Origin of the sequence: Roseateles sp. DB2 (assembly GCF_051857535.1) — a bacterium.
Lineage (GTDB): Bacteria > Pseudomonadota > Gammaproteobacteria > Burkholderiales > Burkholderiaceae_C > Roseateles_B.
In genome coordinates, this window is the sequence record NZ_JBPZGY010000004.1 from 284851 (window position 1) to 340214 (window position 55364).

Below are 55364 nucleotides of genomic sequence, written 5' to 3' on the forward strand. Positions count from 1 at the left end.
CCCCTTGCAGGGGCCGTAGGGCATGAGGGTGAGCTTGTGGTCATGCAGCGCCACCACTTCGGCCTGGATGCGCTCGCGGTCAGGGCTGAGCAGCTCGCAGACTTCGCCCAGGGCTGCTGCGGGCCCATGCGATTCGATGGCCAGATCGGTCACTCGGGTGACACGACCCGTCCGTCGGAACGGACGGAGCTGTTGCAGGGCGCGCGGAACCTCGTTCATGGACGCTTGCCCTCGTCAACGGCTGCTTCGCGGCGGGCCTCATCCAGTGCCTGGCGCAACTGTTCAAGCTGCACTTCCAGTCGGGCGTCTATGGTCTGCTGCGGGCCGAGCAGCTTGCAGCCACCCAGAGCCAGGCTCGGATCAGCTCGCCAGGCAAGGCCGTCTCCAGCCTGTGACGCAAGGGTCGGGAGCAGCAATGCGTGGTCGGAGGGATGCAGGAGCACCGTGACTGCATCAGTCATTCCGGTTTCCTTCAGGAGCTGCTGCACAGTCGGCTGGATGCGTGAAGGCGCCAGCTCGCCCAGCAGGCGGCAACTGGCGACGAAGGTCCAGTCGGCGAGCTGCTTCTCCAGGTCTTCTCGCATGGCCTGCAGCTGCTGCGCCAGGGCCAGAGCCAAGGTCTTCATTTGTTCAGCGCGTTCGCGCGTCAGCTGGGCCCTGGCCTTCTCGAGCTGCTCTGCGAGCTCGCGCCGGGCTGCCTGGCCTGCCTCTTCGCGTGCCTGGTCGGCCGCCGCGCTGCGGCCTTCCGCGAATCCGCGCGCATGCCACTCGCGCCCCAGCTGCTCGAGTTCTTGTTCGGTGATGTAACGGCCCGGAGGTGGCGGCTCGGACACGTCAACAGTCGTCACCGCGGGAGGCGACAGATCCAGCGTGCGGCTGCCACTTGCGGCCGCCATGCTGGCGGCCTTGAGTACGGTACTGCGGTTCATGCCCCGAGCTCCTGTTCCGGCGTATGGATCCAGGCCTGGAGCAGTGCCTCCTGCAACGCGGGACTCCATGACGAGGGCATGGCAAGGGGCGTGGGGCGCAAGACCTCCGCAGGCCAACAGGCCAGGACGGCCGAACGCTGCTCGGCGGCCAGCAGGCTCAGCAACTGACCTTGCAGCACAGGGTCCTCGTGTGACAGGGCCTGATACAGGGCCTGGGCCTGCGCGAGGTCCGGCTCCGCCATGGTCCGCCTGCTGCGAAGCGCAGCCTGGACCAGCGACTGGTCCTGCGGAATGCCCAGCACCTTGAGCTCTTCCAGCAGGGGCTCAAGTGCTTGCCCATGAGCGGGTGGCAGCTGACGGAGCAGCCAGTCCCGGTCCTCGGCCGCCAAGGCATGCAGTGTCAGCGCGGCCCGTCGCAGACCTTCCGTGAACTGCTGGTCGGCGCCGTTCATCGCTGCGGCTCCAGCCACTGTTGCAGCGTCTTCAGCAGTGCCTCGCGCTCTTCAGTTGCCAGGCGTTGGCCGGGTTCCGGCTTGGTGCCTTGCCTGGCGCCGCGCGCATGCCAGCGCCCTGCGGCCAAGGCCAGCAGCAGGACGCCCAGCAAGGCAGCAAGCGCCCAGGCGACTGCTGCGGAGGCGCGCGGCACTGCGTCGGCCGGTTGGGCCTTCAAGACCGGGCGCTCCGCCGGCTGGGCATTCTGAGTCGACACTGAGGCGGTGGCCGCCGACGTGGCTGGCGTCCATTGGGCAGCGAGTGACTGCACGGACACATGGTCCCCCCGGTCAGGCTGCAGGCCCACGGCGGTCGCGACGAGCTGTCTCGCACGTTCCATATCGGCATCCGACAACGCCCGTTTGACCACGACCGCGACGTTGAGCCGCGCAATGCGCCCCGCAGGACTGTTGACCTGAGAGACCCGGCGTCCGGTCTGGTACTCCATTTCCTGGCTGAGCAGCTGTGATCCGCTGCCATTGCCTGCGCCCGTTCCGGACTCACCGACTGCTTCGCGGCTGCTGCTGCGTTCACGCGTCAGCACGCCGGCAGGATGGCTGCTTCGATCCGGGTGCGGGCTACCCAGCACTTCCTCCGTGGTGATCTTTGCCTGCTCGTGGTCGAGCACCACGTCCACTGCCACCATCGACTCGCCGGGTGCCAGCCACTGGTCCAGCAGCTTGCTGACCTTTCGCGTGAAATGTGCCTCCATGCCTTGGCGGGCGTCCAACTGCATGGCCGTTGCCTCGGCATCCTCTCCATGCGGACGTGACAGGGCCACGCCGTGCTGGTCTAGCACGGTGACGTCCTCGGGACGCACCTCGGCGACCGATGCGGCCACCAGTCTTTGTATGCCCAGCACCTGATCCGCCTGCAGCGGTTGCCTACCCTTGAGTGTGAGCGTCACCGATGCCTTGGCGCGCGGCCCATCCTTGCGGAATAGCGCCGAGTCCGGCAGTGCCAGGTGCACCCGTGCGTCCTGGATCTGGTCAATCGACAAGATGGTGCGGGTCAGCTCGCCTTGCAGGGCACGCTGGTAGTTGACCTTCTGCACGAAATCGCTGACGCCGAAGTCGGTGTTGTTGAAGAGCTCGAATCCCACCGCGCCATGCAGGGGCAAAGGCTTCCCCATCAGCGCCATGCGGGTCTTGTGCACGTTGTCTGCAGACACCAGGATGGTTCGACCGTCCTCGCTGAGGCTGTAGGGCTGCTTGAGCTTGTCGAGTTCCGCGCTCAGAACGGCTGCATCACGCTCAGCCAGGTCGGAGAACAGCACCGCTTGCGGCGCCCGCTGAGTCCACCAGGCCAGGCTGCCCAGCAGCAGCAGGACGAGCAGCAAGCACAGGGCGAAGCTGGCAGTCTTCAGCCCGGACCATCCCTCGAAGAATCCGCGCCAGGCGTTTTTTGAATCAATCATCATCTGTCCTTAGACCTGCATGCGCATCACTTCCTGATACGCCTCCATCACCCGCGAGCGGACCTGGCTGGCCACCTGCATGGCCAGGCGCGCCTGCTCAAGCTGCAGCATCACATCGTGGAGATTGCCTGCCGTGCCCGCAGCCAGCTGTTGCACACCCTGCTCTGCGGTGAGCAGGGTCTTGTTGAGGTCGGTGATCCCGTGTTCCATCCACTGGACGAAGCCGGTCGCGGGCTGCGGGGTGGCTGCTTGCGCCTGGCCAGCACCGCTGGCAGCGCCGACGGCACCCAGGGCCTGAACGGCCTCAATGGCATTGGGGTTCATGACTGTCCTCCCAGCTCCAGGGCCTTGGCGGCCATGGCTCGCGCCGTGCTGGCAACGGCGATATTGGCCTCGTAGGCGCGCAGGGCCGTGCTAGCGGTGACCATCTCGGTGGCCTGGTCCACGGCTGGATAGGCCACCATGCCCTGTGCGTTCGCGTGCGGATGCCCCGGGTCATGCATCAGGCGCGGGCTGACCTCTGTGGCGATCACCTTGACGTCGCGCAGCTGTTGCGAATCCTCCTGGTGCCGCAGGGCTCCCAGGAACGAGAGTTGCAGCGGGCTTGCCACGACCTTCTGAACGGCGGCCGGCGATTGCCCCGGCATTGCGCTGGCGTGCAGATTGGCCAGGTTGAGGGCGGCCACGTCGAGGCGGCGCTTCTCCAGGCTCATGCCCGCTGCGGCTATTTGGAAGACGGCACGGTAGTCCATCAACGACGACCTTCCTGTGCAGCAATTGAAAGGATGCTCAGCTCCCGGCTGAGCGCCTTGAGCAAGGCCTGGTACTGCAGACTGTTGCTCGACAGGGCGGCTATCTGCTCGTCCAGCTCGATGGTGGCCGCCGGGTCCGTTTGCAGGGAGGGACTGGGAATGTCGGCCATCTGCAGAGGGCGCCCGTCAGCCAGGTCGGCGCGAACCGGGCCGAGCAGGGACTCGAACCTGACGTGCAGAGGCTTCGCGCCGGGCACGCTGGCATTCGCAATGTTCTGGGCAATGGCCTGGTGCCGCAGTGCGCCGGCATCCAGGGCGCGCTGCACCAACTGCAGCGTGGCGGGGTCTATGAAGTTCATGGTGCTCACTGGACGATCAACTCGGCGTGCAGGGCGCCTGCCGCCTTGATGGCTTGAAGAATGGAAATCATGTCGCGTGGAGGGGTCTTGGCCTTGGCCAGCAGTTGGACCAGGTCGGTCACACGGGTGGGGCCTGCCGGGACAAACCTGGGTTCGTTCGGCTCCTGCATGCGCAGCTGGCTGTTGGTCACGACCTCGGTACGAACGCCTGCGCCGGAGCTGCGAACCAGCCAAGGTTGGGAGACGCTGGTCTCTGCGCTCACCGTCACTTTGGTTTCGCCGATCACGACAGAGACCGGTGAGATGCGTACATCGCCGCCAGCGACCAGGGTGCCCGTCCGCTCGTTGATCACCACCCGTGCGTGCAGGTCAGGCTCCACGGACAGACCCTCCATTTGGCGGATGAAGGCCGCCAGGCGGCTGCGGTAGGGGGGAGGGACGTGGACCGTCAGGGCCCCGGCATCGCGCACTTCGGCCACGTCCCCACCGAAGCTGGCGTTCAACTGGTCAGCCATGCGGCCGGCCGTGCCATAGTCCGCCTGACGCAGGACCAGGGACAGCTCAGTGCTCTCGCCGTGGTCTTCCTCCAGCGCGACCTCGACGGTACCGCCCCCGCTGACCAGGCCTGCCGTAGGGTGGTTCTTCTGAACCCGGTTGCCGTGCGCATCGTGTCGATAGCCACCAACGGTCAGGGGGCCTTGGGCCAGCACGTAGACCCGTCCATCGGCCCCTTTGAGCGGCGCCATGAGCAAGGTGCCGCCCTCCAGACTGCGAGCGTCCCCGAGTGAGCTGACTGTCACGTCCAACTGGTCGCCGGGGCGAGCATAGGAGGGAAGGCTGGCTGTCACCGTGACCACCGCCACGTTGCGGCTGGTGATGTCTTCTGATCCTATGGCCAGGTCGAAGCGACTCAGCAGGTTGGCCAGCGTGGTGCGCGTGGCTTTGCTGCGTGCGCTGTCGCCGGTGCCGGACAGACCGGTCACTACGCCGTAGCCCACCAAGGCGTTTTCCCTCTGGGCCGCGACGCGAGCAAGGTCCTTGATTCGGACTGATTGCGCGATGACCGTGTAGGGGGCCAGCAGCAGGCAAGCCACCAGCGCATTTGCAATGAGGATGCGCATGATCAGATTCCGAATAGGCCCAGCAGGCGTTGCCACCAACGTGGCTTCTGCAGTTCGCCCAGCACGCCATCGCCCGCGAAGCTCAGCCGGGCTTCGGCCAGACGATGGGACTGCACCGTGTTCTGCTCGTTGACGTCACGCGGCCGGACTCGCCCCTCCGCATGGATGGTTTGCCGTTCGCCGTTAATCTCCAGCAGTTGGTCGCCGGCCACGCGCAGGTCTCCGTTCGGGAGGACCTCCCGAACGAGCACCGTGATCTGCGCCAGCAGGCGGCCGGCGCGCTGAGTGCGTCCGGTGCCGTTGAACTCATTGCTGGTATTGCCGGACAGATGACGGTCCCGGCTGGGTGTGCTCAGCGCGACGCCCAGTTGTGCGTCCCGCTGAGTGCCGGTGTTGGCAGAGCTGGACGCAGTGGCGTTCTCGATCACCAGGATGGTCAGCGCATCGCCAACCTCGAAGCGGCGGCGATCCGCGGTCAGCGACTGGAACTGTGCATCCGAGTACAGGCTGCCTTTGGCTCGTGGGCGAGGCACTGGCGATGCCTCTACGGCGACGGCACTGGCCGGGGCCTGCACGGGAGAGGCCGCGTCGGGCGCGGCTCGCAGGAAGGCGGGGGCGGCCAGCAAGGCCGCCAGGAGAACTGTCTTCATGGGGTACCTACCCAAACAACGTGGTTGGCATCCAGCCGTCCTTGCAGCACGGCGCTCAAGCCCAGCACCTGGACGCGCACCGCTGCGCCGGGGCGCGCGGGCTCCATCAGGCGCGCGGGGCGTTGCAGGCTTACAGACCCCTCGCTGACCGTGGCCGTGACCGATGCCCCGCGCTGCAGTTGGTCGGCCGGAAGCAACTGTTTCAAGTTCAGCGGCGTGCCAGCCGCCAAGGCGCGGGGTAGGCGCCCTTCAGGGGGCGACTCTGGCCTGGCCGGCGTCAACGATACGCCGGGAGGCCAGGGCAGGGTGCGGATCTCGGTATCCTCGGTCTGGAGCAGCGTGCCTGCCGGAAGCGCTCGGGTGAGCGTCCAAACCGGTGTTGTCCAGTACAGCAGCAGGGGGACCTGGAGCGTGTGCGTCCCGCCGTCTGCCCTGCGCACCCGGACGGGCCAGTTCATCGGACCACTCAGCATCGTGAGATCACGGGGCGCCTGGGCCACCGCACCAGGGAGCGGCTGCTGGTAGATGCCTTGCCCCCGGCAGCGGACCTCGACCTGTGCATCCGCCTCAAGCGCCCAGCGATGCACGGCGGCCGAGGCCAGCTCGCACGCTGACGCCTCCGCATGGGCAGACCCATGCCCGGTGCCCAGCAGGACGAGCAGCATGATGAGGATGAATGGCATGCGCATGGCTGCCTACTTCCGCAGATTGTTGGTCATGCTGGCGATCTCGTCGGCAGCCTGGATGACCTTGACGTTCATCTCATAGGCGCGCTGCGCTGCCATCAGTAGCACCATTTCCTCGACAAGCTGGACGTTGGATGCCTCTTGATAGCCCTGCTGAAGCCGCCCGGTGCCGGCCTCTCCCGCCGGCGCTGTGATCGCTTCGCCGGACGATGCTGTGGCTCGCCACAGGCCATTGCCCATGGGAGCGAGTCCAGCCGGGCGGGCGAAGCTGACAAGATCGAGGCGTCCCAGCGAGGTGCTGCGACCCTGCTCATCCATCCCCAGTACCTCGCCGTCCGCGCGAATCTGGAGCTGTTGCATATCGCTGGGGACATGGATGCGTGGCTTGAGCGCCAGCCCGTCTGCAGCGGTCAGCAACCGTTCGGCGTTCAGCTCCAGGTGGCCGCCTCGGGCATAGACGGCACTGCCGTCAGGCAGCGTGAGCTCCAGGAAGCCCTCACCCTGGATGGCCACAGCCATGGTGTCGTCCACGCGGCGCAGCTCACCCGAGGCAAAGGACCGCAGCTCGCCCGCAAGCGCCACGCCAGCCGGGGTGGCCGCAGCGTTGCCGGACTCGGCTGTTCCAACCGGGGACACGACCATCAAATCCCCGAATCGCAGCTGGCTGCGCTTGTAGCCTGGCGTGCTTGCATTGGCGACGTTGTTGGCGATGGCATCGATTTGGGCCGTCTGAGATTTCATGCCGGTGGCGGCGATGTAAAGCGCGTCGTTCACGAGTTCTCCCCGAAGCGTCGGATGGCGGTGGCTTGCATGTCGTCCGCGGTCTGCATCAGCCGCACCATGGCCTCGGCATGGCGGGTGGTGCTCATCAGCTGGACCATCTCCTGGCTTGGCACGACATTGGACAGTTCCAGATGGCCTGTGCGGAGGGGGGCATGCATGGCTGCCGGCTCGGCCTGGTCTGGCACGTAGCTGTAAAGGCCATCGCCCAGCGCCTGCGGCGATGCACCGGCCTTCAGCTGAACCAGTTGCAGTTGATCGACCGCCTCCGTGCCCTGGAGCAACTGGCCCTGTGCATTGACGGACAGCGCGGCAAGGTCGTCGGCCTTGAGGTTGGGATGCCCGCGCGCGCTAAGCACACGATGCCCCAGCGCCGTGCGCAGCACGCCGTCGGCGTCCACATGCAGTGCGCTTTGACGTGTCAACGCCTGCAGGCCGTCATCTCGCTCCACCAACAAAAAGCAGGCGTCAGGAAGTGCCAGATCAAGACTGTTGCCAGTCGCCTGCAGCTTTGCGCTGCGCAGGTCAGTGTGCGTCTGGATTTGCGCATCCGGCGGCATCAGGGCGCTGAAGGCGCTCTGGACGGCGATCTGGCGCTTGTAGCCTGGGGTGCTGAGATTGGCGACGTTCTGGCCGCTCACTTTCAGGCGTTCAAGGTCCAGCTTGAGGCCAATGGCGGCGATTTCATGGGTGTTCATGCAGGGGTCTCCTGAGTGGATTCCGTGGTGGGCAGGGACAGGCTGCCAAATGCCTTCATGGGGATCAGGCTCGGGACCTCAGCCACCGACAGGATGCGCATATGCGGCAGGGCGCGTTCGGTCAACTGACGGATGTGGCGACGCAAGTCGGGGGCACACAGCAGCACGGGCAGCACATTGCTGCGCACCATCTGCTCGGACAGCTGTACAGCGCGTGCCAGCAACTGCTCGATGAAGCGCGGGTCGGTGGGTTTGCCCTCGTGCGTGGCTGCACGCAGGCGCTGCTCGACCACCGGGTCCAGCGTCAGGACGGTCAGTGACGCGGCGTCGCCCATCAGCTGTTGGCAGATGGCTCCGCCCAGGCGTTGGCGCACGGCCTCCGTCAGCAACCCGGCATCCTTGCTGCTGCGGCCTGCGTCTGCCAGGGTCTCGACGATGGCCTCCACATGCAGAAGGCTGACCTTCTCCTTGAGCAGAGCCTGGAACACCTTCTGGACATCGACAACGCCCAGCACCGTGGGAACCAGGTCTTCCACGATGCCGGGTTGGGCCTCGCGCACTCGGTTCAGCAGGCGGTCCGTTTCGGCGCGCGTCACGAGGTGGGCGCAATGTTGGCGCAGGGTCTCGTTGAGGTGCGTGATGAAGACGGTGGGAGCATCCACCAGCGTGTAGCGTGCGGCGCGCGCACGCTCCCGCTCGTCCGGTTCGATCCAGACGGCCGGCAGGCCGTAGGTGGGTTCACGGGTCTCCAGGCCCTTGAGATGCTTCGTGTCTCCACTGGGGTGGATGGCCAGCAGCCGCTCTTCGTACAGTTCACCCTTGCCGTATGCCACGCCATAGATTGCCAGCTCGTAGGCACAGGCACCGAGCCGTCCTTCGGTGACGAAGCGCACGGGAGGAAGAACGATCCCGAACTCGGGCCCGAACTGCTTTCGCAGGGCGCCGACTCTTTGCATCAGCGGTGACTCGTCGCCCTTGGCCATTGACGCCAGGTCCGTGCCGATGCGGACTTCGATCGGATGCACTTTGGGCAGGGGGGTGTCGGCTTCCTCTGCCTTTTCTTCGGCCGGCGTGGAGGTACTCGCCCCGCTGCTGCCGCGACGGCCCGCCCAGAATGCGATCAAGGCCAGCAGTGAAGCCACCGCCAACAGGGGCAGGGCGGGCAGCCCGGGCAGGGTCAACAGTGCCAGCATGGCGGCGACCACCAGCCAGAGCGCCTTGGGGAAGCTGCTGAGCTGCTTGAGGACCTCGGCACTCAGGCTGCTGTCGGAAGCTGAGCGGGTCACGATGATGCCGGTGCCCACGGAGATCACCAGGGCAGGGATCTGGGTGACGATGCCGTCTCCCACCGTCAGCAGGGTGAAGGTCTGCAGCGCTTCGCTCCAGCCCATCCCGCGCTGCATCATGCCGATGACAAGGCCGCCGACGATGTTGATGAGCAGGATGATGATGCCCGCGATGGCGTCACCCTTCACGAACTTGCTGGCGCCATCCATGGCGCCGTAGAACGCCGCCTGTCGTTCCAGCGTCTTGCGCCGCTTCTGGGCCTCTTCCTGGTCGATGAAGCCCATGTTGAGGTCGGCATCGATGCTCATCTGCTGACCAGGCATGCTGTCGAGCGTGAAACGGGCCGCGACCTCGGACACGCGCTGCGCGCCATTGGTCACCACCACGTACTGAACCACCACCAGGATCAGGAAGACGATCAGGCCGATGACGTAGTTGCCGGACACGACATAGGAACCCACGGCGCCGATCACCTTGCCTGCGCTGGCGTCGGTCAGGATCAGTCGGGTGGCCGCCACGTTCAATGACAGGCGGAACAACGTGGCGATCAGCAGCAGGGAAGGGAAGGTCGAGAACTCAACCGGCCGCTGCATGTAAAAGGTCAAGATCAGCAAGGTCAGGGCGAAGCCGATGTTGCACAGGATGAGAAAGTCCAGCAGCGCCGCCGGAATAGGGGCGAACAGCACCGTCAGCACGCCCAGCACCAGGACGACCATCAGCACGTCGGCCTGGCGACCAAGGGCTTGTTTCATCGCACTCATGCGGTCCTCCCGGCCAGGCCGGCCTGGGCCTGGGCCTGGGCTTCACGAAGGCTGCGCAGCCAGACGAGGATGCGCGCCACAGGCGGATACCAGTGCTCGGGCACGTAGCTGTCCTGCTGGACTTCTTTGAACAATGCTCGCGCCAAGCGCGGGCTGTGGACAATCGGAACGCCCGAGCGCTGCGCCTGGCGGCGAATCTCCTTGGCCAGCATCCCAGTCCCTTTGGCAAGCAGCACGGGCGCCGGCGTGACGCCATGCTCGTAGCGCAGGGCGACGGCGACGTGGGTGGGATTCGTGATGACGACCTGTGCCTCCGGCACCTTGCGAACCGCGCGTGCCGATTTCAGGAACTGCAACCGCAGTTCGCGCTGGCGCCGCTTGATGCGCGGATCCCCTTCGCGGTGCTTGTGCTCGTCCTCGATCTCCTTCTTGCTCATGCGCAGATTGCGCAGGAACTCCCAGCGTACGAACAGCAGGTCGATCAGCGCGAAGAACAGCAGCACCATGCACAGCTTGGCCAGCAGGCCGCCGGCATGGTCCAGCAGCAAGGGAAGCAGTGCCTGTGCCGGACGGCTCAGCAGCTTCATTGCATCGGGCACCAGTGCCTTCAGTGCCAGCCAGGCCACCCCGGCAAGGCACAGCAGCTTGATCGTGCTCTTGACGGCCTCGTAGAGCAGGCGCACCGACAGCAGCTTCTTGAAGCCCTGCACGGGGTTGAGCCGCGTAAAGTCGGGCCTGATGGGGTGGGTGGAGAAGGTGAGGCCGCGCGCCTGGATCAGTGCCACCACGACCACGCCCACTACCAGGCACAGCAGGCTCGGGCCCAGGACGCGGAGTCCGTCGAGCAGGACACTGGCCAATGCCTGGTGGGCGCTTGTGGTGGTGTCCAGCCGGTTCGGTGCCAGGGACAGATAGCGTGCCATGGCATGGGCCATGGCTTGCAGGTCGCCAGGCAACAGCGCCTGGAGCACCAGCAGCGCAATGACCAGCACAGCAAGGCTGGTCACGTCGCTGCTGCGGGCCAGCTGTCCGCGCTTGCGGGCCTGCTCCAGCTTGTATGGCGTAGCCTGCTCGTTGCGATCCATTTCCTGCTCACGGCTCATGCGCCCACTCCCTGCCAGAAGGCAAATGCGGAGCGTTGCAGGCGGTGCATCAACGGGGCCAGGCCTGGGGCGATCAAGGCCGCCATCGCAAGACCGGTCAGCGTCTTGGCGGGCATGCCGACGAACATGACGTTCATCTGGGGCAGGATTCGAGAGAGCACGGCGAAGACGAGTTCAAGCAGCAGCAGGATGAAGATGACGGGAGCGATCACGACGATCGCTGCGGTGAACATCGCGGCTACGGGCGCCAGCAGCTGGCCGGGGCTGGGGAGGCGAAGCGCTGCGCCGGGCGGCACTTCCTGAACCGAATAGGCAATGCCACGCAGCATCAACTCCGCACCATCACTGCTCCAGAAGACAGCCATGCCCAGCAGGGTCAGGGCAGTGGCCATGGCCGGTGAGAAGCTCTGGGACACTGGGTCCAGCACGGCGCCCATGCCGAGGCCCATATGAAGATCAAGCAGTCGTCCTGCCATGCTCAATGCAGCAAATGCCGCATGCAGGGAAAAACCCAGCAAGGCGCCCAACGTTGCCTCACAAAGGGCCAGCCACACCCAGCTCGCCAGGTGGGCAGGAACGGGTGTACGCAACTGCCAGCCGGCGCACAGCAGGCCGGCCAGGGCCAGCGTCCACACCACCCAGAAGGTGGGAGGCGCACGCAGAGCCGATGCAAGAGGACTCAAGCCCAAGAGCACGCCCAGGCGGATCCACAGCAGCAGCGTGGCCATGGCCCAGGCTGGATCGATGTTCAGCATGTTCAGACCAAACGCGGAATGGACTGGATCAAGGCGCTGCTGTAGGCCACCAGCCGGGCAAGCATCCAGGGGCCGACGATCACGAGCACTGCCACGCTGGCCAGGAGTTTGGGTATGAAAGTGAGGGACATTTCCTGGATCTGAGTGACCACCTGGAACACGCTCACCAGCAGACCGACCACCAGCACGGTCAGTAGCAAGGGGGCTGCCACCGTCAAGGCGGTCCACAGAAGCTGTGCAAACAAGTGCACCGATAAGTCCGGTGTCATTTTTCTCTCCCTTATCTCGATCTCCGGTCCGACGATTCGTTGATCGGCGTGTCGCGGGCCGGCCACCCCCTCATGGGGACGGTGCGGCTAAACAGCATGGCAATGTGGTGGCTTGCTGACGGCATGCCAGGTATCAGGCCAGGTGCATCCCTTTGACTCAGTGGGCGTGCCAACGCTTCAGCAGGGCTGCGAGCATCGGGTTGCTGGTTTCGACATGCCCCTCGAATGCCTGCTGGAGCTTTTGCAGCACGTCAGGTGTCAGCACTGTCTGGTGATTGGCCAGCATCCACTGAGCCACCATTGCATTGAAGCCTTGGGGATTGAGCTTCAGCGCTGTCCGCAGACGCCGTCGGGCTTCGTCCGGCTGCTCCTTCAGGACCAGAATCAGTGCGAGTCCGCCGTGCGACTCGCCGAAGGTTTCGTCCTGGTTCAGTGCGGCCCTGACGCTGGACTCGGCCCCATCCAGGTCCTGGGCAAGGAGCTGCACCCAGGCCAGCGCGTGCCATGAACCCAGGTGGGCGGGGCTGAGGGCGACGGCCGCCTTGAGCGATTGCAGAGCCAGGTCAGAATGGCCCTGCATGGCTTCAGCCAAGCCCGCACCCAGCTTGGCCCGTGCGCTGCCCGCGCTCAGGCTCAGGCTGTGTTGGAACCAGCCCAGCGCTTGACTGCCTCGCCCTTCGCTGAGGGCCAGGTAGCCGGCCACTGTGGACAGTTCGGGCTGAGTCTGGATTTCGGCGGGCGTGCATCGCGCCAATAGTGCGGCAGCAGCTTCGGCTTGCTCGTTGTCCAGCAGCAGGGTGGCCAAGGCGCAACGACCCTGCAGCGGCAGGCCCCGCTCTCCGCAGAGCACTTGCCATTGCTGCATCAGTGATACGGCCTGGGCAATGGAGCCCTGGTGGTGAAATGCCCTCGCCTGAAGCAACGCCCAGTCGTCGAGCAAGTTGGCAGGCAGTTGATCCAATGGGGGTGTTTCCAAGGCGCTGCAGACGCCAGGCCAGTCAGCGGCCTCGGCCAGGCAGCGGGCCAGGCGCCAACGGATCACTGGATGCTCATGCCCTTCCGCCAACAAGGCCAGAAGGCTGCGGGCCGCCACGTCTCGGAGGCCCTGCGAGTGGTCTGCAACCGCCAGTCTGTAACGCGCCAGCGGGTCCTCGGGGGTCAGGGACAGGATGCGGCCTAATGTGGACCGTGCCGCATCCCAGAGTGCCAGTTGAAGCTGCGCGTCCGCGACATCCGCAAGCAGGCGCACGTTGTCAGGATCCTGGTGGAGGTAGCCCTGGAGGCGTGCAAGCTGTGCAGCGAGCTGCACGGGGTCAGAATCAGTGCGGCTTGCCACGATGCTTGTATGCTGAAATGAACAGGTGGCTTGCCTCCAACTCGGCAGTTGCCGGCGCTGGATCGGCAGGGGTGTTGGCCTCTGGCATGGTCGCCTGGCTGGTGGTAGCGGACGCCATGGCGGCCATCCGGTCAAGTACACCCTGCATGTCCTTGTTCAGCGCAGCGTTCTCTGTATTGAGGGCAATGCCTTCCTGAAGTGCGGCGCGGGCGCTGTCCCACGATTCGGTGCTGACGTCCAGCAGGCCTTGCGCGAAACACTGGAGGTAGCTGGCCGGACTGGTGGCAGACAGGTCTAGCAGCGGCTGCCAGACTGAGCGAGCCTGGTCCAGTTCGCCCGTGCTCAGGTGCAGCAGTCCCAGCTGAAACCGTGCTAGCGGAAGCGCCGGAAGCGCGAGAGCGGCCTTGTTCAAGATCGCCTTGGCTTCAGGGATCATGCCGATCTGTGCGTACTCGCTGCCCAGCATGAACAGAATCTGCGAACTGGCGTCTTCCCGCGCGCCTGCTTCCTTGAGGTAAGCCAGGGCGCGCCCGTTGTCCTCACGCTTGAACGCATCCAGCGCCAAGCCCAGCAACTCCTGCTGCGACAAATGCTGCAAGTCTGACATTACGAGTATCCCCCCTTGTGGACGCGACGCTGGCTTGCCGTGACGTCAGCGCGTTTCCCTCTTCCAAACATCTGGAGTTGTGGCAGCCTGCCACGGCTCCATGTCATGGCACCGTTGTGTGCGGTGCTCGCTCATTCATTCCTCTTGCCAGCAGTTGTGAGACTGAGCATGTGGTAATGCAGGATTTTAACATCTGTTGCAGTAGGTACTGCCTGGGTGCCGCGGTGGAGCCTGGCGGGTTTGTGCCTGATCAAGCTTGCATTGGCACGAATCACGAGCAATCGATAAGCCTGACCATGGAGGTTGAAGCTCCTCCCAGCTTGGCAGTGATTAAGCCGAGCAGGTCACGGCTGCCCACACAGCCGGACAGCCGCATTGCCGAGTTGTTGCCACATCGGTGGCACATCAGTGCTGCGACACTGGATGCATGAGCACCAAGTTCCAGCGCGCCAAGCCCCAGTTCGTCTACCAGCTGCGCATCGAGCTGCAGCACATCGAGCCGCTGATCTGGCGGCGCATCCTCGTGCCCGACACCGTCAAGCTTGCCAAGCTGGACCGCATCGTGCAGGCAGCCATGGGCTGGACCAACAGCCATCTGCATGAGTGGCTGATCGAGCAGCGGCGATACGGTCTGCCGAATGACGATTGGGACAGCAAGGACTTGCTGGACGAGCGCCGGTTCACCGTCGGCGCCGTGTTGGGCGAGCAGGTTCAAAGCTTCGCCTACCGCTACGACTTTGGGGATGGCTGGGAGCATCACATTGCAGTCGAGCAGCGCCTGCCGGTGCAAGACGGCCACAACGACTGGGCCATGTGCCTGGCCGGCGAGAACGCCTGCCCACCGGAGGATGTTGGCGGGCCTCCGGGCTACCTGCACTTCCTGGAGGCCATGCGAAGCCCGACGCATGAGCAACACGCCGGCTACTGGCGCTGGTGGGGTGGGCCCTTCGATCCGCAGGGCTTCAGCCTCAACGCCGTCAATATGGCGATACGTAAGCTGCGCTGAGCTCGGCCGGAGCGTCAAGGTGGGGTTGGCGGACGCTCACGACGCGTCGGCCTGCAGGGCATGCGGGCAGCCCTCCGCCGGCCTGATCTGGATGCGCCGGGTCTGCCGTGCATGCGCCTGCCGGGGCCTGTTCAGGCTCAGGATGCCCTCCTTGCACGAGGCCCTGTTCGCAACCCTGCTCGGGCGCACATGGAATCCAGGCCCCGACCGTGAGCATGTCGATGGGCGCATGGCCGTTCCTCGCGTCGACGGCTGTCCCGGCGATGACGCATGCACAGGCTCCAACATCCTGCGGGTGCCCGCCAGAAAAGGCGCTCGAATGCGCGCGCGCCGCGTGCGGGCGCTGATCCTGGGTTGTAGGGGGTCGCTGATCTGTCACCCCGTCTTCACGCACGCTGCCTACAGTGGCGCCGCGCACGACGTCTGATCCGCACTTCACTCTGACCCATAGGAGACATCCATGTCCCGTTCCACGCCCGTCGCCGGTTTGCGCGCGACCCAGGCGCGCAGCTGCCTGAGCGCATCCCAGGGAGGTGCGCGATGAGCCGCCGCTCCTTTCTGCGCGCCAGCGCGGTGCTCGCCAGCTTCCCGCCCGCCATCGCGCGAGCCCTGGCGATCCAGGCCAACCAGCGCACTCGCAGCTTGCAAGATGTCGAGCACATCGTCGTGCTGACGCAGGAGAACCGCAGCTTCGACCATTATTTCGGCACCCTGGCCGGTGTGCGTGGTTTCGGCGATCCCTTCCCCGCTCCGGTCAAGGACCGGCCAGGCCTGTTCACGCGTAAGAGCGTTTTCGTGCAGCCGACCCAAGGGGGCAATCCCGTGCCTGGACGGCCCGACTGGGGCCAGCGGCGCGCGATCGCGCCGTTCCCGCTGAACACGACCCAGGACTTCGCGCTGATGCGCGTGGCCGGCACGCCCCATTCCTGGCTCGATGCTCAGCTCGCCTGGGACCATGGGCGCATGAACGACTGGTGCAACGCCAAGCAGAACCACTCGATGGGCTACTACAGCGAGTCGGACCTGCCATTCCAGTTCGCGCTGGCGCGCGCATTCACGCTGTGTGACCACTACCACTGCGCGACCCAGACCGGCACCAACACGAACCGCCTGTTCCTCTGGACCGGCCACAACGACCCGCTGGGCGTTGCCGGCGGCCCGAGCACGGACAACAGCCACGAGTGGTTCAACGCCGATCGCGGCACCGACTACCTCTGGACGACCTATCCCGAGCGCCTGCAGGCCGCCGGCATTTCCTGGCAGGTCTACCAGAACATGGCGGACAACTTCACTGACAACCCGCTGGCTGGCTTCAGGCCCTTCCGCGACGCGTGGTTTGGCCGTCCCGGCTTCTCGCAGGCGCTGCGCGACCGCGGCATCAGCACGCGCGATCTCGACCTGCTCAAGGCGGACGTGCTTGCCAACCGCCTGCCGCAGGTCAGCTGGATCGTCGCGACGGCCGAAGGCTCGGAGCACCCCGGCCCCTCAAGCCCGGCCTCCGGCGCCGACTACACGGCGCGCGTGCTCGACGCGCTGACGGCCAATCCGGAGGTTTGGAGCAAGACCGTCCTTTTCATCAACTTCGACGAGAACGACGGCTTCTTCGACCACGTGCCGCCCCCGGCTGTGCCGTCCTACCTTGCCTATGACCCCGACCCCGCCCGGGCCCAACTGGCCGGCGCGTCGACGGTCGACACGACGGGCGAATACCACCACGTGCTCAACGGTGCCGACGCGCGCACCCACCATCGCCCCTACGGCCTGGGCCCTCGCGTACCGATGTACGTGGTCTCGCCCTGGACCAAGGGCGGCTGGGTCAACTCGCAGGTGGCCGACCACAGCTCGGTGCTGCGGTTCATTGCAGCGCGCTTTGGCGTCCAGGAGCCGCTGATCAGTCCCTGGCGGCGAGCCGTCTGCGGCGACCTGCAGTCCTGCTTCGACTTCGCCAATCCCGACGACGAAGGCTTCTTGCAGTTGCTGCCGGCCACGACCGAACGCCGCGCCCGCGCGCTGGCGCTGCCGGGCACCAAGGCACCTGCAACACCCACCGCCTTGGCCGCACCGGTGCAGCAGGCAGGCGTGCGGCCGGCGCGCGCGCTGCCTTACGACCTGCAGGTGCAGGCACAGGTTCCAGAAGCCGGGGGTCAGGTCTTGCTGAGCCTTGAGAACACGGGCGAACAGGCGGCGGTGTTCCATGTCTACGACCGGCTCGCGCTCGATCAGCTGCCGAGACGCTACACGGTCGAGGCGGGCAAGCAGCTGCAGGGCCGCTGGACCACGGCCGCGGCCTATGACCTCTGGGTGCTTGGCCCCAACGGCTTCCATCGCCACATTGCCGGCGACGTGCGACGCCCGGCGGGCAGTGCCTTGCCCAGCCTCGTGCTGCGCACCGCCCGCGCCAGCGGCGAGCTGCTGATCGAGCTCGTCAATGACGGCGGCGCGCCTTGCACCTTCGTGCTGCAGGCCAACAAGTACCTGTCCGCCACGCCGAACGAGGTCACCGTCCTGGCGCGCAGCCGCACCAGCTTGCGCATCCCGCTGGCCACCAGCCGGAACTGGTACGACTTCAGCCTGCGCGTGAAGGGGCTCAAGGGCTGGCTGCGTCGCTTCGCCGGCCATCTTGAAGACGGCAAACCGTCCATCAGCGACCCGGCACTGCAAGGCGCGGCCAGGCTCGATCAACCCACCGCAGCATGAGGAGGACCTCCATGACCAAGAACAACCGTTTCGTGTGGCCCTGGCTCGGCGCTGCCGTGCTCGCGCTGGCCGCAACCGGCGTCCATGCTGGCCCCGTGTACGGCAGCAATCTGATCGTCAACGGCGACGCCGAGACCGACGTGGCCAGCAGCTGGCTCGCCTTCGATGGCTACGCCCGTCCGCAAGCCGTGAACTACGGCCCCAACTGGGTCCAGCCGACGCAGCCCGGTCCGGCGGACCGCGGCAAGCGGCTGTTCGCGGGCGATGGTGCTCGCTCTGCCGGCTACCAATTGGTGAATCTGGCCGGCACGCTGACACAGCCGCTGTCCTTCAAGCTCAGCGGCTGGCTGGGCGGCTGGGCCTCGCAGGGCGATAACGCGCTGCTCTACGTGTCCTTTCTTGATGGCAGTGACAGCGAGATCGGCCATGCCGCGATCGGTCCGGTGACGCCGGGCGACCGCCGCGAGGTCACGGGCCTGCTGTACCGCGAGGTCAGCGACTGGTTGCCGGTGGGCACCAGCCGGCTGATGTTCTCGCTGTCGATGGAGCGCCTGGGCGGCGGGGACAACGACGGCTATGCCGACAACCTGGCCTTCGTGCTCAATGCGCCTGCGCTTGCGACGGTGTCGGAACCCGCGGGCTTGGCGTGGCTTGCGCTCGGCGCGCTGGCCCTGGCGGGATACGCACGTCGGCGCCAGGCGAGCGCCTGAGGGCGGGCGTCCTGTTGATCGACGGCGGAAGAGTCGCCGTGCTGCAGCCGCGACGCCAGCACCTCCCGCGGCAGCTCAGTCCGGCGCCGCGACGGTGGGGCTCGGCGTCCAGGCCAGCACGAGGAGGCCCAGGCTCGCCGAGCACAACGAAGCCATGAAGATGCCGATCTTGGCGCTGTCCAGGGCCGATCCGCTCAGCGCCAGGTCGGCGATCAGCAAGGCCATCGTGAAGCCGATGCCCGCAAGAAAGCTGCCCCCCACCAGCACCCGCCAGCCCAGGTCGGGGGCGCGGCGGGCCCATCCTGCATGCAGGGCCAGCCAACTGAACAGCACAATGCCGGCCGGCTTGCCCAGCACGAAGGCAAGCAGCACGGCCAGGGATACCGCCTGTGTGGCGCCCTCCCACGACAGCTGCAGTCCCGCATTGGCAAGGGCGAAGAGGGGCATCACGCCAAAGCTCACCCAGGGATGCAGGGCCATCTCAAGCCGCTCCAGGGGCGACAGCGATTCACGGGCGGCCAACTCCGCGAGGAGCAGGGTCTTGCGGTCGGGCGTGTGTCTGGCGCTGTCGCGTCCTGCCGGGTGTGCGATGACCTGTCGCAGGATGCCGTACAGCCGCGTGTCACTGACCCAGCGCCGCGCAGGCGTCATCAGGCCCAGGATCACGCCGGTGATCGTGGCATGCAGCCCGGACGCATCGACGGCCAGCCAAGTGGCGCCTCCGATCAGGACATAGGGCGCAAAGGGCCTGACGCCGATGCGTGCCATGAAGCGCAGCAGCAGCACGCACAAGGCCGCGAGCGTCAGCAACTGCCCGTCGATCCGGCTGCTGTAGCCGACGGCAACGACCAGAATGGCGCCCACGTCATCCACGATGGCCAGCATCAGCATGAAGACTCGCAGGCTCTGGGGCACGCGGCGCCCCAGCAGCGCAAGGCAGGCGATGACAAAGGCTGTGTCCGTGGCCATGGCGATGCCCCAGCCGCGCTGAGACGGCGATCCCCATTGCAAGGCCAGAAAGATGGCGGCAGGCCCGACCATGCCGCCAAGGGCGGCGGCCATGGGCAATGCCGCCCTGCGCGGCTGGCGCATCTCGCCCAGCACCAGTTCGCGCTTGAGCTCCAGGGCCACCAGGAAGAAGAACAGGGTCATCAATCCGTCATTGACCCAGGCCTTCAGCGGGCGTCCGAACTCGAGATCCCCGAGGCGCAGTTCCAGCCGTGTGCCCCAGAAGCCGGACAGCGCAGGGCCAAGGGGGGAGTTCGACAGAATGAGGGCCACCGCCGTGCACAGCAGCAGCGCAACACCGCCGGCCGCCTCAATGCGGAAAAAGCGGGCGAAGGTCGGCCGCACCTGGTCGATCAGCTCCTGGGGCAGTTGGATGGGGGGGCTGCGCTGCCCTTGACGATCCGACATGGCCATCAGGCCTGGGCGGTGGCTTTGCGGCCGGCGTGGGAGGCTGCGGGCCCGCTGCGCCGAGCAGGGGGTGCCGAGGCGCGAGCCCGATGCAGGCAGGGGTCGTCGCCGCGCTGTGGTGACGCCCCCTGGACAGCCCAGGGCATGCCGGACCTCACACGGCCTTCATCTCGAGATTGATCTGCTGAAGGATGTTGGTGCCCACCGTGGTCAGTCGCAGATGTCCGCCATCCCAGCGGAGCCAGTTCAGCGCGACGTAGTCGTCGATGTAGCCATTGGGGATGTCTGCAGCCCGCCGGCGGTCCAGGGACGCCATGCTGCTGGCGAGGGCGCTCCTGAGCAGGCTCAGACGGGATCGGGTACTGGATAAGGCGAGCATGATGGCTCCTTGAAAAGAGATGAGAGACCGAGGTCACGGCGGCGCAGCCGGGGCTGACTGCAGTGGGCGGGCCAGTCTCGGCAGCCGAGGCCGCCGAGGCGGGGAGGGACGCTGTCTTGCGGCAGCGCAATGTCCAAGAGCGGGCAGAGGGATGCGCAGTGGGCTTGGATGAATCTGCACCTGCTTGTGGCGGGGACCACCGGGGGCGGTGGCAAGCGGCGTTCCTGCTGGGGATGTCGCCCGCTTCCTGCCGTATTGGCGAGCGGCATGGCCGACCGTTCCCTGTGGAAACTGAAGGCGGGCTGTCGAGTGCAGGTCCTTGGACTGCGGGCAAGCGATTCGCCGATCAGGCCTGAGGGGGTTTTACTCTAGTTTGGCGTCCTGCGCCGTTCATGCGCCCTTTATGTGCCGTTTATGTGCCGTTTATGTGTCTTTTATTTTTTCCGGCCCGCCAGGATGGCACCGGTTTCGAGCCTCGCTGCGCAGAGCCCTGTGATCGCTGGCGGCCGGCTTGCCGTGCCTGCCGGCGCAGCCAGGGCTCGGGGGGGGGGGCTGCGCGGCGACATCGCCGCGCCAGTGCACAGGGCCAGGGCGCAATCCCGGCCACGCCATCCCCTGACCCCGCATCCAGCGCCTGCCGCTCACTGACTCCATCGCAGGCTGAGCCCCAGCCGGTCCTGCCCGGCATGACGGCCCCAGAAGCTGTCCGGCGCCCCGCCCATCAGCAGGGCCCAAGCCTCCATCTCTGCACCACTGCCCAGGCGCCAGCTGCTGCGCAGCTTGAGGAGGTGTTCGCGCCCCCCGGCGGTGCGCCCCAGCGCCAGCACCGCCTCGATGCCTGCCTGCCATCGGCCGCTGTCATCGGGCCGGTAGTCCCAGCGTGTCAGCAGGCGCTGGTCGAGGACGCGGCGCAGGTCCGGCCAGTCCGGCAGCACGCCAGCGCCCGGGTGGCCCACACGAGACCACTGGCCTTGGACCAGGCCGTAGAGGCTGCTCCCGCGCCCCAGCAGGTCGTAGAACTCATGGTCCAGGCTCAGGACCAACTGGGTGAAGTCCGGCGCCTGACGCTGCCGATGCCGCACCAGCTCCAGGCGTAGCAGGCTGGCCTCAGCCACCGGGCTCACCAGACCCAGGCCCAGCAGGTCGAGGCGGTCGTGGAAGGGCTGCAGCCGCGGCATGCCGTCCCCGACCTGCAGGCGCGCCGCCGGGGCCTGGCTGTGGCCCCGGTAGGCCAGCCAGCTGAACTCGGTGTCGCCCACGCGATGCTGGGCCCGCAAGGCCACTGCCACCGGGCGTTCACCGTGCCGCGCCTCCTCCAGATGCAGGCCGCTGGGCAGGGGGGACTGCCAGGGGCCGTTGGGCAGCAGCGCGCGCGTCCGGCCGTCCGCCAGGACCAGATCCCAGCTCAGTCCGTCAGCCTGCGCGGCCTCGCGGTGCAGCAGCAGCGCGGCCAGCGGGCGGCGCTGCGGGTCGTGCAGTGTGCGCCAGTCGCGCATCTGCAGCGCATCCAGTGGCGAGACGGTGTCCGTGACGGCCCAGGCCAGGTGCTGGCGGCCCAGGCGCGCCTGCCAGGCGCCGTGCTGCCATTGCAGCCAGGCTTCGCCGATGCGGGCTTCGGCGAAGCCTGCAGCCCCAGTGCGTGCCTGCAGAGCCAGCTCCAGGCGGGCGCTTTGCGGCAGGGGGCCGGCTTGAGGCTCACCCTGCCACTGCAACTGGCTCAGCCACTGCCCCCGCTGTTCCTGCGCACCCTCGGCCCGGACGGGGGTGCTGAGGTCCATCCGCAGGCGATGCTGCCATTGGACCTCGGGCCCGGATCTGTGCTGGGCCTGGGCACCTGAGCAGACCATGAGCATGGCACTGAGCCCGGCGGTGGCCTGAAGGGCGCGGATGAAGATAGGGACGGGCTTCATTCGGCGAGGAACTGCGGGGTGAAGGTGCGCTCGGGCAGGGGCTCGTTGAGGCGCCGTTGCTCAATGGTGAGCACTGTCCGGCTGCGCTCCTGGACGTTGTCGACGCTGACGACCTGGGCGCGCCAGCGCGTGCCGTCCAACTGCAGGGACTCGTGACGCTGTGTCTTGATGAGTGCGCCCTGGCGGTCGAAGTACTGGATCTCCGTGATGGCCAGGGAGGGGCGGCTGAGGGTGATCAGCCGGCGACCGTAGCTGCTGGTCATCGGGTCGCGGGGCTGGGCCTCGACCTGCCAGCTGCCGGCCTCGGCCTGCAGCACCCGATAGCGGAAGGCGGGGGTGTGCTCGCCCAGCAGCTGACGATTGTCCTCGAAGCTCAGATCCGTGCCGCCAAAGTAGCGGCCCTCACGGTCGCCCGTGATGCGCCGCGCCTGCGGCCATGACGGCATGCGGAGCCACATCTGGGCCGCTGAGGGCGCGGCGGCGCTGCGCTCCTGAAGGATCAGCAGGCCCTGACCTCGATCGGCTGCGGGTTCGGCAAAGCGGATGCTCACGCGTTCGCCCTGCTCGGCGAACTGCGTCCAGCGGCTCAGGCGTTTGGTCTCCACGGGTTGGCCGGCCCGGGTGATCTGCAGGCGGACCAGCTCCTGTTCCGTCGTCACGCCCCTGCGGTAGCGGGACCAGCTGTCGGCGATGAGGGCGGTGGCCTCGGCCTCGGTCGGGAGCGTGATGTGTGCCTGGGTCTGGGCAAAAGCGGCAGGCTGCAAGGCGGTGAGTCCGGCCATCAGCAGGCCGGCGGCGAGCGCGCGTCCTTGCGCGCGAAGGGTCAGGGTGGTGTGCATGGCAGTGTTCAGTCGGCAGCGGCCATGGCAGTGGCCGCGGTGGACGAGGCGGGGGGCGGGTCCTGCGCGGTGGCGGCGGAGGCCACGGGGCGCATGTCAGGTGCAGCGTCAGCAGGGGCCGGGGGAGTTGCGGCGGGTGCGTGCTCAGCGTCGGCATCCAGCCCTTCGGACTGCGCGTCGGCCTGAGCCGAAGACAGCTCGCCTGGCAGCTCAGCGGATAGATCGTCCGGCAGGCGGCTGGCAAAGAAGCGTGCGACGGCCGGATCCTCGACAGCGGTCTCCAGCGGCGCTCGCACACAGGCGGGCAGCACGCCGGCCATCAGCACCAGGGCACCGAAGGCGCAGGCGGCCAGCATCACGACCATCAGCAGGCCCAGGCGCTGGATGGGCAGGAAGGGCGACAGCATCAGGAAGCTGAAGCAGATGCCGTTGAGCAGCGCGTCGACCAGCGTCACATGACCTCGCTCGGCCAGCGCTTCCTCCAGGGCCTCGTCCGGCGTGGCGCCGCGGCGCAGGGCCTGCAGGAAATCGTCGACGAGGTAGATGTCGAAGTCGATCGCGGCATTGATGCCCAGGGCCGTGGCGCAGGCTGTGGCCTGGTCCAGGGGCAGCGACAGCGCAGCCATGAGCATCACGATCAGCGCATAGGCGAAGACAAAGGGCAGGCTGATGGCCATCGCCGTCCACAGCGGATGCAGCCGCTGCCGGCGCGAGGCCGGATGCCCCGGGCGTCGACGCTGTCGCCAGGCCAGCCAGGCGAAGCACACGCCCACCACCAGCGGGAAGGAACTCAGCACGTTGAGCGGCTTGCCCTGGCTGATGTAGGCATCGGTCTGGTGGTAGGTGTGCAGGCGGCCGAAGGGCAGCACGCGCAGCTCGGGGAAGTCGCGGGCCAGGTCCATCACCTGCTCGGCAAAGATGCGCAGCTCGCGGGAGTTGTCCGCCGCATGCGCCGCGAAGAGGACCAGGCCTTCGTCTGACCAGAAGTAGGGCGCGAGGCGCGGGTTCTCCAGGTCCCAGCGGATCAGCTGCAGCAGCTCATGCGCCTGCTGCGCACTCTGCGGCAGCGGACGCTGGATGTCCGGGCTGCGCAGGCTCATCTGGTTGAGCTTGTCGAGGATGGAGTGCACGGGCATGGCGCCGGGCAGGGTCTGCAGGCGCAGCTGCAGGGCGCGGGCGCTGGCGAGGAAGGCCGGATCGTCCATGGCCACCTGCGACTCTCGGGCCTGGGCCGGCAGGACCAGGAAGGACAGGCGAGCAAAGCCCGCGCCGCCCGGACGGTTCAGAACGGCACGGCCGCGGTCCACGATGGTGTCGGGCAGGTAGTCGATGGGGCGTTCCCGCACGGCGATCCAGGGATGCGCACTGTGCAGGTCATGCACCACGACCACCGCTGCGCCCGCCAGGGCAAGACCTGTCACCGACAGCGACAGCAGCAGGCTGCCGCGCGGGCTCAGGCGGGCCAGCAGGCGGTGGGCGGCCTGCGGCACGCGCCGCAGCATGCGCTCGACGGCCTCGCTCCAGCGGCCCCAGCGCGACGCGCCGGCATCGGCCGGGGATCCGCCCACGCAGATGTGCAGGGCCGGCAGCAAGGTTGAGACGAGCAGCAACTGCACCAGCACGCCCAGGGCCGACAGCACCCCCACCTCCAGAATGCCCCGGATGCCGATCTGGGGCAGGGTCGCGAAGTTCAGGAAGGCGATGAAGACCACCACCTTGAACTTGTGGCGGATGGGCGCCACCAGGCGCCACAGGGCCGCGCGATCCAGGCGCGGATGGGCGGCCCAGGCCTCGTTGTAGGCCTCGAAGGCCCGCACATTGAGCGAGATGCCCGAGACGATCAGCGCCGACAGCACCAGCAGGAAGTAAACGCGCTCATAGACCGGCTGGCCCCAGAAGCTCAGGCCCATGTCGGCCATCAGCGGGATCAGCCCGCGCACGATCACGAAGGACACGAAGATCACGCCGCTGACCTGCATCGCCTGCCGCCAGGAGCGCAGTGCCAGCATGGCGGCCAGCGTGGCGATGAGCAGGCCCACGGTGGAATAGAACATCACGTCCGAGATCAGCGCGTAGTGCATGAGACCCCGCGCGACCGACCAGCCGCCCAGGCTCACATTGGCGTACTCGGCCGTGGGGTGGATGTCGCCCTTGAACAGCAGCCACTCCAGCTGCGAGATCTCGCGCTTCTCCAGGTAGCGGGCTACGCGGTCGACCACGCCCTGCTCGCTGTAGTCCTCAGGCAGGAAGACGACGATCTGCGTGCTGTCGAACTGCGGGCTCACCAGGCTGCCGAAGACGCTGCGGTCCTGGCGCACCGCCTCGCGCCAGGCGGCGAGATCAAAGCCGCTGCGCAGGCGGCCTGTCGCGTCGACGTCGGCCACGCTCAGGTGCGCCCGGCCTTCCAGGCTGCCCGCGTCCACACGGTAGTCGGCGCTGTTGGCCGCCAGGCTCCAGACCGTGCCTTCCGGGAAGAGCTGGCGCACCTCGTTCGTCATGCGCAGGGTCTGGGCGAGGGCGGGGCCGTCGATGCCGCCGGGGAAGCTCAGCACGAAGGACAGGGTGTCGCCCTTGACGATGCTGCGGGTCTGCGCAGCTTCGCGTGCGGCGCGCTCGTAGGGGTTGGCGGTGTCCAGCAGGGCATCCTGGACGATGCCGGCACTGGGCACGCGCAGGTTGAGCCAAGCAAAGCCGGCGAGGATCAGCGCGAAGAGCGCAAGAAGGAGTCGGGCCCGTCGCAGGGCCTGGGTCAGTGTGTCCATGGGGAGTGCGGCAGGAGTTCAGCGGGGGAGGTTCTCGGAGACGGCCGGGCCGGGCAGCGGGCCGCCCAGGTCCTTGAGGGCGTCGCTGAGGGCCACCGAGGGCATGGCAAGACCGAAGTCCTCGACCGGGCGGCCGAAGCAGTGCGGCCGGGGCAGTTCGATGTCCAGCGCGGTAAAGGCCTCGCGCACGATGGCGCTGTTGAAGTCGCTCACCTCGAACCAGTCACGTGTCAGGGCCGAGGCGTTGTGCTGGCGGTAGATGGCGTGGTAGAGCGCCATGGCCTCGGCAAAGCAGCCGAAGACCGTGCCACGCGAGAGATGCAGCTTGTTCCAGCTCAGCGGGCCCAGGACATAGTGCAGGCGCGGCGAGTAGGCGTTGCCGGCGTCCTGGCGGACCACGCTGGTGCGGCAGCGCGCATAGACCTCGGCATCCAGGTTGGCCGGCTCGGCCACGTCCACAACCAGCAGGCGTTGGTAGCGGCGGCGCAGGCGCTGAACGGCCTCGCAGCTGAGCTTGGCTTCGGCGCTGTGGGTGCAGGCCACTACCAGGTCGACCTCGCCCAGCTCCTCGATGCGGTGGGACACGGGCATGCCGGTCTCGTGCGCGAAGTCCTGCAGCAGACGCTCGTTGGCCCCGTAGCCGACCACGCGATGGCCGCGGCCCATCAGGTGGCGGCTCACCGCTGAGCCCAGGATGCCGTAGGGGCCGATGACGAGGATGCGGGGCTGGCGGCCCTGAAGCTGGCTCAGGGCGAGCGCACGGTCCACGTCCTGGCACAGCAGCAGAGCGGTGCCGTTGTCGCCGATGGTGAAGGTCATCTCGGGAAAGCGTTGCTTGAGCTCGGTGCCGTCGCGGCCGAACAGGCGCTTGGTCGAGGCGGCCAGCAGCACCACGCGTGCGCCCTGCGCCTGCGCCCATTCGACTGCCGAGATGAAAACTGCCTTGGCCTGCTTGCGGCCCTCGCGGCTGTACATCTCCTCGGCAGTGAAATTGATGCCCCGGACCTGCCCGGCAATGCCCTGCAGATGCAGGCGGGGTCCGCTGGCATGGGCGCTGCGCGAGGCGCCAGCGGGGAAGAAGCGGCGGCGCTCGGCCTCGTCACGGATGTTGGTGATGAAGACCACGTCCAGGCGCGGACGGTCGGTCAGCAGGCGCAGGGCGCGGCGGTGGTCGGACATCGCCAGGGCGGCGCGCCAAAGGGTGGACAGCATGGGTGGGAACCTGTTCGACAACGAGGGTTGGATGACAGGAACTCATGCTAGGGACCGCGCCTCGAAAGGCCGATACGGTGACCACCGTAATTGGCGGCATCGCTGGCGCCTGTCCCCCGGGCCTGCGGGGGCGTGGAAAGGACTCAGTGCGGAATGAAGACGGCAAAGCAACTGCCGCGGCCGGGCTGTGAGCGCACCCGCAGCTCGAAGCCGCACTCGGCGCACAGACTTTTCACGATGAAGAGACCCAGGCCATGGCCAGGCTGGTCCTCCCGCAACTGCTGGCCGCGCACAAAGGGCCGGCCCAGCGTGGCCTGCAGCTCGGGGCTGAGGCCGGGCCCGGTGTCCAGCACCTGGAGTTCGATGCCGTCGGCCCGTCGCCTTACGCCCACCAGCACCTGGCCTTCGCGGGTGTAGCGCAGGGCATTGACCACCAGGTTGTTCAGGATGCGCGCCAGCAGCAGCTCCGAGGCGGCGATCTCCACCCGGCTTGCCCGCATTCGCAGCCTCAGGCGGCGCTGGCGCGCCAGGCCCTGCTGCTGCTGTTCCACCTGGGCGATCAGCGTGCCGAGGTCCACGGTGTCGGGGCGCGGGCGCTCGCGGCGGGCCTGGTCCATGAGATCACGCAGCAGGGTCTGGGCGTAGTCCAGCGTGCGATCCAGATGGGAGGCGATGGCGTCATGGGAAGCACTCGCCTTCAGCGCCTCGATGGCGAAGCGCAGCGAGGCCAGCGGCTGGGAGATGTCATGGCTGGCGCTGGCCAGCTGCAGCTGCTGGCGCTGTGCCAGCTCCAGCGCAGCACGGCGCTGGCTCTCGGCCTGCAGCAGCTCCTCGGCCTCGGCCAGCCGCCGGGTCCGCTGCTCGGCGAGCTGCTCCTGGTGCTGGCGCACGCGGTTGATCATGGCTGCCGCGAAAAAGGCGGCCTCGATCAGCAGGCCCAGCTTGGGATAGACGAAGAAGCTCACGCCGGGAATCAGCTGCACGCCCAGCACGCCCAAGCCGAAGAGGCACAGGGCCAGCACGATCAGGGCCACCGTGCCCAGCAGATACAGCCGGGCGCCCGCCAGGCCTGCCCGCACGCTGTGCGCGCCGGCCCACAGCGCCAGCAGGGCATAGGCCAGTCCCAGCAGCACCAGGGTCGCGTAGAGGGCGAACAAGGCGGCGAGCAGCACCGCCAGCATCAGCGCCAGGTGCAGGCGGTAGAGCAGCCCATGGCTGCGCAGCTGCAGGAAGCTCAGGGCGAAGCCGGCATGGCTGATGAGTGCCAGTCCGGCGAACAGCGCGGGGGCCTGCTGGTTCCAGCCGGGGGAGTCCGGCCAGAAGTAGGCGAAGCCGTAGCCGGCCGTCTGCAGCAGGAGCATCAGTTCGCTCGCCACCAGCACGGCGTACACCTGGTAGGCCACGGCGCCGACGACCAACCGGTAGGCCAGCACCACCACGAAGAGGGTGAGCATCACGCCGATGATGGCGCCATTGAGCACCGCTTCCAGCTGTTCCTGGTCCCGCAGGGCCTCGGCCTGCCACAGCCGTGCGATCACGCGGCCGTCGGCATGCAGGCGGTAGCGCAGGACCAGCTCGCTGGGCCCGGAGGGGAGCTGCAACTCGAACTGCAGCCGCGGGCTGGCAACCGGGCGGGCGGGGTAGGGCGCCAGGGCATCCAGGGTCATGCGCGTCTGCAGGTAGCCGCCCTGGTGCAGTTCCAGCTCGACGGATTCGGCATCCGGCACGCCGAGGTCCAGATGCAGGGTGCGGGTGACGTCGCTCAGCAGCGCGGCCTGCAGCTGGCGCCGGCCGCGGGCATCTCGGGTCTCGAGCTGGCAGGACTGAAGCTCGATCCGTTGGACGGCCTCTGACACACGGCAGGGGGCCGGCGCCTGCGCCTGTGCCTGTGCGACCCCATAGAATCCGGCCCACAGGGAGACCAGCGAAAGCAGGGCGCGCAGCGCCGGCCGCCGCCGACACATGCAGGCGCTCAGCAGCAGTAACAGGGCAATGACAAGAGCTTCCAACGCAGGACTACAGCGATACCGGGTCGTGCTGGCAGACGACCACGTGGTGTTCAGAGACGGTCTCAAGCTGATGCTGGGGACCTTGCCCGAGCTCGAGATTGTCGCGGAGCTGGCCGATCTCGAAACCCTCAAGAGCACCGTGCAGACCCTCAGTCCCGACCTGCTTGTGCTGGATTACCACATGCCCGGCGGGGACAGCGGTGCCACCCTGGCCTGGCTGCGCCAGCGCTACCCGTCAATGAAGCTGGTGATGCTCACGGGTGCGCAGTCGCCGCTGGTGCTGCGCCAACTGGTGGAACTGGGCGCGGACGGCGTGCTGCTCAAGCAGGGCAGCGGCAGCGAGATCGTGGGCGCCCTGCGGCAGGTGCTGGCCGGCCAGCGTGTGGTGGTGCCCGCCGTCCAGGCCCTGCTGGCCGAGGGCGATGTAGGGCTCACGCAGCGGGAGCTGCAGATCATCCAACTGGTGTGCGACGGCCTGTCCAACACGGCCATCGCCGAGCGGCTCCAGCTGTCACCCAAGACGGTGGACAAGCACCGCGAGAACCTCATGCGCAAGCTGGACGTGAGCAATGTGGCCCAGCTGATCAAGAAGGTGCTGAGCCTCAAGCTGCTGGACCTGGAGTCGCCCGGATCCTGACGCCCGCCGGGCAGGCGTCGCACGGCAGTCCGGGCGAGCAAGCTGGCGCACTTCCTGCTCGATGGTCATGCGCTCGATGCCCGAGAGGTACTCGACATGACCGCTCAGGGCCGGGTAACGCCAGGCCTGTAGCGCGTCTTCATTGGCGGCATGGCCTGGTGTTCCTGGATCCGGAAGATGCAGTCGAGAATTACCTGGGACTGCGCGGGCCGGAGCCCAGGGCAGACCACTGGGTCTGCTGCGCGACAGAGCCAAGGGGGGACGACAGCCAGGCGTCCGAGGCCTGGTCGGTGAACTCAGGGCCTGCCTGCGCGCCCCTGCCGCATCCCAGCTTGAACAAGCCCGGAACAAGACAGGGCAGGGGCGGGCGGTATCAAGCGATCAAACCCCAGACGTCAGGAAGGGGCCCCGTACCTCGAAGGTCATGCCACCGGAGCCGCTGCCCGTGGTGCCCCGTTGCGAGCTGAAGTACAGACGGGTGCCGTCCGGGCTGAAGGCAATGCCTGTGACTTCGGACGAGTTGTGCCCGACCAGTTGCAACACGGGGCTCACCTCGCGCCTCGCATTGATGACGCAGACCTGCAGGTCACCGCCGTCCTCGGCCACGTAGAGGTTGCCATCCTTGGCTCCCACGATGTTGTCGACGCCGCTGAGCACAGGGGTCGACGATGTCGAGGGGTCGTAGATGATGTCCAGTTGGTTGGTCGCCGTCTCCAGCGCCCAGACGCGGTTGTCGCCCTTGGTCGTGAAGTAGACGAAGCCGTTCTGGTACCAGATGCCTTCGCCGCCGTTGAACGATGAGCTGTTGCTGACCTGCTTGCGTGTGTAGTTGCTGCTGCTGGTGGGATTGGGGTTGGGGAGATCGATCCAGCTGACCGTGTAGTGCGGTTTGGTCCCGGAGCGACGCGCGACCTGCACCTTGCCAGCACTCAGGTCCCCGGGCGTCTTCGGGATGAAGCGGTACAGACGGCCATCGGACTTGTCCTCGGTCATGTAGACGTAGCCCGTCTTGATGTCGAAGGCCACCCCCTCGCGGTAGAACCAGCCCATGGCATTGCGTACCACCGGCGCCTTGAGGCCGGCCGGGTCGCACTCGATGGCGCGGCCATTCTCGACCTCTTCGCAGCTGATCCATGTGCCCCAGGGGCTCATGCCACCGGCGCAGTTGCGGCTGGTCCCCGTGCAGATGGCATAGGCGCGGGTGAGTGTGCCCAGGCTGTCAAACTCGATCACCGACACGCCGCCGCCCCGGCTGTCTACCTCGCTGTTGCCGATGTAGCGCCAGCCACCGCCGGCCACCGGCGCACAGGCGCCGCCATCCGGCGTCGAATGCCAGCGGTACCCTGTCGACGCCACGGACTGACCGCTGCGGGCGATGATGCGGGAGCTGAAGCCGACGGGCAGTCGCACGCCGTTGGCATCGGCCGCCTGCAAGGCCCCGAATCCCCCGGCAAAGGCCAGGGGCTGCAAACCCTCAGAGGTCTGAACCTGGGGCGGCACCGGCGGCAGATTGCTGATCCAGGCGTGACTGGCCCCCGTCGATACGAGGCCGGCTCCCACCAGCCCATTGCGCAGCAGCTCCCTGCGCTTGTCGTTGATCTTGTCCTGCTGCTTGCTCATCGTGTCTGTCTCCTATGGATTGATGGGTGCGTCGCCAATGAATTAGCTGCGCGCATGCAAGAACATCTGAAGAAGTTCTTGTCGAGCTGGCACCATAGAAATGACGGATGAATCGATCGTGAATTGGTGCCGGCAGCGCAGCGCCTGTGCTCCTTTACGACTTGCTGCTTCCCTGGATTGCAATTTGCTGGGGCCTGCGATAGCGATTGAAGTGCCGGGGCCTTGGCGGCGGTCAACAACGGCAGGGCCGAAGACTTGAAGGCAAGCATTCGGTGGCCCTCAAAGGGCTCCGGCCAGCTTCAGAAAAGGGGTGCAAGGTGGGGCTGGCGTCGTCCCGACCCCGCGCCATGCGCTGAGATCGCCGCGCCCTTGCGGCGGCGAAGCCCGCAGCGCAGGTCGCCAAGTGGCCTGGCTGACGCTGCGAAGGCAGAGCAGGCGCCGCGCAGCATGCCCCTATGCAAGCGTGTTTCACGGACGTCATCGACCACGCCGTGGATGATTGGCCCGGCCGTCAGCGAGTTGCTTCCCCCACGGGCCGCGGCCGGCATTGCGGTCGGCCATGCGGTTCAAGACCCACGCCTTGTTCTTCTCGAAGGGCTTGGCCCTTGAGACCCCCTCGGTGTAGCGCTTGATCAGCTCGCTCATCGTGGTCTTCGAACTGGCGGCGCAAAGCCGGCCAGGCCGGGTCCGATGTTCGTTTCGACCCGACGAGCCCAGGTCTCGGTGAGCGCCTTTGTCGCGAAGGTCCTGGTCTGTGTCGGGGCCCCTTGCGGCGCTCCTGGGCGTGCCATCTGCCGTTCAGCGGGATAATTGATGCCATCGCCTGCTCGGCCTCCCTGGAAAATTTGCAGCGAATTGCCGGTGTCATGGCGGCCATCGCACTGGCGTAGCACCCGGAAGGTGCATCCCAGGGGGAATGCGCGCATTTCCGTGCTACCGCGGACTCTAGAAAATGCCTGAAACCACTGACAAATCAACAGCTTGGAGCCCTTGGAGGCTGTCCGTTGCGCCCATGCTGGACTGGACCGATCGCCACTGCCGCTATTTCCACCGCCTGCTGACCCGCCAGACCTTGCTGTACACCGAGATGGTCACCACGGGCGCGCTGCTGCACGGCGACCAGCCGCGCCATCTGGACTTCAGCGAGGAGGAACACCCCGTCGCACTGCAGTTGGGTGGCAGCGAGCCGGCAGACCTGGCCGCCTGCGCAAAGCTGGCCGAGCGCTGGGGCTATGACGAGGTCAACCTCAACTGCGGCTGCCCCAGCGAACGCGTGCAGCGCGGTGCCTTCGGCGCCTGCCTGATGGCCGAGCCCGAGCTGGTGGCCGATGGGGTCAAGGCCATGCGGGACGCCGTCAGCATCCCGGTGACGGTCAAGCATCGCATCGGCATCGACAAGATCGAGAGCTACGAGTTCGTGCGTGACTTCGTCGGCCGCATTGCCGAGGCCGGCTGCGAGGTTTTCATCGTCCATGCCCGCAATGCCTGGCTCAAGGGCCTGTCGCCCAAGGAAAACCGCGAGGTCCCGCCGCTGCGCTACGCCCTGGTCCACCAGCTCAAGCGCGAGTTCCCGCAGCTCACCATCGTGATCAATGGCGGACTCAAGACGGACGAGGAGATCGCCGAGCAGCTGCAGCACGTCGATGGCGTCATGGTCGGCCGTCAGGCCTACCACGAACCCTGGCAGATGGCGGGCTGGGACCAGCGCTTCTTCGGTACCCCGGGTCCGGCGCTGAGCCGTGAGCAGGTCGAACAGGCCTGGGTGCAGTACCTGGAGCGCGTGGTCGAGGTGGGCCGCCCCTGGCCGCAGGCCATGCGCCATGCCCTGGGCCTCTACAACGGCCTGGGCGGGGCCCGCCGCTGGCGCCAGATCTGGTCCGACCACAAGCTCAAAGGCCTGCGCCCCGGCGAGGTGGCCCTGCAGGCCAGCCAGGCACGCTCGCAGCAGGCCGGCATGCGACCCGCCGGCTTGCTGGTGGCCTGAACGCGTCACACCATGGATGCCAGCCTCGCGAGTGAGGAGGGAGGCGGGCACGACAGCCTGCTGCCCTTGCTCCAATACCTCTGCTTCGACACGGCCATCGGCCTGTGCGGCCTGGCTTGGTCGGCCCAAGGGCTGGTTGGCTCACAGCTTCCCGAGGCCAGCCGCGGCGAGACGCGCGATCGCATGCGCCAGCGTTTCCCGACGGCGCAGAAAGCACGTGAGGGCGATGCCGTCCCCGTCTTTGTGCTGGACGCCATGGCCTGCGTGAAGGCCATGGCCAGTGCGCAGCCCGTGGCCGTCAACCAAGTGGTGCTGGACGAACGCGGGCTGACCCCCTTCCAGCGCGCCTTGTTCACCCTGGCACGGCAGATTCCTCAAGGCCAGACGCGCAGCTACGGCGAGCTGGCCACCCAGCTGAAGATGCCGGGCGGTGCGCGCGCGGTGGGCCAGGCCATGGGACAGAATCCCTTCGCGCCCATCGTGCCCTGCCATCGTGTGCTGCCCGCCGCGGCATCCAAGGCCGGCCTGGGCGGCTTCTCCGCCCACGGCGGCGCCGCGACCAAGGCCCGCTTGCTAGCCCTTGAAGCGCGCGCCACGGGGCAGTGGGTTGGACAGCAGGGCAGCCTGGACCTGGATCATTTCTGAACGCCGGTCGCCATCAGGCAGCTTGGCGAGGTGTGCCGTTCTGGCAAGCAGATTGATCTGGATAAAGGTTTCGCAATTGCGAATTGTTATCATTGCGCTTGCTAATCCAAGTGCAAAACATGCTTCTCCACGCCCAGACGCACCCTCAGCTTTCGTCAAAAAGCGCTGAAAACGCCAAAATTCCGCATGGAAATTCCTTTTTCCTGATGGCTTCGGCACTCTTGTTGAGTGCCGTCCTCAGTGCCTGTGGTGGCGGGAGCAGCAGTGATGCCGGTATCAGCCCTCTGCCTGCCGAAAGCGGCATGAGCAGCCGGGCTCAGCTGGGGGAGAAGATCTTCAAGGACGTCAGCTTGTCGGGGTCCGGCAAACAGGCCTGCATCAGCTGCCATGCACCGGAGACCGGCCATGCCGGCGCCCTCAACGGCAAGCCCACCGAGCCGGGCGGCCTGGCCCTGGAGCTGGAAGGGGGGCGCACTGCGCCGGGCCTGCGCTACCTGGCGAGCAACAAGGCCTTCGGCTTCGACAAGGAAGGCACGCCCAACGGTGGCTTCTTCTGGGATGGCCGCGCCACCAGCCTCATGGATCAGGCGGGCAAGCCCTTCTTCAATCCCAGGGAGATGGCCAATGCCAGCGTCGAGGACCTGATCGCCCGCCTGGCCCGCGCGCCCTATGCCGCCGAGTTCCAGAAGGAGTTCGGCGCCGAGATCTTCAAGAACCCGGCCGACGCCCTGCAGCGCGTGCAACTGGCTCTGCAGGCCTATCAGTTGGAGGACACCGACTTCCGCCCCTACAGCAGCAAGTACGACGAGTTCCTGCGCGGCCGCACGACCCTGAGCGAGCAGGAGCTGCGTGGCCTGGCCCTGTTCAACGCCAAGGACAAGGGCAACTGCGCCGCCTGCCATCCTTCCGCCAAGGGTGCCGACGGCAGCTTCCCGCTCTTCACCGACTTCAGCTACGACGCCCTGGGCGTGCCGCGCAACACCGCCCTGGCCCAGAACGCCGATCCGGCCTTCTTCGACCTCGGCCTGTGCGCCCGCGAGGGCGGCGATCTGCTGGCGCGCCAGGACCTCTGCGGCGCCTTCAAGGTGCCCTCGCTGCGCAATGTGGCCCAGCGCAAGGCCTACTTCCACAACGGGCGCTTCAGCAGCCTGCGCGAGGTCGTGAGCTTCTACGTGCAGCGCGATGTCTACCCCGAGAAGTGGTACCCGCGCCTGGCCGACGGCAGCATCGACAAGTTCAACGACCTGCCCCCAGCCCTGCGGCGCAACGTCAACACCAGCGAAGGCCCCTACAACCGCAAGCCTGGCGACGCGCCAGCACTCAGTGACTCCGAGATCGACGATGTGGTCGCCTTCCTTCGCGCGCTCAGTGACGGCTACGTCCGCTGACCGCTGCCCAAGCTTTTCAGAACCTTCCGCGAGCTTCCTCTCATGAACAAGAAGACCCTGCCTCTGCTCAGCACCCTGAGCCTCAGCCTGATGCTGGCCCTGCAGCCCGCCCAGGCCCAGACCACCACCGAGCAGGAGCTGCTGCGCCGCGTGGATCAACTGGCCGCGGAGCTGAACAAGCTGCGTGCCGAGCTGGCCCAGGTCCAGCAGCAGCGCGCGGCCGAGACCGCCAAGCCTGCGGCCGCATCGGCGGTGCCGGCATCTGTGCTGGCCGAAGTGGAGCGTCCCGCCGCTACGCCGGCCACCGTGCTGAGCGGCTATACCGAACTGAACTACAACCGCCCCACCAGCAACAGCAAGGACGCGCAGGCCGACCTGCGCCGCCTGGTCCTGGGCTACCAGCACCGCTTCGACGAGAAGACCAAGGTCGTGACCGAGATCGAGGTGGAGCACGCCGTGGCCTCGGCCGATGACGCCGGTGAGGTGGCCATCGAGCAGGCCTATGTCGAGCACCAGTTCCATCCCAACTGGGCAGTGCGCGGTGGCCTGTTCCTCGTGCCCATGGGTCTGATCAACGAGAACCACGAGCCCACCGCCTACTACGGCGTGGAGCGCAACTTCGTCGAGACGGCCATCATCCCCAGCACCTGGCGTGAAGGCGGCATCCAGCTGGTGGGCCAGCTGGACAGCGGCTGGACGCTGCAGGGCGGTATCGCCACCGGCTTCGACCTGAACAAGTGGGACGCCAGCAGCAGCGAGGGCCGCGAGTCCCCGCTGGGCGCCATCCACCAGGAGATGGCCCTGGCGCGCTCACGCGACCTGTCCTTCTTCGCGGCGGCCAACTACCGCGGCATCCCCGGCCTGCTGCTGGGCGCTTCGGTCTTCACCGGCCAGGCCACGCACAAGCAGCAGGCCAGCGAGTCCCGCATCACCCTGTGGGACCTGCACGCCCGTTGGACGCCGGGCGCCTGGGACCTCTCGGCCCTCTACAGCCGCGGCAGCATCTCCAACACCGCGGCGCTGAACCTGCCCCTGGTGGGCGGCGACAGCCTCATTCCCTCGCGCTTTGACGGCGCCTATGTCCAGGCCGCCTACAAGCTGTGGGAGCAGGGCAGCTATGTGCTCAAGCCCTTCGTGCGCTGGGAGCGCTTCAACACCGCGGCGGCCTATGCCGACCTGGGCGCGGGCCTCACGCCAGAGGTGCCGGCGGCCGAGCAGGTTTACACCCTGGGCGCCAACTTCGAGTTCGCGCCGGGCGTGGTGTTCAAGGCCGATGTGCAGCGCTTCAAGCAGAACAAGGATCTGAACCGCCTCAACCTCGGCCTGGGCTGGAGCTTCTGATGCGCCTGAGCCTGGCCGCCACCGCCGCGCTGGCCCTGGCCCCTGCCGGGGCCTTTGCCGTGGACTACATGACGGCCGAGGCGGCGTCCCGGCTGATGTTTGCCGAGGCCGACCGCTTCGAGCTTCGTGACTGGCAGCTGGACGCCGCGCAGGCCCAGGCCATCGCGGCCCTGGGCGTCAAGCCGCGCAGCGCACAGTGGAAGCTGCGCCTGGCCTTCAGAGGCAAGGAGCTGCTGGGCGTGGTGGTCGCGGACGAGGTGCTGGGCAAGTTCGAGCTGATCAGCTATGCCGTGGGCATAGGCGCAGACGGCAAGGTGCGTGGCGTGGAGATCCTGTCCTACCGCGAAAGCCATGGCCACGAGGTCCGCACGCCGGCCTGGCGCAAGCAGTTCCTGGGCAAGGCTCAGGGCGCGCCGCTGAAGCTGGGCGAGGACATCGCCAACATCTCTGGCGCGACGCTCTCCTGCGGCCATGTGACCGAGGGCGTGAAGCGCATCGTGGCGGTCATCGAACAGGCGCGGCGCAGCGGTGTGCTCAGCTGAGACGGGGCTGCTGCGCCGGGCCCGGCCTGCCTTGGGCACCGTGGTCGAGTTGGCCCTGCGCCATCCCGACTCGCGGCAAGGCGCGCAATGCCTGGAGGAGACCTTCGCCTTGCTGGAGCGCCTGGAAGGCCTGCTGAGCCGTTTCCGGCCAGAGGCCGACATTGCCCGCTTCAATGCCCTGCCCGGGGGCGAGGGCCTGGCCCTGCAGCCCGCCACGCAGCGGGTGATGGCCGTGGCGGCCTGGCTGCAGCGGCGCAGCGGCGGCCGCTTCGATCCCACGCTGGGCAGCGGTGCGCAAGCCTGGCAGCTGCGCGGCGGTGTTCTGCACAAGATGCAGAACGGCGTCCAACTGGACCTGGGCGGCATTGCCAAGGGCTTTGTCGTCGACCGCCTGCTGGCGCGGCTGCGTCGCAGCGGCGCGTCCTGGGGCAGTGTCAATGCTGGCGGCGATCTTCGCGTATTCGGCCCCGAGCCGGTGCCTCTACTCCTGCGGGACGAATCCCGCGGCGGCCTGCGCGAGTTCGGCCAACTGGCCGATGGCGCCTTTGCCAGCAGCCATTACGCGCCGGGCAGCCGCAGCCAGCTCCACGGCCTGGACCCCGAGTATGACGTGCAGGTGGCTGTGGCCGCGCCCTCCGCCCTGTGGGCCGACGCCCTGTGCAAGCTGGCCGCCCTGGGCGCACTGGCCGGGCCCGGCTCTAAGGGAGAATCCGCGTTGCTCACGCGTCTGAAGGCCCGGGTCTGGATCTGGCAGCGCTGAGCGGCCCCGTATCTGTCCCTGTCCTTCATGCGCGCTCCTCTGCTCAAACTGCCAGGCTGGCACAAACGCTGGCTCTACGCCTGCTTCGCCGTCCTGGCGGGCTCAGGCCTGGCCTGGCTGCTGCTGCACTACGGGCGCGATGCCGACACCCTGCCGCTGCCTGCCGAGGCCTGGGTCCTGCGTATCCATGGCCTGGCCAGCATGGCGGGGCTGATGGGTCTGGGCATGGTGGCAGGCAGCCATGTGCCGGCGGGCTGGCGGATCAGCGCCCAGGCCGGGCGCCTGGGGCAGCGCCGCAGCGGCCTGTGGCTCAGTGCGGTGCTGATGGCCGTGGTGCTGACAGCCTATGGGCTGCTCTACTTGGTTCCAGAGGCCTGGCATGAGGCCACGGGCTGGCTGCATGCCGGGCTGGCGGCCAGCCTGGCCCTGCTGTGGGCCTGGCACCGCCCGCGACGCCACCGCGCCGGCCGCTGATCAGTCCCAGGGCGCCGGCTCTTCGCTGCCGCCGGACGCCAGAGCCGCTGTGGCAGGCGAAGCGGAGGAAGCCGGCAATGCTGCGTCCTTCTGCAGCTGCAGGCTCACGCCCTGCAGGGCGGCTGCGGCGAAGTCGTGCTCGCCTCCCAGCCCGTAGATCAGGTCCGGCAGCAGCTGCGAGAGCTCGCCGGTGGCCAGGGCGGCATCGGCGTCGAAGGCCTCGTCCTTGCTGGGCTTGTCCCGGCCTTCGAAGACGATGTCCAGAAAGGCGATCTTCTTGATGGACAGGGTGTCCGTCAGCAGGAAGGAGACCCGGTCGCGCCAGGTCAGGGCCAGCTTGGTGGGGCGCTTGCCGGCGGCCAGGTGCTGGCGCACTTCTTCGATGTCCAGGGGGTGTCGGGCGTAGCGCACCACGGACTTCATCTCGTCTTCGCTCTTGAGCTCGCACTCGCGGTCCACGGTGAAGCCAGCCGGGGGCACGCCGTCCGAGAGCCAGGCGGCCATGCAGGCGGCGGGCGTCTCGGCCGTCTGCAGCAGCTGCACGACCAGGCTGGGCAGGCACTTGACCAGCAGGGTGATGAGCTCGTCGGCCTTGCTGACGGAGCCGGCGTCCACCATCAGCAGTCGCTGCCTGGTGTCGATCCAGACGCGCGTGGCGCCTTGCTTGGTGAACGCTTGGGGCAGCAGCTCCTGCGTGACCTGCTCCTTGAGCTCGTTCTTGACCTTCTTGCCGGGCTTGCGGCCGGTTTCCTGCTCGATGCGCTCGCAGAGTTCGTCGACCTTGCGACGCACCACCGAGCCGGGCAGCACGCGCTGCTCGACCTGCAGCTTCAGCAGCCAGTGACCGCCTACGTCCTCGATCAGCGGGGCATGCGCGAGGCCGCGCGGCGAGACCCAGCCCGCCGACAGCGGCTGCGTGGCACCGCAGGGCACGAAGCGCTCGGGCTCCAGGGCCTCTTCGATCTCCTCGATCGTGGCCTGCCATTCAGGCGCGATGCGGTACAGCAGGAGATTCTTGAACACGGACGACCTCTCTCAAGCAAAAACGCCCCGGCGGGGCGTTCATCGATTCATTCCCAGGGCCGCTCAGGGCGGCCGACCGGATGGCATTGTCGCTCAGCCGGGCTGCGGATCCGCCTGGGGCCGGCCCCCTTTACAAGCCGTGGCAAATGGGGGCACCGCCGAGGCTCAGGTGCCAGCAGCGCCGGCCTGGGCGTCCTCGGCAGCGATCTGCCGCAAGGCTTGGGCGAAGACCTCGGGCGGCTGGCCACCCTGCAGCAGGTAGCGCTCGTTGATCACCAGGGCCGGCACGGAGTGGATGCCCTGCGCGTGCCAGAGCGACTCTTGTTCGCGCACGGCAGCGGCATGGGCGTCGCTGTCCAGCACGGCCTCGGCGGCGGTGCGGTCCAGCCCGGCGCTTTCTGCTGCAGCCAGCAGCACCTCGCGGGCGCCCGGGTTGCGTCCCTCGGTGAAGTAGGCGGTGAACAGGGCCAGCTTGAGCGCCTTCTGCTTCGCCAGGTCGGTCTCGCCGGCCCAGTGCAGCAGACGGTGGGCATCGAAGGTGTTGTAGATGCGGTCCCGCGCGCCCTTGGTGAAGGTGAAACCCAGGGCCGCGCCGCGCTGGCGGATCTGCTCGCGGGTCTGCTCCAGCTGGGCCGGGCTGGCGCCGTACTTGCGGGCCAGGTGGGCGTTGATCTCCTCGCCCTCGGCCGGCATTTGCGGGTTCAGCTCGAAGGGCTGGAAGCGGATCTCGGCCTGCACTTCGGGCACCTGGCTCAGGGCCTGTTCCAGGGACTTGAGCCCGATGGCGCACCAGGGGCAGGAGACGTCGGAGACGAAATCGATCTTGAGCATGAGCGGCATGGTAGTGCGGCAGGCCGCGGCTTGCTGCCGCAGGGACATTGCCGCGCCTGAGGCTGGCTTCAGCAGCGGTAGCCCAGCTTGGTCAGCCAGTGCAGGGCGTCTGCCAGATCGGCGCAGTCGCGGCGGTCCACACGCTTGGAGGTCTCGCGGCGCAGACCCTCGGCCATGGTCGCATGCAGGGTCGTGGGCATGGCGACGGCATAGGCCTGCAGGCCATGGTCTACCGCCTTCAGGAAGAAGTCCAGCCAGTCCCTCAATGCCTCGGGCGTGGCCCCTTCCCAGGCTTCGAAGAGACCCACCATGGCCCAGGGTCCCGCATGCCGGGTCCACAGCGCACTGGCGTCGCGATGCAGGGCCCGTATGGCGACCTCATTCCAGACGCCCTCGTACTGGATCACGAGCACATCGCCTTGCCATCGCAGGTGATAGGTGCCGTGCTGATTCCAGTCCATGGAGTGTTCCGCGTGATGCTTCCCTGGCAGTGTAGAAGGCCTGGGAATCGATTTCATGTCCCGGATCAGAGCTTGCGCTCGCTGGGGCCGGCCCAGAAGAACCATTCGGTCCCGACGGCTGCCTTCTCGTCCGGGAACACCAGACGGCCGTCGCCGGGGGCCCGTACGGCCTGCCCGTCGTGCCGCCAGCCGATGCATTCACCGGCATGCACGCGCTCGAAATTCCGCCAGGGCCGGGCGAAGCGGTCCTGCGGGTGGAGGCGGTCGAAGACCTCCCGCATGTGCAGCAGTTCCGGGGCAGGCTGAGGCTCGAAGGGGCGGGCGGCGATCATGCCCAGAAGGGCCAGGGCCCGCAGCACAGCGTCATAGGCGAAGTCGGCGGCGGCCGGGTCCTGGTGCTGCCCGCATTCAAGGGTGACGCCGTAGCCGCCGGCACGCCGCATGGCTTCGGTCGTGCCGATGGCCAGGCGGATGTCGGCTGGATCCGCACCCCGCTGTGCCAGCCCGCGCGCATAGCAGCTCATCCAGCCTTCGACCACGCGAGGAGCCCCTAGCGCCCTGGCCAGACGGGATTCTGCTTCGGCACGGGTGAAGGGCTCGACAGGCCCGTCGTTGTCACGCGGGCCTAGCATGACGAAGGGCTCGCCCTCGCCCTGGAAGGAGTGCAGGTCCAGCAGCACGTCGTGCGAGGCCAGCAGCGCGCACAGCAGGTTGCCGATGCGGTCCTCATAGTTCAGGGGCTGCGGCCTGGGCTGCAGCTCGCGGTTGAGGTTGCGCTCGCCCTGGCGCTGCTGCCGCCGGTAGGCCAGGGGATTGGCGATGGGCAGCAGGGTCAGCTGGCCGCGGCACAGGACCAGCGGACCCCGGTCCAGCGCGTTCACCAGCCGCGACAGCGCGCGGGCACCGCAGGTCTCGTTGCCGTGCACCGCGGCCGACACCAGCAGGCGCGGACCCGGCTCCAGTGCGAGGTACTGATGCAGGCGCAAATGCCCCAGGGGCACGTCCTGCGGGCGCGGGAGTTCCATGCCGGCTGCTTCTCAGGCCAGGCTGAGGCGCTCAGCGGCACCGGCCATGCGCGGTGGCAGGTCGTCCTGCTCGCGGCCGGCCAGCCAGCGGGTGAGGCGGTACAGCGTGGCAAAGCCGAAGGCGGGCGGGGCGGTGCCGGCACCGGCGATCATCTCGCCGCCACGGCGCACGTTGTCCGCCATCCACGCTGGCAGGCGCAGGTGGTAGGGATTGCGGGCGACCTCGCCAACATGGCGCGACAGGGCCTGCACCAGGCGTGCCAGGTCTTGCCTGGAACTCTCCACCATCAGATTGGCGCCGGACTGCGGGGCCCAGTACTCGGTCTGGGCCACCAGGCCGTTGTAGCCCGCGGCCTGCAGGGCATCCAGGGCCAGGCGGTGCACGCCCATGTGAGTGGCGATGCCATCACCCTCGTGCGGCAGCAGCACCAGGGCCGGCTGCTCGCGGCGCAGCAGGGCGGCGGCCTTGTCGACATGGGCCTGCCACAGGGCTGGCTGGGCGATGGGGGTATCTGGCCGCACCTGCTCCAGGCCGCCTTCGGCCAGCTGCAGGGTTTCGAAGTCCAGCAGCTCGCAGGCCTGGCGCAGTTCCTGCCAGCGCGGCTGGCGCCGGGCCTGGTTGCTGCCCAGGGTCACGGCCACATTGCAGATCCGCCAGTGCGACTCGCGCCGCAGCCGCAGGGGCAAGGCGCCGACGATGCATTCGTCATCCGGATGCGGCGAGAAGACCAGGGCCAGCGGCGTATGCCCCCGGCGCTTGCGGGCGGGCGAGGCCTCATCGCAGGGAGGGAGCTGCATCAGGCGGGCCCAGTCGTTCACCCAGTCCAGCCAGGCGGCGAGTTCGTGGGCCCGGTCAGCCTCAGTGACGGGCAGCCGGCCCTGCTGGGCATCTTCGGCTTCGAGGGCTGGGGTGCGGGGAGGGTACATCGAGAGAACAGCGGCGACGGTCCGGGCAATGGTAGGGCATGGAGCCGGCTCCGTGCGTCTGGGCGCGACCCAATCCGCCCAAATTCAGGGATTGCCCTGCTGCGGCAGCGCAGCGGCGGTGGGGCGGGCGCCACGCTCGGGCCAGGTCGCCAGCAGCACGCCGCTCAGTGCCAGGCCATAGGCCAGGGCCTGGGTGAGCTGCAGCCGCTCCTGCAGGAAAGCCCAGCCGACCAGGGCCGTCGCCACCGGCAGGAAGACCATGAAGACCCCGGCCTGCGAGGCCGGCACGGCACGTAGACCGCGCATCCACAGCACCACGGTGACCATGCTGGCCGCTGCTGCGTAGAAGACCAGCAGCGCCCAATGCGGCGGCGGGACCGTGCCGAAGTCGAAGGACAGGGCCTGCCACAGGCCCAGGGGCGTGACCAGCGCCAGCCCCCAGAGGTTGATCAGCGCACTGATGCGGCGTGGGGCCAGGTCTTGCGTCAGGCGCTTGCCGATGACCACATAGGTGCCCTCGCAGAGTACGGCTACCAGCACCAGGGCGATGCCCAGGGGCGTGGATTGCGCGGCGCCGCCCTGGCGCTCCAGGGCGACCAGGGCGATACCCGCGACCCCCAGCACCAGTCCTGCCAGCACCTGCGGCCGCAGCCGTTCCTTGAGGAAGAGGGCGCTGAGCAGAGCCACCGCGGCCGGGATCCCAGCCATGATCACCCCGGCCGCCATGGCCGAGCACTGCTGCAGGCCGAAGAGCAGGCAGATCGAGAACAGGAAGTTCCCGATGAAGCTCTCCAGGAACAGCAGGCCCCGGGTGCGCGGGCTCAAGGGCGCCGCACCGGCCGGCGCCTTCACCCAGCCCGCCATCATCAGCGCCGCGATGCCGAAGCGCAGCCAGGCCAGCAGGAAGACCGGAAAGCTCAGCAGCAGGATCTTGGACAGGCCCACATAGCTGCCGACCAGGCTGGTGCTGGCGGCGAGGCAGAGGTAGGCACCCAGTGGCGGGCGGACATGTGCGGGAGGGAGGCTCATGCCGGCATTGTGGGTTGCCAGGGGCCTGCAGGGGCTTCTCGGTGTGCGCAGGGCGGCTGGAGCCGTCGCGCCCGCTCAGCTGCCGTTGATGCGCAGCCAGGTCGTCTTCAGTTCCGTGTACTTGTCGAAGGCGTGCAGGCTCTTGTCGCGGCCATTGCCGGACTGCTTGTAGCCGCCGAAGGGCACGGTCATGTCGTCCTCGTCGTACTGGTTGACGTGGACGGTGCCGGCGCGCAGGGCACGGGCCACGCGGTGGGCGCGGTCGATATCCTGGCTCCAGACGCTGGCCTGGAGGCCGTAGCTGGAGTCATTGGCCATGCGGATGGCCTCGGCCTCGTCATGGAAGCGCAGCACGCTCATCACCGGGCCGAAGATCTCCTCGCGGGCGATCTTCATGCCGTTGCTGACGCCGCTGAAGATGGTGGGGGCGACGTAGAAGCCGCCCGTCTCGCTGCGGGCCTGCGTGGCGCCGCACAGGGCACGTGCGCCCTCGGCCAGGCCGGACTCGATATAGCCCATCACCGTGCGCAGTTGGCCGTCGTCGACGAGGGCACCCATCACGGTGGCGGGGTCCAGCGGGTCGCCGGGCAGGTAGCGCGGTGCCTGCTGGGCCAGCAGGGCCTCGAACTCGTCGGTGATGCTGGCATGGACCATCACCCGCGAGGGCGCGTTGCAGCTCTCGCCCTGATTGAAGAACATGCTGCCGGCCACGGTGCGTGCGGCGCGGGGCAGGTCCTTGAAGTCGGGGAAGACGAGGAAGGCGCTCTTGCCGCCCAATTCATTGAAGACGCGCTTGAGGTTGGACCGGCCGGCGTACTCCAACATCTTGCGGCCCACGCGCGTGGAGCCGGTGAAGCCGATGGCGTCGACGTCCATGTGCAGCGCCAGGGCCTCGCCCGCCTCGTGGCCATAGCCGGGCACCACGTTGAACACGCCCTCGGGCAAGCCGGCTTCCATTGCCAGCTCGGCCAGGCGCAGGGCCGTCAGAGGGGACTTCTCGCTGGGCTTGAGCACCACCGAGTTGCCCGCCGCCAGGGCCGGCCCCAGCTTCCAGGAGGCCATGATCATGGGGTAGTTCCAGGGCACGATGGCGCCGATCACGCCCATGGGCTCGCGCTGGATCAGGGCCAGGGCATTGGGGCCAGTGGGCGCGATCTCGTCGTAGATCTTGTCCACGGCCTCGGCGTACCACTGGATGCAGCGTGCTGCGGCGGGCACGTCCACGCCCAGGGCGTACTGGATGGGCTTGCCCATGTCCACGGTCTCGAGCAGGGCGAGTTCATCCTTGGCGGCGAGGATCCTGTCCGCGAACTTGAGCAGGATCTTCTTGCGCACCGCCGGCGGCTTGGCGGACCAGCGGCCGTCCTCGAAGGCCTGGCGCGCGGCCTGCACGGCGGCGTCGATGTCCTCGGCGCCGCAGCGGGCGACCTGGCCGATCAGCCGGCCGTCAATCGGCGAGATGCAGTCGAAGTGCTCGCCGCGCACGGGGTCGGCGCGCCGACCCTTGATGAAGGGGCGTCCGTCGATCTGCAGGGCCTGGGCGCGCTGGTGCCAGTCAGTGGTGCTCATGGGGTCATCCGTGGTCGTTGGGAGGCCCTGTCGGGAAGCGGACCCGGCAGGGCCCGGGGCTCAGAAGCTCAGCACCATGGAGGTGCCCAGCAGCTGGTTGGTCTTGGTGAAGCTGCCGTCCTTGGTGTTCAGGAACACGGGCAGGCTGGCGCCATCGTAGCGGTACTCGAATTTCCAGATCGTGTTCTGGTTGAGCAGGTAGCTGAGTCCCAGGCTGAGGGCGTAGCGGTTGGCACCCTTGCCGGCGGTCTCGGGGTCGGGGTTGGCGTCGTCCCAGAAGAAGCCATTGCCGCGGCCGATGCCGTTGTGGCTGTCGTCATAGCTGTAACCGAAGAGGCCGCCACCGTTCTTGCTGTTGCGCAGGTAGTCCAGGCGGCCGGTGACTTCCCAGCGCGGGATGAACTTGTAGGCCATGAGCGTGGACAGGCCGCTCCAGCTGGCGTCGCGCAGTTGGCCGTCCTCGTTGAAGATGGCGGACTGGCGCTGGCGGCCCCAGGACAGCTGGCCCTGCCAGGTGAAGTCGCCGCGGATGAAGTAGGCGTCGATCTCCAGCATGTCGACCCGCGTGTCCTTGCCGGCCTGGTCGGCGAAGCGCAGGGCGCCGCTGCCGTCGAGGGCGTCGGTAGCGTAGTTGTAGGCCTTGCCGTGCAGGCCGGTGAAACCAAAGCCCTGGAACTCGCCCTTGGCGTAGTCCACGCGGTAAACGAGGGCCGGGGTCTTGTTGCCGGCGCTCTTGCGCGAGTTGTTCACGTTCGCCAGGCCGGCCTTGATCATCCACTTGCCGCGGGTGATGTCGGCCACGGCGCCGGTGTAGGCGGTGGGGGCGGTGTAGTCGAACAGCAGGTTGTGGGTGATGAGCTTGTTCAGGGGCGGGGCGGTCATCTCGTAGCCCGTCCAGTCGGGGATCTGGCCGACCCACAGCCGGGTCTGCAGGTCGCCCAGAGGGATGTTGACGCTGGCCTCGTGCACGATGGAGCCGCCATTGAAGACCGAGCCCGTGCCGCGGTCCGGCGCCAGGGTCAGCTTGTAGCGGGTGCCGCCTTCCATTTCCTTCTGGAAGTCCAGCAGGGCCATGCCAAAGTAGCCGGCGTCGTAGGCGTAGGCGTCCTTGTTGAGGAGTTGGAAGCCCGCTGTGTTCTGGGCCTTGTTGGCGATGAAGGTGGGGTCGATGAAGCCCGAGATCTTCAGGTTCTTGAGGCCCAGCGCCTCCTGGGAATCCTCCAGGGCCTCCGTCTTGACGGCGATGCGGTTGAACTCCCGCACCTGCTCGGGCGTCATGCCCCACTGTGCCTCGGCGGGCTTGCTTGCCTTGGCCTCGGCGGCCTTGAGCTTGTCCTCCAGCTGGGTGACGCGATCCTTGAGCGCGCGCAGCTCCTTGATCAGCTCCTCGTTGCTTTGAGCCTGAACGGGCTCGCCATAGGCCAGGGCCAGGGCGGCGGCGAGGAGGGCCAGGGTGTGCTGCTTCATGGGGAGCTCCTGAGGGGTGAGGTGAGTCGTTGGATGGAATCGATGACAGGAAGGAAATCGACGAGGGTTTGTGCCAGGCTCAGCCGCTGTCGCGCTGCGCCGCCGCCAGCTCGCGGGCCAGGCGCCGCTCGCGCCGGGCGATGGCCAGGCTGGCCGCGACGATGCCCAGGGACACCACCACGATGACCACCGTGGCCACCGCGTTGATGCTGGGCGAGACCCCCAGCCGCGCCCGCGAGAAGATCACCAGCGGCAGCGTGGTCGAGCCCGGGCCGGACAGGAAGGCCGAGAGCACCACGTCGTCCAGCGACAGCGTGAAGGTCAGCAGCCAGGCCGACAGCAGGGACTGCGAGATCATGGGCAACGTGACCAGAAAGAAGACCTGCAACGGCCGCGCGCCCAGGTCCATGGCCGCTTCTTCCAGCGAGGGGGGCAGGTCTTGCAGCCGCGCCTGGATCACGACGGTGGCATAGGCCAGGCCCAGCAGCAGGTGGCCCATCCAGATGGTGAGGCTGCCCCGCTCCGGAAAGCCCAGTGCCCGCTGCACGGACACCAGCATCAGCAGCAGGGACAGGCCCACGATCACCTCGGGCATCACCAGCGGCGCATTGACCATGCCGGCGAAGAGCGTACGGCCCTTGAAGCGCCGGTACTTCACCAGCGCGAAGGCGGCGAAGCAGCCCAGCAGTACCGAGGCCGAAGCCGTGAAGAAGGCAATCTTGAGTGACAGCCACAAGCCGGCCAGCAGCTCGCGGTCCTCGCTCAGCTGGCGGTACCAGTCCAGCGTGAAGCCGCCCCACACAGAGGGCACGGGTGAGGCGTTGAAGCTGTAGACCACCAGGGCCAGCAGGGGCAGGTAGAGGAAGCCGAAGCCCAGCAGCAGCCAGGTCCGGGCCACGGCGCGGCTGCTGCGCGGGCCGAAGATGGCGCGGCGTCCGGGCCGGCCCTTTGCGCCCGGCGCCTCGGGCATGCGCCCTTGGGAGCGGCCCTGCGTGCTCATGGGCGGGCCTCCTGGCTCTCTGCCTGGTACTTGTTGAAGAGGGCCAGGGGCACGATGATCAGCAGGATCACCACTACCGCCACGGCCGAGGCCATGGGCCAGTCGTTGTTGCTGAAGAACTCGTCCCACAGCACCCGGCCGATCATCAGCGTCTGCGGCCCGCCCAGCAGCTCGGGGATGACGAACTCGCCCACGCAGGGAATGAAGACCAGCATGGAGCCCGCGATGATGCCGGCCTTGGACAGCGGCACCGTGATCTTCCAGAAGGCCGTCCAGGGCGTCGCGCCGAGGTCTGCCGCGGCCTCCAGCAGGCGCAGGTCCATCTTGGAAAGGTTGGCGTACAGCGGCAGCACCATGAAGGGCAGGTAGGTGTAGATCATGCCCAGCGCCAGCGAGAAAGGCGTGTTCAGCAGCATGCCTGGCGCGGGGATCCAGCCGGCCGCAGCCATGAGCTTGTCCAGCCCCACGGCCTCGATGGCCTGGGCCACCCAGCCCTTGTCGGCCAGCAGGCCCTTCCAGGCATAGACGCGCAGCAGGAAGCTGGTCCAGAAGGGCAGCATCACCAGCATCAGCAGGGCCGGCTGCAGCGTGGGCCGGGCGCGGGCCATGAAGTAGGCGAAGGGATAGCCGATGAACAGGCAGCCCACCGTGGTGATGCCGGCGTACTTGAGGCTGTTGAGGTAGGCCTTGAAGTAGAGCTCGTCCTCCGTGATGAAGAGGTAGTTGCTGAACTTGACAGTCAGCGTGGCAACACCATCGGCGTAGCGCAGCAGGTCCTTCACATGCACGGTCTCCATCTCGGAGACGCTGATCTTCAGAACGATCAGGAAGGGCAGGGCGAAGAAGGCCAGCAGCCAGGCATAGGGCAGGGCGATCACGGCGCTGCGGCCACGCCACCAGCGGGGGCGCCAGGCAAGGAGGGGGCGTGCGGTGCTCATCGCGGCCTCAATGCGTGAGCACGACCTGGGCGCTGTCGGTCCAGTGCGCCCAGGCCTCGTCGTCCCAGGACAGCACCTCGTCCGGATGCCGCGCCGTGTTGGCCTGCGAGACCTTGAGCACCGCCCCGCTGGCCAGTGCCAGGTGGTAGACGGTGTAGCTGCCGAAGTAGGCCATGTCCCGGATGCGGCCGCGCACGGCGTTCACCTCGGTGCGCGCGGGCGGCGTGCGGCTCAGCTGGATCTTCTCGGGCCGCAGGGCGACGGCCAAGTCCATGCCCTTGGTCCCGGTGATGCCGTGGCCCACGTAATGCCGGCAGTCGGCGCACTGGATCTCGACGTGGTCAGGCTCGTCGACGTCCAGCGTGCCTTCCATGAGGTTCACATTGCCGATGAAGTCGGCCACGAAGCGGGTGGCCGGGGTCTCATAAATCTCGCCCGGGGGGCCTACCTGCAGGATGCGGCCCTCGCTCATCACGCCGATGCGCGAGGCCATGGTCATGGCCTCCTCCTGGTCGTGGGTCACCATCACGCAGGTCACGCCGACCTCCTCGATGATGTTGACCAGCTCGATCTGAGTCTCCTCGCGCAGCTTCTTGTCCAGCGCGCCCAGGGGCTCGTCCAGCAGCAGCAACTGCGGCTTCTTGGCCAGGCTGCGGGCCAGGGCCACCCGCTGCTGCTGGCCGCCCGAGAGCTGATGCGGCTTGCGCTTGGCGTACTTGCCCAGCTGCACCAGCTTGAGCATGGCTTCCACACGGGCCTCGATCTCGGCCCTGGGACAGCCGTCGCGACGCAGGCCGAAGGCGATGTTGTCCCAGACACTGAGGTGCGGGAACAGCGCGTAGCTCTGGAACATCATGTTGATGGGCCGCTCGTAGGGAGCGAGTCCGGCGAGGTCCTGGCCATTGAGCACGATGCGCCCGCTGGTGGGCGTCTCGAAGCCGGCCAGCATGCGTAGCAGCGTGGTCTTGCCGCAGCCGGAGGAGCCGAGCAGGGCGAAGATCTCACCTTGCTCGATGTCCAGGGACACGCGGTTGACGGCGATGGCGCCGCCTCCGAAGTCCTTGAGTACCTGGTCGATCTGCAGGTAGGGCGTCGAGGCGGCGCTGGGGCTCATCATGATGCGGGCGTGCTCCGGGGCGGGGTCAGCGGTGCGGGGCTCAGGTGTGGCCTGGGCTGGGCCTCAGATTCCGGTCTTGAACGAGGTGTACATCCGGGTCATCTGCCGCCGCACATCGTTGTTGATGGCATCGGGCGCGGCCATGCGCTTCATGTCGGCGTCGCTCAGGAAGACCGTGGGGTTGCTGGCCACCTCGGGCTTCACATACTTGCGCGCCTCCTTGTTCGGATTGGCATAGAAGACCTTGTTGGTCAGGCCGGCATGGATCTCGGGGCGCAGGATGAAGTTGATGAACTTGTGCGCATTGCCCGGGTGCGGTGCGTCCATGGGGATCACCATGGTGTCCATGAAGATGATGCCGCCGGTCTTGGGAATCAGGGCCTCGATCTTCTGGCCGGTCTTGCCGTCGATGGCGCGCTGGCGGGCGATGTTGATGTCACCGGACCAGCCCAGGGCCAGGCAGATGGAGCCGTTGGCCATGTCGTTGATGTAGCCCGAGGAGCTGAACAGCGTCACGTAGGGCCGGATGGCCTTGAGCAAGGCGGGCACGCCGGCGTAGTCGGACACGCTCTTGCTGTAGGCCGGCTTGCCCAGGTAGTGCAGGGCGGCCGGCACGACCTCGGTGGCGGAGTCCAGGAAGCTGACGCCGCAGCTCTTGAGCTTGGCTATGTACTCGGGCTTGAAGATCAGGTCCCAGGTGTTCTCGGGCATGGGCGTGCTGCCCAGCGCTGCCTTGACTTTGTCCACATTGATGCCCACGGTGGTGAAGCCCCACAGCCAGTTCACCATGTACTCGTTGCCCGGGTCCAGCTTGGCCAGCTGGGTCTGCACCTCGGGGTCGAGGTGCTTGTAGTTGGGGATCTGGCTCTTGTCGATCTTGCGCAGCAGACCGCCATCCGCCTGCAGCTTGGCCCAGTAGGACGAGGGCACGACGATGTCATAGCCCGTCTTGCCCGCGACCAGCTTGGCGTGGACGATCTCGTTGTTGTCGAAGTTGTCGTAGCGGACCTTGATGCCGGTCTCCTTCTCGAAGAGCTTCAGCGTGTCCTCGGCGATGTAATCGGACCAGTTGTAGACATTCAGCACCTTTTCCTCCTCCTGCGCCTGGGCGGCAGGCGTGAAGAGCGCGCCACAGGCCGCCGCCAGGGGCAGCAGCAAACCGGGCAGGGCGCGGAGCAGGGACTGCGGGAGAGACAGGGACCGGATGAACTGCGACATGGAAGAACCTCCTGGAAAGCAATCAGAACCAGTGGACGCTGAAAGCGCGCGTGTCACGAAGCGGTGGGGGGGCAGGTCTGAACCCTGGGCCTCAAGATGTGCGGGCCAGTCTAGGCGGCGGCCCCGCGCCCAGGCATTCGCCAAAACCCGCGCTGTGGCGGCGCCCCGGCGTCACAGCCAGCCCTTTGACTGAAGTTCGGCCAAGGTCAGGTCCAGGCAACGGCGAATCAAGGCCATCATCTCTTCGACCTGGTCCCGGCTCATCACCAGGGGCGGGGCGACGATCATGCGGTCGCCCACGGCGCGCATGATCAGGCCATTGCCGAAGCAGTGTGCGCGGCAGAGCATGCCGACCTCCAAGGCGGGGTCAAAGGTCTTGCCGCCGGTCTTGTCCTTGACCAACTGCAGCGCGCCCATCATCCCGCAGGTCTGCGTCTCGCCCACCAGCGGGTGGTCCTCGAGGCTGGCAAAGCCGGCCGCCAGCTGCGGGCCGATGTTCTGGCGCACATGGTTGACCAGATTGAGCTGCTGGATGAGCCGGATATTGGCCACCGCCACCGCGCAGGCCGTAGGGTGGCCGGAGTAGGTGAAGCCGTGGTTGAACTCTCCACCCCGCTCGATCAGCACCTGGGCGACCTTGTCCGACACCATCACCCCGCCCAGCGGGATGTAGCCGGAGGTGACGCCCTTGGCGAAGGTCATCAGGTCCGGCTTGCTGCCCATGGTTTCGCAGCCGAACCACTGGCCCGTGCGGCCGAACCCGCAGATGACCTCGTCGCTCACGAGCAGGATGCCGTGGCGGTCGCAGATGCGCTGGATCTCCGGCCAGTAGGTGCTGGGTGGCACGATGACACCGCCCGCGCCCTGCACGGGCTCTGCGATGAAGGCTGCCACCATTTCGGGGCCTAGCTCCAAAATCTTGGCCTCCAGCCAGCGTGCCGCGCTCAGCCCGAAGTCCTCGCGAGATTGCTCACGCCCCAGCTCGAACCAGTGCGGCTGCTCGATATGCACGATGCCGGGAATGGGCAGGCCGCCCTGCGCGTGCATGCCGCCCATCCCGCCCAGCGAAGCGCCGGCCATGGTGGAGCCGTGGTAGCCGTTCTTGCGGCTGATGATGACCTGGCGCTCCGGCTGTCCGAGGCTGGCCCAGTAGTGCCGCACCATGCGCACCACCGTGTCATTGCCCTCGGACCCTGAGCTGGTGAAAAAGACCTTGTTGAACTGCGGCGGCGTGACCTCGGCCAGCAGCTCGGCCAGTTGGATGGCCGGCGGCGTGGAGGTCTGGAAGAAGGCGTTGTAGAAGGGCAGCTCCTTCATCTGTCGGGTGGCGGCATCGATCAGCGCCTGCTGGCCGTAGCCGACGTTGACGCACCACAGCCCGCTCATGGCATCCAGGATCTTGTGACCCTCGCTGTCCCAGAGGTAGATGTTCTCGGCACGGGTGATGATGCGGGCGCCCTTGCGTGCCAGACCGGCGTGGTCGGTGAAGGGGTGCATGAAATGGGCGCTGTCGGCCTCCTGCCATTGGCGGGTGCTGCGCGCGGTGGCGTTGACGGGGGCTTGCACGGTCGTCATGGGGTGTCCTTGCTCACGGCGTGGCGTGGAATGGGGTCACGTGGATCGGGGGGCAGGTCTTGCCTGCTCGGCCCTGGTGTGGCCGGGCCAGAAAGGCCTCAGACATGCAACAGCAGATGCTCGCGTTCCCAGGGGGAGATGACCTTCATGAACTCGGCGTACTCGATCTCCTTGATCTCCGAGTAGACCGTGACGAAGGACTCGCCCAGCACCGCCGCGAGGTCAGTTTCCGCACGCAGCAGGGCCAGAGCCTCGCCCAGGCTGCGGGGCAGCTGGTAGTCGCCCAGGTAGGCGTCCCCCTTGCATTCGGGCGTGGGCTCGATGCGGTTCTTGATGCCCAGGTAGCCGCAGGCCAGCGTGGCGGCCAGGGCGACGTAGGGGTTGGCATCGGCGCCGATGACGCGGTTCTCGACCCGCCGCGCGGTGGGTGGCGCCACCGGCGAGCGGATGCCCACCGTCCGGTTGTCGATGCCCCACTGGATGTTGATGGGGGCCGCCGTGAAGCGGGCCAGTCGCCGGTAGCTGTTCACATAAGGCGCGAACAGGGCCATGGCAGCAGGGATGTAGCGCTGCAGGCCGCCGATGTACCAGTAGAACTCCTGGCTCGGGCTGCCGTCCTCGTTGCTGAAGAGATTGCGACCCGTGGCCTTGTTGATCACGCTCTGGTGCACATGCATGGCGCTGCCGGGCTCGCCAGCGATGGGCTTGGCCATGAAGGTGGCGAACATGTCATGGCGCAGGGCAGCCTCGCGCACCGTGCGCTTGAAGAAGAAGACCTCGTCCGCCAGGCCCAGGGGGTGGGCGTGGAAGAAGTTGATCTCCATCTGGCCGGCACCGATCTCGTGGATCAGGGTGTCCACGTTGAGCTCCATCTTCTCGCAGTAGTCGTAGACGTCCTCGAAGAGCGGATCGAACTCGTTCACCGCGTCGATGGAGTAGGCCTGGCGCGAGGTCTCGGCCCGGCCGCTGCGGCCCACGGGTGGCTTCAGGGGCACGTCCGGGTCGGTGTTGCGGGCCACGAGGTAGAACTCCAGCTCCGGCGCCACTACCGGATCCCAGCCCTCGGCCGCGAAGAGATCACAGACCCGGCGCAGCACCGAGCGCGGGGCGAAGGGCACGAGTTTGCCGTCGCGGTCGAAGCAGTCGTGGATGATCTGCGCCGTCGGGTCCACGGCCCAGGGGACCAGGCGCACCGTGCTGGGATCGGCCCGCAGGTGCATGTCCATGTCATTGGGGCTGATGACGTCGTAGTAGGGCCCCTCTTCAGGGAACTCGCCAGTGACACCCATGGCTACTACCGCCTCGGGCAGGCGCATGCCGCGGTCCTCGGTGAACTTCTCGCGTGGGAGGATCTTGCCGCGTGCCACACCGGTGAGGTCGGGCACGAGGCATTCCACCTCGGTGACGCGATGCTCGCGGAACCATTGCTCGAGCTCGCTGAACGTGATTTCTTGTCTGACCACCATCGTTGCCTCATCTTCTGGTCTTGGCCCCGGGTCATACCCACCGGGGCTTCGGATTGCTAGAACTCGGTCGGGGGTCAGCGGCGCTAGGTCTCGGGGTCGCTCTTGAAATCGTGGCGGGGCTGCCGGATTTCATTGCGGTAGTCACGGAAGGCCGCGCAGGCCTCGCCGAAGGCCTTCAGCATCTTCATCGAGACGGGGTTGCTGGCCGCCTGCCATTCGGGATGCCATTGCAGGCACAGGGAGAAGCCGCGAGTGGCCTCGACGCTGAAGGCTTCGACCAGGCCGTCCGGTGCCACGGCTTCCACACGCAGGCCAGGTGCCAGCGTCTTCACGCCCTGGCCATGCAGGGAGTTCACCTGGAAGTGCTCATGGCCCAGCAGGGACTCCAGCACGCCGCCCGGCATCACCCGCACCTCGTGCTGCTCGGCATAGGCGATCTCGGGGGGCTGGCCCTCGGGCGCGCGATGATCATTCAGGCCCGGCTGCTCCTGCACGGCCTGGTGCAGCGAGCCGCCCAGCGCCACATTGGCCTCCTGGAATCCGCGGCAGATGGCGAACAGGGGCAGCCCCAAGCGCAGGGCCTTGGGGATCAGGGGCAGGGTCCAGGCGTCGCGGTCAGGATCGAGCGGCAGGGCGGGGTTGTGGACGTCCTCGTCGAAATGGCTGGGGTGCACGTTCGAGGGCGATCCGGTCAGCAGCACGCCGTGGGCCAGGGCCAGAAGCTCGTCGATCTCCTCGGGGCTGGCCGAGGGCACGACCAGGGGCAGGCAGCCGGCCAGACGCACGGCATCCACGTACTTCTTGCCGGCGATGTGGAAGGGATGCTCCCCCACCTGGCGGTTGCAGGCGGGGACCAGCACGATGGGCTTGCCGGCGTGGCCGGCGGCGGAAGGCGCGTCGCGGTGCATCACAGCAGGTCCCTCAGTCGGTAGTACGCCATGCCCAGCACCAGGGCGGGCGTACGCATCAGTGTGCCACCGGGAAAGGACCGGTGGCGCAACTTCCCAAAGCAGTCGAATCGGCTGGCGTCCCCATGCATGGCTTCGGCCACCACCTGGCCTGCCAGGCCGGTCAAGGCCAGGCCGTGGCCGGAGAAGCCCTGGAGGTAATAAACGTTGCGATGATCGCCCAGGCGGCCGAAGTCCGGCGCGCGGTTCATGCTGATATCCACGAAACCACCCCATGCATGGCTCATGCCAACATCGGCGAGCTGCGGGAAGGTGTACAGCAAGCGCTCGCGCATGCTTTGCATCAGGTCCCGCGGAGTCACCATGCTGTAGCTGACGCGGCCGCCGTAGAGCAGTCGGTGGTCGGCCGTGGGGCGGAAGTAGTCCAGCACGAAATTGGTGTCGCAGACGGCGCTGCGACTGGGGATCAGGGCCTGC

At 67.4% G+C, this 55364-nt stretch carries 55 protein-coding genes (2 of these 55 only partly in view); 12 read left to right on the forward strand and 43 right to left on the reverse strand.

Translation table 11 applies throughout. The features are described from left to right. From ACS5PK_RS08595 to ACS5PK_RS08680, 18 genes are all read right to left on the reverse strand, one after another. A protein-coding gene (locus ACS5PK_RS08595; RefSeq protein ID WP_439439819.1) for a FliI/YscN family ATPase crosses the window boundary here: on the reverse strand, positions 1-219 show its 5' portion. Its footprint begins 1095 nt before the window's first position; only the first 219 of its 1314 coding nucleotides appear in the window; its start codon is at positions 217-219; its stop codon lies off the left edge, out of view. Beyond that, positions 216-929, reverse strand: a complete 714-nt coding sequence (locus ACS5PK_RS08600; protein ID WP_439439820.1) for a FliH/SctL family protein — start codon at positions 927-929, stop codon at positions 216-218. Before ACS5PK_RS08600 ends, ACS5PK_RS08595 begins: the two co-directional genes overlap by 4 nt. Next, entirely contained in the window at positions 926-1381 is a 456-nt protein-coding gene (locus ACS5PK_RS08605) for a hypothetical protein (RefSeq protein ID WP_439439821.1), read from the reverse strand. Before ACS5PK_RS08605 ends, ACS5PK_RS08600 begins: the two co-directional genes overlap by 4 nt. Beyond that, positions 1378-2838, reverse strand: a complete 1461-nt coding sequence (gene fliF, locus ACS5PK_RS08610) for a flagellar basal-body MS-ring/collar protein FliF (RefSeq protein ID WP_439439822.1) — start codon at positions 2836-2838, stop codon at positions 1378-1380. Before fliF ends, ACS5PK_RS08605 begins: the two co-directional genes overlap by 4 nt. A 9-nt stretch (positions 2839-2847) precedes the next feature. Further along, a complete protein-coding gene (gene fliE, locus ACS5PK_RS08615; RefSeq protein WP_439439823.1) occupies positions 2848-3162 on the reverse strand; it encodes a flagellar hook-basal body complex protein FliE in 315 nt (104 codons plus the stop codon). Continuing rightward, positions 3159-3551, reverse strand: a complete 393-nt coding sequence (locus ACS5PK_RS08620) for a flagellar basal body rod protein FlgC (protein ID WP_439439824.1) — start codon at positions 3549-3551, stop codon at positions 3159-3161. The genes fliE and ACS5PK_RS08620 overlap by 4 nt, the downstream gene beginning before the upstream one ends. A gap of 38 nt (positions 3552-3589) precedes the next feature. Next, entirely contained in the window at positions 3590-3949 is a 360-nt protein-coding gene (locus tag ACS5PK_RS08625; protein WP_439439825.1) for a flagellar basal body rod protein FlgB, read from the reverse strand. A 5-nt stretch (positions 3950-3954) separates the two neighbouring features. Further along, complete coding sequence (locus ACS5PK_RS08630) at positions 3955-5070, reverse strand: flagellar basal body P-ring protein FlgI (RefSeq protein WP_439439826.1); 1116 nt, start codon at positions 5068-5070, stop codon at positions 3955-3957. A 2-nt stretch (positions 5071-5072) separates the two neighbouring features. Further along, the gene (locus tag ACS5PK_RS08635) at positions 5073-5720 is read right to left on the reverse strand and encodes a flagellar basal body L-ring protein FlgH (RefSeq protein WP_439439827.1); all 648 of its coding nucleotides are present in this window, start codon (positions 5718-5720) and stop codon (positions 5073-5075) included. Further along, positions 5717-6403 (reverse strand): flagella basal body P-ring formation protein FlgA, encoded by a 687-nt coding sequence (locus tag ACS5PK_RS08640; protein ID WP_439439828.1) that lies wholly within the window; start codon positions 6401-6403, stop codon positions 5717-5719. The genes ACS5PK_RS08635 and ACS5PK_RS08640 overlap by 4 nt, the downstream gene beginning before the upstream one ends. A gap of 12 nt (positions 6404-6415) precedes the next feature. Further along, positions 6416-7180, reverse strand: a complete 765-nt coding sequence (locus tag ACS5PK_RS08645) for a flagellar hook-basal body protein (RefSeq protein ID WP_439439829.1) — start codon at positions 7178-7180, stop codon at positions 6416-6418. Continuing rightward, on the reverse strand, positions 7177-7884 hold the full coding sequence (locus ACS5PK_RS08650; protein ID WP_439439830.1) for a flagellar hook-basal body protein: 708 nt from the start codon (positions 7882-7884) through the stop codon (positions 7177-7179). Before ACS5PK_RS08650 ends, ACS5PK_RS08645 begins: the two co-directional genes overlap by 4 nt. Next, the gene (locus tag ACS5PK_RS08655) at positions 7881-9932 is read right to left on the reverse strand and encodes a flagellar biosynthesis protein FlhA (RefSeq protein WP_439439831.1); all 2052 of its coding nucleotides are present in this window, start codon (positions 9930-9932) and stop codon (positions 7881-7883) included. The genes ACS5PK_RS08650 and ACS5PK_RS08655 overlap by 4 nt, the downstream gene beginning before the upstream one ends. Continuing rightward, complete coding sequence (locus ACS5PK_RS08660; RefSeq protein ID WP_439439832.1) at positions 9929-11035, reverse strand: EscU/YscU/HrcU family type III secretion system export apparatus switch protein; 1107 nt, start codon at positions 11033-11035, stop codon at positions 9929-9931. The genes ACS5PK_RS08655 and ACS5PK_RS08660 overlap by 4 nt, the downstream gene beginning before the upstream one ends. Continuing rightward, positions 11032-11790 carry a flagellar biosynthetic protein FliR gene (locus tag ACS5PK_RS08665; RefSeq protein ID WP_439439833.1) on the reverse strand — a complete coding sequence of 253 codons (759 nt, stop codon included), beginning with the start codon at positions 11788-11790 and terminating at the stop codon, positions 11032-11034. Before ACS5PK_RS08665 ends, ACS5PK_RS08660 begins: the two co-directional genes overlap by 4 nt. Before the next feature lie 2 nt (positions 11791-11792). After that, entirely contained in the window at positions 11793-12059 is a 267-nt protein-coding gene (fliQ, locus tag ACS5PK_RS08670) for a flagellar biosynthesis protein FliQ (RefSeq protein ID WP_439439834.1), read from the reverse strand. Positions 12060-12216: 157 nt separating this feature from the next. After that, positions 12217-13395, reverse strand: a complete 1179-nt coding sequence (locus ACS5PK_RS08675; protein ID WP_439439835.1) for a tetratricopeptide repeat protein — start codon at positions 13393-13395, stop codon at positions 12217-12219. After that, positions 13379-14002, reverse strand: a complete 624-nt coding sequence (locus ACS5PK_RS08680; RefSeq protein WP_439439836.1) for a tetratricopeptide repeat protein — start codon at positions 14000-14002, stop codon at positions 13379-13381. The genes ACS5PK_RS08675 and ACS5PK_RS08680 overlap by 17 nt, the downstream gene beginning before the upstream one ends. A gap of 427 nt (positions 14003-14429) precedes the next feature. On the opposite strand from ACS5PK_RS08680, the gene ACS5PK_RS08685 reads away from it, so the two are divergent. The 4 genes from ACS5PK_RS08685 (at position 14430) to ACS5PK_RS08700 (ending at position 18415) form a co-directional block, all read left to right on the forward strand. Beyond that, on the forward strand, positions 14430-15008 hold the full coding sequence (locus tag ACS5PK_RS08685; protein WP_439439837.1) for a plasmid pRiA4b ORF-3 family protein: 579 nt from the start codon (positions 14430-14432) through the stop codon (positions 15006-15008). A 151-nt stretch (positions 15009-15159) separates the two neighbouring features. Continuing rightward, entirely contained in the window at positions 15160-15435 is a 276-nt protein-coding gene (locus ACS5PK_RS08690; protein ID WP_439439838.1) for a hypothetical protein, read from the forward strand. Between the two features lie 113 nt (positions 15436-15548). Beyond that, a complete protein-coding gene (locus ACS5PK_RS08695; protein ID WP_439439839.1) occupies positions 15549-17705 on the forward strand; it encodes a phosphocholine-specific phospholipase C in 2157 nt (718 codons plus the stop codon). Positions 17706-17716: 11 nt separating this feature from the next. After that, on the forward strand, positions 17717-18415 hold the full coding sequence (locus tag ACS5PK_RS08700; protein WP_439439840.1) for a PEP-CTERM sorting domain-containing protein: 699 nt from the start codon (positions 17717-17719) through the stop codon (positions 18413-18415). A 75-nt stretch (positions 18416-18490) separates the two neighbouring features. Here ACS5PK_RS08700 and nhaA read toward each other — a convergent pair whose 3' ends face one another. The 7 genes from nhaA to ACS5PK_RS08735 all read right to left on the reverse strand — a co-directional run bounded on the left by nhaA (position 18491) and on the right by ACS5PK_RS08735 (position 28789). Beyond that, positions 18491-19831 carry a Na+/H+ antiporter NhaA gene (gene nhaA, locus ACS5PK_RS08705; RefSeq protein WP_439439841.1) on the reverse strand — a complete coding sequence of 447 codons (1341 nt, stop codon included), beginning with the start codon at positions 19829-19831 and terminating at the stop codon, positions 18491-18493. Positions 19832-19985: 154 nt separating this feature from the next. Continuing rightward, entirely contained in the window at positions 19986-20210 is a 225-nt protein-coding gene (locus tag ACS5PK_RS08710) for a hypothetical protein (RefSeq protein ID WP_439439842.1), read from the reverse strand. Between the two features lie 641 nt (positions 20211-20851). After that, complete coding sequence (locus tag ACS5PK_RS08715; RefSeq protein WP_439439843.1) at positions 20852-22120, reverse strand: hypothetical protein; 1269 nt, start codon at positions 22118-22120, stop codon at positions 20852-20854. After that, on the reverse strand, positions 22117-22959 hold the full coding sequence (locus tag ACS5PK_RS08720; RefSeq protein WP_439439844.1) for an outer membrane lipoprotein-sorting protein: 843 nt from the start codon (positions 22957-22959) through the stop codon (positions 22117-22119). The genes ACS5PK_RS08715 and ACS5PK_RS08720 overlap by 4 nt, the downstream gene beginning before the upstream one ends. A gap of 8 nt (positions 22960-22967) precedes the next feature. Continuing rightward, complete coding sequence (locus ACS5PK_RS08725; protein ID WP_439439845.1) at positions 22968-25721, reverse strand: MMPL family transporter; 2754 nt, start codon at positions 25719-25721, stop codon at positions 22968-22970. 18 nt (positions 25722-25739) lie between these two features. After that, positions 25740-26933: a hypothetical protein gene (locus ACS5PK_RS08730; protein WP_439439846.1), complete on the reverse strand. Its 1194-nt coding sequence runs from the start codon at positions 26931-26933 to the stop codon at positions 25740-25742. A gap of 143 nt (positions 26934-27076) precedes the next feature. After that, positions 27077-28789: an ATP-binding protein gene (locus ACS5PK_RS08735; RefSeq protein WP_439439847.1), complete on the reverse strand. Its 1713-nt coding sequence runs from the start codon at positions 28787-28789 to the stop codon at positions 27077-27079. 136 nt (positions 28790-28925) lie between these two features. Here ACS5PK_RS08735 and ACS5PK_RS08740 point away from each other — a divergent pair, with 136 nt between their 5' ends. Further along, complete coding sequence (locus ACS5PK_RS08740; RefSeq protein WP_439439848.1) at positions 28926-29579, forward strand: LuxR C-terminal-related transcriptional regulator; 654 nt, start codon at positions 28926-28928, stop codon at positions 29577-29579. Between the two features lie 381 nt (positions 29580-29960). Here ACS5PK_RS08740 and ACS5PK_RS08745 read toward each other — a convergent pair whose 3' ends face one another. Next, on the reverse strand, positions 29961-31199 hold the full coding sequence (locus tag ACS5PK_RS08745; RefSeq protein WP_439439849.1) for an alkaline phosphatase PhoX: 1239 nt from the start codon (positions 31197-31199) through the stop codon (positions 29961-29963). Between the two features lie 477 nt (positions 31200-31676). Next, positions 31677-31844 carry a hypothetical protein gene (locus tag ACS5PK_RS08750; protein WP_439439850.1) on the reverse strand — a complete coding sequence of 56 codons (168 nt, stop codon included), beginning with the start codon at positions 31842-31844 and terminating at the stop codon, positions 31677-31679. A gap of 367 nt (positions 31845-32211) precedes the next feature. On the opposite strand from ACS5PK_RS08750, the gene dusA reads away from it, so the two are divergent. The 7 genes from dusA to ACS5PK_RS08785 all read left to right on the forward strand — a co-directional run bounded on the left by dusA (position 32212) and on the right by ACS5PK_RS08785 (position 38333). Beyond that, complete coding sequence (dusA, locus tag ACS5PK_RS08755) at positions 32212-33183, forward strand: tRNA dihydrouridine(20/20a) synthase DusA (protein WP_439439851.1); 972 nt, start codon at positions 32212-32214, stop codon at positions 33181-33183. Between the two features lie 12 nt (positions 33184-33195). Beyond that, a complete protein-coding gene (locus ACS5PK_RS08760) occupies positions 33196-33828 on the forward strand; it encodes a methylated-DNA--[protein]-cysteine S-methyltransferase (RefSeq protein ID WP_439439852.1) in 633 nt (210 codons plus the stop codon). A 302-nt stretch (positions 33829-34130) separates the two neighbouring features. Beyond that, complete coding sequence (locus ACS5PK_RS08765) at positions 34131-35216, forward strand: cytochrome-c peroxidase (RefSeq protein ID WP_439439853.1); 1086 nt, start codon at positions 34131-34133, stop codon at positions 35214-35216. A gap of 42 nt (positions 35217-35258) precedes the next feature. After that, complete coding sequence (locus ACS5PK_RS08770) at positions 35259-36557, forward strand: hypothetical protein (RefSeq protein WP_439439854.1); 1299 nt, start codon at positions 35259-35261, stop codon at positions 36555-36557. Next, positions 36557-37099, forward strand: coding sequence for an FMN-binding protein (locus ACS5PK_RS08775; protein WP_439439855.1), 543 nt, complete (start codon positions 36557-36559; stop codon positions 37097-37099). Before ACS5PK_RS08770 ends, ACS5PK_RS08775 begins: the two co-directional genes overlap by 1 nt. After that, the gene (locus ACS5PK_RS08780) at positions 37086-37859 is read left to right on the forward strand and encodes an FAD:protein FMN transferase (RefSeq protein WP_439439856.1); all 774 of its coding nucleotides are present in this window, start codon (positions 37086-37088) and stop codon (positions 37857-37859) included. Before ACS5PK_RS08775 ends, ACS5PK_RS08780 begins: the two co-directional genes overlap by 14 nt. Before the next feature lie 27 nt (positions 37860-37886). Beyond that, the gene (locus tag ACS5PK_RS08785) at positions 37887-38333 is read left to right on the forward strand and encodes a hypothetical protein (protein ID WP_439439857.1); all 447 of its coding nucleotides are present in this window, start codon (positions 37887-37889) and stop codon (positions 38331-38333) included. On the opposite strand, the gene ACS5PK_RS08790 is transcribed toward ACS5PK_RS08785, so the two are convergent. The 16 genes from ACS5PK_RS08790 to ACS5PK_RS08865 all read right to left on the reverse strand — a co-directional run. Beyond that, on the reverse strand, positions 38334-39356 hold the full coding sequence (locus ACS5PK_RS08790) for a recombination-associated protein RdgC (RefSeq protein WP_439439858.1): 1023 nt from the start codon (positions 39354-39356) through the stop codon (positions 38334-38336). Between the two features lie 165 nt (positions 39357-39521). Beyond that, complete coding sequence (locus ACS5PK_RS08795; RefSeq protein ID WP_439439859.1) at positions 39522-40196, reverse strand: DsbA family oxidoreductase; 675 nt, start codon at positions 40194-40196, stop codon at positions 39522-39524. Positions 40197-40255: 59 nt separating this feature from the next. Next, complete coding sequence (locus ACS5PK_RS08800; RefSeq protein ID WP_439439860.1) at positions 40256-40648, reverse strand: hypothetical protein; 393 nt, start codon at positions 40646-40648, stop codon at positions 40256-40258. Positions 40649-40713: 65 nt separating this feature from the next. Continuing rightward, on the reverse strand, positions 40714-41673 hold the full coding sequence (locus tag ACS5PK_RS08805) for a succinylglutamate desuccinylase/aspartoacylase family protein (RefSeq protein WP_439439861.1): 960 nt from the start codon (positions 41671-41673) through the stop codon (positions 40714-40716). A gap of 12 nt (positions 41674-41685) precedes the next feature. Next, entirely contained in the window at positions 41686-42600 is a 915-nt protein-coding gene (locus ACS5PK_RS08810) for a PIG-L deacetylase family protein (RefSeq protein ID WP_439439862.1), read from the reverse strand. A gap of 84 nt (positions 42601-42684) precedes the next feature. Continuing rightward, positions 42685-43629: a DMT family transporter gene (locus ACS5PK_RS08815; RefSeq protein ID WP_439439863.1), complete on the reverse strand. Its 945-nt coding sequence runs from the start codon at positions 43627-43629 to the stop codon at positions 42685-42687. Between the two features lie 75 nt (positions 43630-43704). After that, positions 43705-45198 (reverse strand): aldehyde dehydrogenase, encoded by a 1494-nt coding sequence (locus ACS5PK_RS08820; protein ID WP_439439864.1) that lies wholly within the window; start codon positions 45196-45198, stop codon positions 43705-43707. Between the two features lie 60 nt (positions 45199-45258). After that, the gene (locus ACS5PK_RS08825) at positions 45259-46665 is read right to left on the reverse strand and encodes a DUF3138 family protein (protein ID WP_439439865.1); all 1407 of its coding nucleotides are present in this window, start codon (positions 46663-46665) and stop codon (positions 45259-45261) included. A 79-nt stretch (positions 46666-46744) separates the two neighbouring features. Further along, entirely contained in the window at positions 46745-47635 is an 891-nt protein-coding gene (locus ACS5PK_RS08830; protein WP_439439998.1) for an ABC transporter permease subunit, read from the reverse strand. Positions 47636-47661: 26 nt separating this feature from the next. Continuing rightward, a complete protein-coding gene (locus tag ACS5PK_RS08835) occupies positions 47662-48603 on the reverse strand; it encodes an ABC transporter permease subunit (RefSeq protein ID WP_439439866.1) in 942 nt (313 codons plus the stop codon). A 7-nt stretch (positions 48604-48610) separates the two neighbouring features. Next, positions 48611-49720: an ABC transporter ATP-binding protein gene (locus ACS5PK_RS08840; RefSeq protein ID WP_439439867.1), complete on the reverse strand. Its 1110-nt coding sequence runs from the start codon at positions 49718-49720 to the stop codon at positions 48611-48613. A gap of 63 nt (positions 49721-49783) precedes the next feature. Beyond that, positions 49784-50938: a polyamine ABC transporter substrate-binding protein gene (locus tag ACS5PK_RS08845; protein WP_439439868.1), complete on the reverse strand. Its 1155-nt coding sequence runs from the start codon at positions 50936-50938 to the stop codon at positions 49784-49786. Between the two features lie 171 nt (positions 50939-51109). Beyond that, positions 51110-52513, reverse strand: coding sequence for an aspartate aminotransferase family protein (locus ACS5PK_RS08850; protein ID WP_439439869.1), 1404 nt, complete (start codon positions 52511-52513; stop codon positions 51110-51112). 98 nt (positions 52514-52611) lie between these two features. Further along, on the reverse strand, positions 52612-53979 hold the full coding sequence (locus ACS5PK_RS08855; RefSeq protein ID WP_439439870.1) for a glutamine synthetase family protein: 1368 nt from the start codon (positions 53977-53979) through the stop codon (positions 52612-52614). An 83-nt stretch (positions 53980-54062) separates the two neighbouring features. Then, positions 54063-54887, reverse strand: a complete 825-nt coding sequence (locus tag ACS5PK_RS08860) for a gamma-glutamyl-gamma-aminobutyrate hydrolase family protein (RefSeq protein ID WP_439439871.1) — start codon at positions 54885-54887, stop codon at positions 54063-54065. Next, a protein-coding gene (locus ACS5PK_RS08865) for an NAD(P)/FAD-dependent oxidoreductase (protein ID WP_439439872.1) crosses the window boundary here: on the reverse strand, positions 54887-55364 show its 3' end. Its footprint extends 839 nt past the window's final position; 478 of the gene's 1317 nt are visible here — the last part of the coding sequence; its start codon lies off the right edge, out of view — the gene reads right to left on this strand; its stop codon occupies positions 54887-54889. Before ACS5PK_RS08865 ends, ACS5PK_RS08860 begins: the two co-directional genes overlap by 1 nt.

Bases quoted from the DNA above. Each gene is read 5' to 3' on its own strand.
- ACS5PK_RS08745 (WP_439439849.1), bottom strand. From the start codon at position 31,199: ATGAGCAAGCAGCAGGACAAGATCAACGACAAGCGCAGGGAGCTGCTG.
- ACS5PK_RS08625 (WP_439439825.1), bottom strand. From the start codon at position 3,949: ATGAACTTCATAGACCCCGCCACGCTGCAGTTGGTGCAGCGCGCCCTG.
- ACS5PK_RS08730 (WP_439439846.1), bottom strand. From the start codon at position 26,933: ATGCTGTCCACCCTTTGGCGCGCCGCCCTGGCGATGTCCGACCACCGC.
- ACS5PK_RS08715 (WP_439439843.1), bottom strand. From the start codon at position 22,120: ATGAAGCCCGTCCCTATCTTCATCCGCGCCCTTCAGGCCACCGCCGGG.
- ACS5PK_RS08635 (WP_439439827.1), bottom strand. From the start codon at position 5,720: ATGAAGACAGTTCTCCTGGCGGCCTTGCTGGCCGCCCCCGCCTTCCTG.
- ACS5PK_RS08630 (WP_439439826.1), bottom strand. From the start codon at position 5,070: ATGCGCATCCTCATTGCAAATGCGCTGGTGGCTTGCCTGCTGCTGGCC.
- ACS5PK_RS08720 (WP_439439844.1), bottom strand. From the start codon at position 22,959: ATGCACACCACCCTGACCCTTCGCGCGCAAGGACGCGCGCTCGCCGCC.
- nhaA (WP_439439841.1), bottom strand. From the start codon at position 19,831: ATGTCGGATCGTCAAGGGCAGCGCAGCCCCCCCATCCAACTGCCCCAG.
- ACS5PK_RS08600 (WP_439439820.1), bottom strand. From the start codon at position 929: ATGAACCGCAGTACCGTACTCAAGGCCGCCAGCATGGCGGCCGCAAGT.
- ACS5PK_RS08605 (WP_439439821.1), bottom strand. From the start codon at position 1,381: ATGAACGGCGCCGACCAGCAGTTCACGGAAGGTCTGCGACGGGCCGCG.
- ACS5PK_RS08750 (WP_439439850.1), bottom strand. From the start codon at position 31,844: ATGAGCGAGCTGATCAAGCGCTACACCGAGGGGGTCTCAAGGGCCAAG.
- ACS5PK_RS08725 (WP_439439845.1), bottom strand. From the start codon at position 25,721: ATGGACACACTGACCCAGGCCCTGCGACGGGCCCGACTCCTTCTTGCG.
- ACS5PK_RS08760 (WP_439439852.1), top strand. From the start codon at position 33,196: ATGGATGCCAGCCTCGCGAGTGAGGAGGGAGGCGGGCACGACAGCCTG.
- ACS5PK_RS08810 (WP_439439862.1), bottom strand. From the start codon at position 42,600: ATGTACCCTCCCCGCACCCCAGCCCTCGAAGCCGAAGATGCCCAGCAG.
- ACS5PK_RS08770 (WP_439439854.1), top strand. From the start codon at position 35,259: ATGAACAAGAAGACCCTGCCTCTGCTCAGCACCCTGAGCCTCAGCCTG.
- ACS5PK_RS08820 (WP_439439864.1), bottom strand. From the start codon at position 45,198: ATGAGCACCACTGACTGGCACCAGCGCGCCCAGGCCCTGCAGATCGAC.
- ACS5PK_RS08815 (WP_439439863.1), bottom strand. From the start codon at position 43,629: ATGAGCCTCCCTCCCGCACATGTCCGCCCGCCACTGGGTGCCTACCTC.
- ACS5PK_RS08785 (WP_439439857.1), top strand. From the start codon at position 37,887: ATGCGCGCTCCTCTGCTCAAACTGCCAGGCTGGCACAAACGCTGGCTC.
- ACS5PK_RS08685 (WP_439439837.1), top strand. From the start codon at position 14,430: ATGAGCACCAAGTTCCAGCGCGCCAAGCCCCAGTTCGTCTACCAGCTG.
- ACS5PK_RS08840 (WP_439439867.1), bottom strand. From the start codon at position 49,720: ATGATGAGCCCCAGCGCCGCCTCGACGCCCTACCTGCAGATCGACCAG.
- ACS5PK_RS08845 (WP_439439868.1), bottom strand. From the start codon at position 50,938: ATGTCGCAGTTCATCCGGTCCCTGTCTCTCCCGCAGTCCCTGCTCCGC.
- ACS5PK_RS08680 (WP_439439836.1), bottom strand. From the start codon at position 14,002: ATGTCAGACTTGCAGCATTTGTCGCAGCAGGAGTTGCTGGGCTTGGCG.
- fliE (WP_439439823.1), bottom strand. From the start codon at position 3,162: ATGAACCCCAATGCCATTGAGGCCGTTCAGGCCCTGGGTGCCGTCGGC.
- ACS5PK_RS08655 (WP_439439831.1), bottom strand. From the start codon at position 9,932: ATGAGTGCGATGAAACAAGCCCTTGGTCGCCAGGCCGACGTGCTGATG.
- ACS5PK_RS08695 (WP_439439839.1), top strand. From the start codon at position 15,549: ATGAGCCGCCGCTCCTTTCTGCGCGCCAGCGCGGTGCTCGCCAGCTTC.
- ACS5PK_RS08860 (WP_439439871.1), bottom strand. From the start codon at position 54,887: ATGCACCGCGACGCGCCTTCCGCCGCCGGCCACGCCGGCAAGCCCATC.
- ACS5PK_RS08830 (WP_439439998.1), bottom strand. From the start codon at position 47,635: ATGCCCGAGGCGCCGGGCGCAAAGGGCCGGCCCGGACGCCGCGCCATC.
- ACS5PK_RS08700 (WP_439439840.1), top strand. From the start codon at position 17,717: ATGACCAAGAACAACCGTTTCGTGTGGCCCTGGCTCGGCGCTGCCGTG.
- ACS5PK_RS08710 (WP_439439842.1), bottom strand. From the start codon at position 20,210: ATGCTCGCCTTATCCAGTACCCGATCCCGTCTGAGCCTGCTCAGGAGC.
- fliQ (WP_439439834.1), bottom strand. From the start codon at position 12,059: ATGACACCGGACTTATCGGTGCACTTGTTTGCACAGCTTCTGTGGACC.
- dusA (WP_439439851.1), top strand. From the start codon at position 32,212: ATGCTGGACTGGACCGATCGCCACTGCCGCTATTTCCACCGCCTGCTG.
- ACS5PK_RS08775 (WP_439439855.1), top strand. From the start codon at position 36,557: ATGCGCCTGAGCCTGGCCGCCACCGCCGCGCTGGCCCTGGCCCCTGCC.
- ACS5PK_RS08850 (WP_439439869.1), bottom strand. From the start codon at position 52,513: ATGACGACCGTGCAAGCCCCCGTCAACGCCACCGCGCGCAGCACCCGC.
- ACS5PK_RS08665 (WP_439439833.1), bottom strand. From the start codon at position 11,790: ATGCTGAACATCGATCCAGCCTGGGCCATGGCCACGCTGCTGCTGTGG.
- ACS5PK_RS08640 (WP_439439828.1), bottom strand. From the start codon at position 6,403: ATGCCATTCATCCTCATCATGCTGCTCGTCCTGCTGGGCACCGGGCAT.
- ACS5PK_RS08765 (WP_439439853.1), top strand. From the start codon at position 34,131: ATGAGCAGCCGGGCTCAGCTGGGGGAGAAGATCTTCAAGGACGTCAGC.
- ACS5PK_RS08740 (WP_439439848.1), top strand. From the start codon at position 28,926: ATGACAAGAGCTTCCAACGCAGGACTACAGCGATACCGGGTCGTGCTG.
- fliF (WP_439439822.1), bottom strand. From the start codon at position 2,838: ATGATTGATTCAAAAAACGCCTGGCGCGGATTCTTCGAGGGATGGTCC.
- ACS5PK_RS08795 (WP_439439859.1), bottom strand. From the start codon at position 40,196: ATGCCGCTCATGCTCAAGATCGATTTCGTCTCCGACGTCTCCTGCCCC.
- ACS5PK_RS08620 (WP_439439824.1), bottom strand. From the start codon at position 3,551: ATGAGCCTGGAGAAGCGCCGCCTCGACGTGGCCGCCCTCAACCTGGCC.
- ACS5PK_RS08805 (WP_439439861.1), bottom strand. From the start codon at position 41,673: ATGGAACTCCCGCGCCCGCAGGACGTGCCCCTGGGGCATTTGCGCCTG.
- ACS5PK_RS08650 (WP_439439830.1), bottom strand. From the start codon at position 7,884: ATGAACACCCATGAAATCGCCGCCATTGGCCTCAAGCTGGACCTTGAA.
- ACS5PK_RS08825 (WP_439439865.1), bottom strand. From the start codon at position 46,665: ATGAAGCAGCACACCCTGGCCCTCCTCGCCGCCGCCCTGGCCCTGGCC.
- ACS5PK_RS08855 (WP_439439870.1), bottom strand. From the start codon at position 53,979: ATGGTGGTCAGACAAGAAATCACGTTCAGCGAGCTCGAGCAATGGTTC.
- ACS5PK_RS08835 (WP_439439866.1), bottom strand. From the start codon at position 48,603: ATGAGCACCGCACGCCCCCTCCTTGCCTGGCGCCCCCGCTGGTGGCGT.
- ACS5PK_RS08800 (WP_439439860.1), bottom strand. From the start codon at position 40,648: ATGGACTGGAATCAGCACGGCACCTATCACCTGCGATGGCAAGGCGAT.
- ACS5PK_RS08660 (WP_439439832.1), bottom strand. From the start codon at position 11,035: ATGAGCCGTGAGCAGGAAATGGATCGCAACGAGCAGGCTACGCCATAC.